Annotated in this window: 48 protein-coding genes, 1 tRNA gene and 4 pseudogenes (1 of these 53 only partly in view); 28 read left to right on the top strand and 25 right to left on the bottom strand. The window is 68.0% G+C overall.

The window, feature by feature from the left end:
* Positions 1-178: 178 nt before the first annotated feature.
* Positions 179-709 (top strand): shikimate kinase, encoded by a 531-nt coding sequence (locus tag Aple_RS19715; protein WP_155346110.1) that lies wholly within the window; start codon positions 179-181, stop codon positions 707-709.
* A 58-nt stretch (positions 710-767) separates the two neighbouring features.
* Here the strand turns inward: Aple_RS19715 and Aple_RS19720 are convergent, their stop codons facing one another.
* Complete coding sequence (locus Aple_RS19720) at positions 768-1,232, bottom strand: ATP-binding protein (protein WP_155346111.1); 465 nt, start codon at positions 1,230-1,232, stop codon at positions 768-770.
* Between the two features lie 408 nt (positions 1,233-1,640).
* Between Aple_RS19720 and Aple_RS19725 the strand changes: the two genes are divergently transcribed.
* Positions 1,641-3,188, top strand: coding sequence for a trypsin-like serine peptidase (locus Aple_RS19725; protein ID WP_246264628.1), 1,548 nt, complete (start codon positions 1,641-1,643; stop codon positions 3,186-3,188).
* Positions 3,189-3,340: 152 nt separating this feature from the next.
* Positions 3,341-4,486 carry a PP2C family protein-serine/threonine phosphatase gene (locus Aple_RS19730; RefSeq protein ID WP_218038418.1) on the top strand — a complete coding sequence of 382 codons (1,146 nt, stop codon included), beginning with the start codon at positions 3,341-3,343 and terminating at the stop codon, positions 4,484-4,486.
* Between the two features lie 71 nt (positions 4,487-4,557).
* On the opposite strand, the gene Aple_RS56315 is transcribed toward Aple_RS19730, so the two are convergent.
* Positions 4,558-7,233 carry a glycoside hydrolase family 6 protein gene (locus Aple_RS56315; RefSeq protein ID WP_170321568.1) on the bottom strand — a complete coding sequence of 892 codons (2,676 nt, stop codon included), beginning with the start codon at positions 7,231-7,233 and terminating at the stop codon, positions 4,558-4,560.
* Between the two features lie 324 nt (positions 7,234-7,557).
* Between Aple_RS56315 and Aple_RS19740 the strand changes: the two genes are divergently transcribed.
* Positions 7,558-9,003, top strand: a complete 1,446-nt coding sequence (locus Aple_RS19740) for a hypothetical protein (protein WP_155346113.1) — start codon at positions 7,558-7,560, stop codon at positions 9,001-9,003.
* 303 nt (positions 9,004-9,306) lie between these two features.
* Here the strand turns inward: Aple_RS19740 and Aple_RS19745 are convergent, their stop codons facing one another.
* The 4 genes from Aple_RS19745 to Aple_RS19760 form a co-directional block, all read right to left on the bottom strand.
* Positions 9,307-9,891 carry a GNAT family N-acetyltransferase gene (locus tag Aple_RS19745; protein ID WP_155346114.1) on the bottom strand — a complete coding sequence of 195 codons (585 nt, stop codon included), beginning with the start codon at positions 9,889-9,891 and terminating at the stop codon, positions 9,307-9,309.
* A complete protein-coding gene (locus Aple_RS19750) occupies positions 9,888-11,360 on the bottom strand; it encodes an APC family permease (RefSeq protein ID WP_155346115.1) in 1,473 nt (490 codons plus the stop codon). Before Aple_RS19750 ends, Aple_RS19745 begins: the two co-directional genes overlap by 4 nt.
* Before the next feature lie 289 nt (positions 11,361-11,649).
* The gene (locus Aple_RS19755) at positions 11,650-12,285 is read right to left on the bottom strand and encodes a TetR/AcrR family transcriptional regulator (RefSeq protein ID WP_155346116.1); all 636 of its coding nucleotides are present in this window, start codon (positions 12,283-12,285) and stop codon (positions 11,650-11,652) included.
* Positions 12,286-12,549: 264 nt separating this feature from the next.
* Positions 12,550-12,711: a hypothetical protein gene (locus tag Aple_RS19760; protein WP_155346117.1), complete on the bottom strand. Its 162-nt coding sequence runs from the start codon at positions 12,709-12,711 to the stop codon at positions 12,550-12,552.
* Positions 12,712-12,727: 16 nt separating this feature from the next.
* Here Aple_RS19760 and Aple_RS19765 point away from each other — a divergent pair, with 16 nt between their 5' ends.
* From Aple_RS19765 to Aple_RS19775, 3 genes are all read left to right on the top strand, one after another.
* Entirely contained in the window at positions 12,728-13,495 is a 768-nt protein-coding gene (locus Aple_RS19765; protein ID WP_246264663.1) for a hypothetical protein, read from the top strand.
* Between the two features lie 70 nt (positions 13,496-13,565).
* Positions 13,566-13,639 (top strand) — tRNA-Lys (locus Aple_RS19770).
* A gap of 208 nt (positions 13,640-13,847) precedes the next feature.
* Positions 13,848-15,527: a metallophosphoesterase family protein gene (locus tag Aple_RS19775; RefSeq protein WP_170321569.1), complete on the top strand. Its 1,680-nt coding sequence runs from the start codon at positions 13,848-13,850 to the stop codon at positions 15,525-15,527.
* A gap of 294 nt (positions 15,528-15,821) precedes the next feature.
* Here the strand turns inward: Aple_RS19775 and Aple_RS19780 are convergent, their stop codons facing one another.
* Genes Aple_RS19780 through Aple_RS19800 form a run of 5 tightly spaced genes read right to left on the bottom strand, consistent with a single transcriptional unit; the run spans position 15,822 to position 21,816 of the window.
* Positions 15,822-16,904: a Glu/Leu/Phe/Val dehydrogenase family protein gene (locus Aple_RS19780; RefSeq protein ID WP_155346119.1), complete on the bottom strand. Its 1,083-nt coding sequence runs from the start codon at positions 16,902-16,904 to the stop codon at positions 15,822-15,824.
* A complete protein-coding gene (locus tag Aple_RS19785) occupies positions 16,886-17,917 on the bottom strand; it encodes a dipeptidase (RefSeq protein WP_155346120.1) in 1,032 nt (343 codons plus the stop codon). The genes Aple_RS19780 and Aple_RS19785 overlap by 19 nt, the downstream gene beginning before the upstream one ends.
* Positions 17,914-19,161, bottom strand: a complete 1,248-nt coding sequence (locus Aple_RS19790) for a serine hydrolase domain-containing protein (protein WP_170321570.1) — start codon at positions 19,159-19,161, stop codon at positions 17,914-17,916. Before Aple_RS19790 ends, Aple_RS19785 begins: the two co-directional genes overlap by 4 nt.
* Positions 19,162-19,175: 14 nt before the next feature.
* The gene (locus Aple_RS19795; RefSeq protein ID WP_155346122.1) at positions 19,176-20,582 is read right to left on the bottom strand and encodes an MFS transporter; all 1,407 of its coding nucleotides are present in this window, start codon (positions 20,580-20,582) and stop codon (positions 19,176-19,178) included.
* Positions 20,583-20,601: 19 nt separating this feature from the next.
* Positions 20,602-21,816: an NAD(P)/FAD-dependent oxidoreductase gene (locus Aple_RS19800; protein ID WP_155346123.1), complete on the bottom strand. Its 1,215-nt coding sequence runs from the start codon at positions 21,814-21,816 to the stop codon at positions 20,602-20,604.
* Between the two features lie 74 nt (positions 21,817-21,890).
* On the opposite strand from Aple_RS19800, the gene Aple_RS19805 reads away from it, so the two are divergent.
* Both Aple_RS19805 and Aple_RS19810 read left to right on the top strand, forming a co-directional pair.
* Complete coding sequence (locus tag Aple_RS19805; RefSeq protein WP_246264630.1) at positions 21,891-22,820, top strand: ornithine cyclodeaminase family protein; 930 nt, start codon at positions 21,891-21,893, stop codon at positions 22,818-22,820.
* 78 nt (positions 22,821-22,898) lie between these two features.
* Positions 22,899-23,591: a GntR family transcriptional regulator gene (locus Aple_RS19810; RefSeq protein WP_155346124.1), complete on the top strand. Its 693-nt coding sequence runs from the start codon at positions 22,899-22,901 to the stop codon at positions 23,589-23,591.
* A gap of 57 nt (positions 23,592-23,648) precedes the next feature.
* Here the strand turns inward: Aple_RS19810 and Aple_RS19815 are convergent, their stop codons facing one another.
* Positions 23,649-24,944, bottom strand: coding sequence for an APC family permease (locus tag Aple_RS19815; protein WP_155346125.1), 1,296 nt, complete (start codon positions 24,942-24,944; stop codon positions 23,649-23,651).
* Between the two features lie 200 nt (positions 24,945-25,144).
* Positions 25,145-26,047, bottom strand: coding sequence for a LysR family transcriptional regulator (locus Aple_RS19820; RefSeq protein WP_155346126.1), 903 nt, complete (start codon positions 26,045-26,047; stop codon positions 25,145-25,147).
* Between the two features lie 106 nt (positions 26,048-26,153).
* Here Aple_RS19820 and Aple_RS19825 point away from each other — a divergent pair, with 106 nt between their 5' ends.
* The 3 genes from Aple_RS19825 to amaB are packed head-to-tail and all read left to right on the top strand — an operon-like array spanning position 26,154 to position 30,285.
* Positions 26,154-27,317 carry an NAD(P)/FAD-dependent oxidoreductase gene (locus Aple_RS19825; RefSeq protein ID WP_218038419.1) on the top strand — a complete coding sequence of 388 codons (1,164 nt, stop codon included), beginning with the start codon at positions 26,154-26,156 and terminating at the stop codon, positions 27,315-27,317.
* Positions 27,318-27,339: 22 nt separating this feature from the next.
* Complete coding sequence (gene hglS / locus Aple_RS19830) at positions 27,340-28,725, top strand: 2-oxoadipate dioxygenase/decarboxylase (RefSeq protein ID WP_155346127.1); 1,386 nt, start codon at positions 27,340-27,342, stop codon at positions 28,723-28,725.
* A 30-nt stretch (positions 28,726-28,755) separates the two neighbouring features.
* Complete coding sequence (amaB, locus tag Aple_RS19835; protein ID WP_155346128.1) at positions 28,756-30,285, top strand: L-piperidine-6-carboxylate dehydrogenase; 1,530 nt, start codon at positions 28,756-28,758, stop codon at positions 30,283-30,285.
* A 95-nt stretch (positions 30,286-30,380) separates the two neighbouring features.
* Here the strand turns inward: amaB and Aple_RS19840 are convergent, their stop codons facing one another.
* Both Aple_RS19840 and Aple_RS19845 read right to left on the bottom strand, forming a co-directional pair.
* Positions 30,381-31,526, bottom strand: coding sequence for a Glu/Leu/Phe/Val family dehydrogenase (locus Aple_RS19840; RefSeq protein WP_155346129.1), 1,146 nt, complete (start codon positions 31,524-31,526; stop codon positions 30,381-30,383).
* 12 nt (positions 31,527-31,538) lie between these two features.
* Positions 31,539-34,400, bottom strand: a complete 2,862-nt coding sequence (locus Aple_RS19845; protein WP_246264632.1) for an FAD-binding and (Fe-S)-binding domain-containing protein — start codon at positions 34,398-34,400, stop codon at positions 31,539-31,541.
* 145 nt (positions 34,401-34,545) lie between these two features.
* On the opposite strand from Aple_RS19845, the gene Aple_RS19850 reads away from it, so the two are divergent.
* The 5 genes and pseudogenes from Aple_RS19850 to Aple_RS19860 all read left to right on the top strand — a co-directional run bounded on the left by Aple_RS19850 (position 34,546) and on the right by Aple_RS19860 (position 39,188).
* Positions 34,546-35,454 (top strand): LysR family transcriptional regulator, encoded by a 909-nt coding sequence (locus Aple_RS19850; RefSeq protein ID WP_155346130.1) that lies wholly within the window; start codon positions 34,546-34,548, stop codon positions 35,452-35,454.
* Between the two features lie 209 nt (positions 35,455-35,663).
* The gene (locus tag Aple_RS52115) at positions 35,664-35,915 is read left to right on the top strand and encodes a DUF6055 domain-containing protein (RefSeq protein WP_170321567.1); all 252 of its coding nucleotides are present in this window, start codon (positions 35,664-35,666) and stop codon (positions 35,913-35,915) included.
* A pseudogene (locus Aple_RS56320) lies at positions 35,851-35,994 on the top strand (DUF6055 domain-containing protein); the annotation flags it as partial. The gene Aple_RS52115 and the pseudogene Aple_RS56320, both read left to right, overlap by 65 nt.
* 148 nt (positions 35,995-36,142) lie before the next feature.
* A complete protein-coding gene (locus Aple_RS52120; protein ID WP_246264634.1) occupies positions 36,143-36,937 on the top strand; it encodes a cellulose binding domain-containing protein in 795 nt (264 codons plus the stop codon).
* Positions 36,938-37,115: 178 nt separating this feature from the next.
* The gene (locus Aple_RS19860; protein WP_170321571.1) at positions 37,116-39,188 is read left to right on the top strand and encodes a serine/threonine protein kinase; all 2,073 of its coding nucleotides are present in this window, start codon (positions 37,116-37,118) and stop codon (positions 39,186-39,188) included.
* A 19-nt stretch (positions 39,189-39,207) separates the two neighbouring features.
* On the opposite strand, the gene Aple_RS19865 is transcribed toward Aple_RS19860, so the two are convergent.
* From Aple_RS19865 to Aple_RS19880, 5 genes are read right to left on the bottom strand one after another with little or no spacing between them, the layout of a single operon-like run.
* Positions 39,208-40,113 (bottom strand): hypothetical protein, encoded by a 906-nt coding sequence (locus tag Aple_RS19865; protein WP_155346132.1) that lies wholly within the window; start codon positions 40,111-40,113, stop codon positions 39,208-39,210.
* A 9-nt stretch (positions 40,114-40,122) separates the two neighbouring features.
* A complete protein-coding gene (locus tag Aple_RS19870) occupies positions 40,123-41,298 on the bottom strand; it encodes a hypothetical protein (protein ID WP_155346133.1) in 1,176 nt (391 codons plus the stop codon).
* Position 41,299: 1 nt separating this feature from the next.
* Positions 41,300-42,847 carry a DEAD/DEAH box helicase gene (locus Aple_RS53325; protein ID WP_218038420.1) on the bottom strand — a complete coding sequence of 516 codons (1,548 nt, stop codon included), beginning with the start codon at positions 42,845-42,847 and terminating at the stop codon, positions 41,300-41,302.
* Positions 42,804-44,210, bottom strand: coding sequence for an AAA domain-containing protein (locus Aple_RS53330; protein ID WP_218038421.1), 1,407 nt, complete (start codon positions 44,208-44,210; stop codon positions 42,804-42,806). Before Aple_RS53330 ends, Aple_RS53325 begins: the two co-directional genes overlap by 44 nt.
* The gene (locus tag Aple_RS19880) at positions 44,207-45,592 is read right to left on the bottom strand and encodes a protein kinase family protein (protein ID WP_155346134.1); all 1,386 of its coding nucleotides are present in this window, start codon (positions 45,590-45,592) and stop codon (positions 44,207-44,209) included. The genes Aple_RS53330 and Aple_RS19880 overlap by 4 nt, the downstream gene beginning before the upstream one ends.
* Before the next feature lie 163 nt (positions 45,593-45,755).
* Here Aple_RS19880 and Aple_RS19885 point away from each other — a divergent pair, with 163 nt between their 5' ends.
* The 5 genes and pseudogenes from Aple_RS19885 (at position 45,756) to Aple_RS19900 (ending at position 48,897) form a co-directional block, all read left to right on the top strand.
* Entirely contained in the window at positions 45,756-47,504 is a 1,749-nt protein-coding gene (locus tag Aple_RS19885; RefSeq protein ID WP_155346135.1) for an Hsp70 family protein, read from the top strand.
* A pseudogene (locus Aple_RS56325) lies at positions 47,501-47,704 on the top strand (alcohol dehydrogenase catalytic domain-containing protein); the annotation flags it as partial. The gene Aple_RS19885 and the pseudogene Aple_RS56325, both read left to right, overlap by 4 nt.
* A 23-nt stretch (positions 47,705-47,727) precedes the next feature.
* Positions 47,728-48,066 carry a zinc-binding dehydrogenase gene (locus tag Aple_RS19890; RefSeq protein WP_373869603.1) on the top strand — a complete coding sequence of 113 codons (339 nt, stop codon included), beginning with the start codon at positions 47,728-47,730 and terminating at the stop codon, positions 48,064-48,066.
* A gap of 120 nt (positions 48,067-48,186) precedes the next feature.
* A pseudogene (locus Aple_RS19895) lies at positions 48,187-48,333 on the top strand (macro domain-containing protein); the annotation flags it as partial.
* 42 nt (positions 48,334-48,375) lie between these two features.
* Positions 48,376-48,897 (top strand): SMI1/KNR4 family protein, encoded by a 522-nt coding sequence (locus Aple_RS19900; RefSeq protein WP_155346226.1) that lies wholly within the window; start codon positions 48,376-48,378, stop codon positions 48,895-48,897.
* 15 nt (positions 48,898-48,912) lie between these two features.
* On the opposite strand, the gene Aple_RS19905 is transcribed toward Aple_RS19900, so the two are convergent.
* The gene (locus Aple_RS19905) at positions 48,913-49,590 is read right to left on the bottom strand and encodes a DeoR/GlpR family DNA-binding transcription regulator (protein WP_246264636.1); all 678 of its coding nucleotides are present in this window, start codon (positions 49,588-49,590) and stop codon (positions 48,913-48,915) included.
* A 34-nt stretch (positions 49,591-49,624) separates the two neighbouring features.
* On the opposite strand from Aple_RS19905, the gene Aple_RS19910 reads away from it, so the two are divergent.
* A complete protein-coding gene (locus tag Aple_RS19910) occupies positions 49,625-49,945 on the top strand; it encodes a hypothetical protein (protein WP_155346138.1) in 321 nt (106 codons plus the stop codon).
* 28 nt (positions 49,946-49,973) lie between these two features.
* On the opposite strand, the gene Aple_RS19915 is transcribed toward Aple_RS19910, so the two are convergent.
* Positions 49,974-50,906: a helix-turn-helix transcriptional regulator gene (locus Aple_RS19915; RefSeq protein WP_155346139.1), complete on the bottom strand. Its 933-nt coding sequence runs from the start codon at positions 50,904-50,906 to the stop codon at positions 49,974-49,976.
* A 142-nt stretch (positions 50,907-51,048) separates the two neighbouring features.
* Between Aple_RS19915 and Aple_RS19920 the strand changes: the two genes are divergently transcribed.
* From Aple_RS19920 to catC, 5 genes are all read left to right on the top strand, one after another.
* On the top strand, positions 51,049-52,278 hold the full coding sequence (locus Aple_RS19920; protein ID WP_155346140.1) for a cytochrome P450: 1,230 nt from the start codon (positions 51,049-51,051) through the stop codon (positions 52,276-52,278).
* A gap of 1 nt (position 52,279) precedes the next feature.
* The gene (locus Aple_RS19925; protein ID WP_155346141.1) at positions 52,280-53,341 is read left to right on the top strand and encodes a 2Fe-2S iron-sulfur cluster-binding protein; all 1,062 of its coding nucleotides are present in this window, start codon (positions 52,280-52,282) and stop codon (positions 53,339-53,341) included.
* Between the two features lie 45 nt (positions 53,342-53,386).
* Positions 53,387-54,493 carry a mandelate racemase/muconate lactonizing enzyme family protein gene (locus Aple_RS19930; RefSeq protein ID WP_155346142.1) on the top strand — a complete coding sequence of 369 codons (1,107 nt, stop codon included), beginning with the start codon at positions 53,387-53,389 and terminating at the stop codon, positions 54,491-54,493.
* A gap of 63 nt (positions 54,494-54,556) precedes the next feature.
* The gene (catA, locus tag Aple_RS19935) at positions 54,557-55,399 is read left to right on the top strand and encodes a catechol 1,2-dioxygenase (RefSeq protein ID WP_155346143.1); all 843 of its coding nucleotides are present in this window, start codon (positions 54,557-54,559) and stop codon (positions 55,397-55,399) included.
* Entirely contained in the window at positions 55,396-55,686 is a 291-nt protein-coding gene (catC, locus tag Aple_RS19940) for a muconolactone Delta-isomerase (protein ID WP_246264637.1), read from the top strand. The genes catA and catC overlap by 4 nt, the downstream gene beginning before the upstream one ends.
* Before the next feature lie 147 nt (positions 55,687-55,833).
* Here the strand turns inward: catC and Aple_RS54540 are convergent, their stop codons facing one another.
* The 3 genes and pseudogenes from Aple_RS54540 to Aple_RS19950 form a co-directional block, all read right to left on the bottom strand.
* Positions 55,834-56,289 (bottom strand): MFS transporter, encoded by a 456-nt coding sequence (locus Aple_RS54540; protein ID WP_246264639.1) that lies wholly within the window; start codon positions 56,287-56,289, stop codon positions 55,834-55,836.
* Positions 56,229-56,836 (bottom strand): annotated as a pseudogene (locus Aple_RS54550) (MFS transporter). Before Aple_RS54550 ends, Aple_RS54540 begins: the two are co-directional and overlap by 61 nt.
* Positions 56,837-56,883: 47 nt before the next feature.
* A protein-coding gene (locus tag Aple_RS19950; RefSeq protein ID WP_155346144.1) for an SDR family oxidoreductase crosses the window boundary here: on the bottom strand, positions 56,884-57,420 show its 3' portion. Its footprint extends 408 nt past the window's final position; the window shows 537 of its 945 coding nt (coding positions 409-945); its start codon lies off the right edge, out of view; the stop codon is at positions 56,884-56,886.

Below are 57,420 nucleotides of genomic sequence, written 5' to 3' on the forward strand. Positions count from 1 at the left end.
CCACCCCACCCCACCATCCCCGTGGACGCCCGAAACAAGGACAGACCTCTCGCAGGCTCCGCCCCACCCCATCATCCCCGTGGACGCCCGAAACAAGGACAGATCTCTCGCAGGCTCCGCCCGCCCCCGTTGTCGCCGTGGTTTCCACGTGCCACGGCAGTGGGCACAATGGGCCACTATGCGTGAGATTCCGATCGTGGTCGTCGGGTTGATGGGGGCCGGGAAGAGCACGGTTGGGCGGCTGGTTGCCGAGGCGCTTGGGCGGGTCGTTCGGGATAGTGATGCCGATTTGGAAGATCGGTATGGGATGACGGCGGCGGGGATGGCGGCCGCGGTTGGTGCCGAGGTGTTGCATGAGCGTGAGGCTGAGGTGTTGCGGGAGGCGTTGGAGCGGCGGCCGGCTGAGGTGATCGGGGCGGCGGCCAGCACGGTGGAGGACGTGGGGGCGCGCAGGGCGCTGGGGAGTGCGTTTGTGGTGTTTCTGGATGGGGCGCCCGCTCTGCTGGCTGAACGGATGAAGTCGTCGGCGCATCGGCCGCATTTCCTGCCTGATCTGGAGCGCATGCTGACCGAGCAGCGTGAGCGGCGGCTGCCGTTCTTTCAGGAGGTGGCCGATCTGACGGCGGACGCGACCAGGCCGCCTGAGGAGATCGCCGAAGAGGTGCTGGCGGCGTTTCGTATTAGTCAGAAACGCGGCCCGACCTCTTAGCAGCCGACGGCAGCGTGTGGGCGTGGGGTCATTAACAGCCGACGGCAGCGTGGGGTCATTAACAGCCGACGGCGGCGTGCGGGCGGGGGGCCATCGGGCGGGTGGCGAAGCCGGTGCCCAGGATGAACCATACGATTTTGCCGCCGCGTAGGGACTGGACCACGCCCCAGTCGTCGGAGAGAGAGCCGACGATCAGGAGGCCGCGGCCGTCGGTGGAGTCGGGGGTGGGGTCACGCTGGCAAGGAACGCCGTCGCCGGTGTCGAAGATCTCGCCGTACACCCAGATGCCGTTGCTGCACAGCCGGAGGGCGAACGCGGTGCCGGCGTGGCGGATGACGTTGGTGACCAGCTCGCTGACGATTACTGTGCAGTCGTCCACGAGGCCGTCGGTGCCCCAGCGCACGAGTTCGCGGCGGACCAGCGCGCGGGCGCCGCGCACGCTCGAACCGACGGCGGGGAGCAGGCACTCCGCCGTCCTGGTCGGGCCCGGGTCCAGCGCCACTGTGGCGAAGGGGAGAGTCACGTAAGCCTCCTTGGCATGGGAGCGCTCCCATCTCTAAAGTACGGCACCCTGATCGGGTATGTGAATTCCTCGCTACGCGATTGTTACCTGTCAATTGCCCCGACAATCTCCACCAGCCCTGTCAGACCCCCCAAAGCCCCAGGTCAGCCAAGACCACCCCGTCGGCGGCGCTAACGTGTGACACTCCCCCAGGTACATGAAAGTAGCTGAAACACTGCATTCCGCGATCGGAGCAGATTAGACGGCGACTACCCGCCATCCGGTTCCACAGAAAAATGTGATCTGGATCACAGATTCCCGGGATTCCCCTGACTTGCGGAAACGCCACCGGTAGGGTCCCTGACAATCCATTTACTGACGGATGGGGCGCATGTGACGTTCCACGCCAGAGCAAGGGGGATCCAGCCAGTGAACCGCACCCTCACCCTCGGTGCCGCCTCCGGCCTGCTGGCCGCCGCGCTGGTCGCCGTCCCCGCGTACGCGGACCCGACGTACATCGAGAAGGAAGTTCTGGCCGGTTCCAGCGAGGCGCAGGCCATCGCCTATTTCTGGGACAAGGCGCAGCTTCAGGACGCGACGCCGTACAACGTGGAGACCACGGTGGCGGCCAAGCATGTCTCGACGGGCGGCCCGGCTGCCTCCAGCAAGCCGGGAACCGTGCCCGCGATCGGCGACGAGAAGAAGTCCAGCAGCACGACCAAGAACGTGAACCTGCCCAGGACCACCGGCAAGGTGTTCTTCATGGGCGCCGACGGCAAGCCGCACTGGTGCTCGGGCACCTCGGTGCAGTCCAAGTACCGCAACGTGGTGGCCACCGCCGGGCGCTGTGTCTACGACACGGTCAGCAACAAGCTCACCCTCGACCACTGGGTCTTCGTGCCGGGTTACTACCAGGGCAAGACGCCGTGGGGCATCTACGTGGGCAAGACCGCTTACACCCACTACGACTTCGACGTGTACGAGGACGGCGACCGCGACTACGCCTTCGTCACGGTCTACAACGGCGTCCAGCTCACCGGCGACAAAGAGGTCGACAAGAAGGCGTACGACGCGTGGAAGGGCGCCAAGAAGATCCTCTCCGAGGAGGTCACCAAGGCCGAGTTCGAGGAGAAGTACACCGACGGCGGCCCGTACTGGAAGAAGACGCTGTCCCCGGTGACCTCTCCCGTGGACCCGCCGAAGGCCAGCTTCACCCAGGCCGAGGCGGAGAAGTACTACACCGAAGGCGTGGACGGGGTGAAGCTGACCACCGAGTCGGTCGCTCTGGCCGCCTACAACGCCGCCCCCGCCGGCACGAACGCGCTCAAGAACGGCGAGAAGTGCCCGAGCTGGTGCGGCCCGGACAGCGGCACCTGGTACCCGATCGACGAGAAGACCTACAACGAGCTCAAGGCCGACAACGCCTTCAAGGGCGAGCTCAAGAAGGTCGACCCGGGGCAGTACTTCAAGCGTGAGTGGTTCATCAAGAAGTGGGTGAAGACCTCCACCCCCGAGGTCTACTACAAGGACCACTACATCATCCGCGGCCTGGAGGACGTCGGCCGCCTGGGTGACCGCGTGGGCGGCCAGGGCCTGGCCTACAACCAGAAGATCGGCAAGGCGCACTTCATCTTCGGTTACCCGAGCGGCTCCCACCCGGACGGCAACCACGCCTTCTCCGGTAACACCCTCAAATGGTCGTACGGCAAGACCTTCGCGGCGGCCTCGGCGGAGATCAAGGCCGAGGAACTGGTCGGCATCAAGTCCTCCTTCACCGGGCAGGGCGCGCTCGGCTCCGCCTGGCTGGCGGGTTACAAGAACGCCCGCCGCCTCGGTTACCTGAACGGGGTCACCATCGCGGTGGCCGACCGGGACGGAAACAAGCGCATCGACACCTCGGTCTCGCCCTATTTCGACGGCGAGACATACGGCGTTTACAAATCGGCTGCCAACGTTTGGTCCGGCTCAATCGTCTAGCAGGTGGACTCAACGCCCGTGCTCTTCTGGGGCACGGGCGTTGTGCGTTGTGTTTTGCGGGTGCAGAGGGTTATCGGGACTTCGCATCTCAGGCTGGATCGTGAAGTATGGTCGCAAGCGCAGATGACATGCGATTGAAGGGGATTCTCCGGATGCCGCTTCACCTCGCCGGGCTGTTCAGCCCGCGCCGGGGTCGGCGCCGGGCGGCGGGGGCTCGCACGGCGCTGGCTCTCAGCGTGCTGCCCTACGTCATGATGCTGATCGTCACCGTGGTGGAGGCGGTCACCGGTCCGGAGAAGGGCTTCCTGCCCCTGCTCGCGGTGGGGCCCGCGTTCGCCAGCCTCACCGGCGGGGTCCGGCGCACGCTGATCGTGGGGTTAACGGCGCTGGTGCTGGCGGTGGCGCTCTCGGCGTACAACTCGCTGGAGGTGAGCCGCGCCTATGTCACGGCCGGATCCATCGCGGGGGTGACGGCGGCCAGCGCGCTGGCCACGGTCGGGCGGCGGCGTAGGGAGAAGGAGCTGGCCAGCGTGCGGTCGGTGGCCGAGGTCGCGCAGCGGGTGCTGCTGCGGCCGGTGCCGCGCCGGGCCGCGCACATGCGGATGGCGGTCTCCTACACCTCCGCGATGGCCGCGGCGCACATCGGCGGCGACCTGTACGAGGTGGTCACCGCGCCCGCCGGGGTGCGCGTGATCGTCGGCGACGTGCAGGGCAAGGGCCTGGAGGCGGTGGAGACCGCCGCGCTGGTGCTGGGCGCCTTCCGGGAGGCGGCGCACGACGAGACGGATCTCCAGGGCGTCAGCGCCCGGCTGGAGAAGGCGCTCAACCGGCGCCTGTCCGGCGAGGAGTTCGTCACCGCGGTACTGGCCGAGGCCAACCCTGAAGAGACCACCATGACCCTGCTCAACTACGGCCATCCGGCGCCGCTGGTGATCCGCGCCAGCGGGGAGATCGAGTGGGCCGAGCCGGGAGACCACGTGCCACCGCTCGGCCTGGCCGCTCTCGGTCCTGAAGGTCCGGTTCCGTACGGCGTGCGGTTCGAGCCCGGCGACCAGATCCTGCTCTACACCGACGGTGTGGTGGAGGCCCGGGATCAGTGGGGCGCCTTCTATCCGCTGGCCGACCGGGTCTCCCTGCTGAAGGACGAGGATCCGGAGGCGGCGCTGGAAGCGCTGCGGCGTGATCTGATCGCGCACATCGACGGGACCCCCAAGGACGACGCCGCGATGCTCTTGCTCCGCTGCCGCGAGCCCGTGTTACCAGATGGACTCGCGGCAGAGGGAACCTCTCAGGTATGAGTCGTGGTCCTGCCGAGGAGGACCCCCAACCGCGGCAGGACCACGACGATCAATCGGCTACAGCGCGTCCCTTAAAGGGGCGGGTACGCGTTCTGCAGCAGCTGGCGGAACTGGGCCGAGAACCAGTGCCCGGACAGCGGCGAGTTGGCCAGCGCACCGGTGGCGCTGTTGCCGTTGCGCTCGTTGCCGCCGTAGGTCGGGTCGCACATCCGGTCGAAGCCCTTGCCCTCGTCGTTCGGGATGGCGGAGCTGGAACCGTCCGACTCGCCCGGAGGCTTGATCCACACGTAGGCGTCGATACCGGTGGCGGGGTTCGCCCGCGGCCGCTCGCCCAGACCCGCGCCGCTCTGGTTGCACCAGTTACCGGCGTGGATGCGCCGGTCGATGCGGGACTGGTTGACGAAGGTGTTCAGGTCCGTCGAGGTGCTCGGACCGGTCGGCCGCGCCGAACCGCCCCAGCCGTTGCGGGAGGTGTCGATCAGCATGCCGATGTTGGACGAGAAGCCGTCCTGGATCAGCCGCTGCCGGAACGCCTGCGCGAAGCTGAGCTCGTCGATGTAGAAGTTCCAGTCCACCCAGCTCGACTGGCGGATCTGCTGGCCGTTCACCGAGCCGCCGACCGTGAAGTACGGCTCGGTCAGCGCGGAGTAGTTGGCGGTGTTGGTGATGAAGCCGTCAACCGTGGCCCGGCCGCCGGTGGCGCTGTTGGCGGTGGAGGAGAACAGCTGCGAGGACGGGCCGAAGTTGGTGTCCCAGCCCAGCCAGCCGTGGTGCCCGGCGTCGACGTAGTTGTAGACGTTCGGGATCGCGTGCAGCTTGCCGAGGGCGTAGGCCACACCCTGGACGTAGGCGCCGGTCTGCTGCGCCTCCTGGCACTTGGCCACGTTGGTGTTGGTGATCAGGTTGGGCAGCGAGTCGATCTCGATGATCGCCGCGATGCGGAGCGGAGCGTACTTCGGGTCCGCCATGATGGCGGCGATGACGTCGATGTACTCGGTCTTGTAGCGGTTGAGGCCGTTCTGCGCGATCAGCAGCTCACCGTTGGAGGCGAGCGCCGAGCAGTCGCGGTTGGGCAGGTTGTAGATGACGATCTGGATGATCGTCTTGGTGGCGCCGTTGGCCGCGTCCTGCTGCAGGGCCAGGTCCAGGTGGTCCCTGAGGCCCTTGCTGTTGCTGCCGGCCGAGCCGGAGGTGATCGCCGCGATCCGGTCCAGCCAGACGCCGGTGGACACGTTGGCGACCGCGGAGCCGCCGGGCTCGGAGGCGGCCTGGGCCGACCAGTCCGGGTTCACGTAGCCGGTGGCGCCGGCGAACGGGTTGTCCTGGTGCGGCTCGTACGTGCCGGGGGTCGTGTCGTTGTCGACCTCGGTCGCGGTGACCGAAACCGACGTGAGGCCGGACGAAGCCACGGTGATGGTCCGGGTGCCGTTGGTCTGGTCGGTGTCCTCGGCCGCCGCGATGGTCACGTTCTGCGGGGTGGCGAAGTTGGCGGGGGTGAACGTCAGCGAAGCGCCACCCGAGACGGTCAGGTTCGCGTCGCCACCGGACGCGGCGGTGTTGGTCACCGTCACGTTGGCCGAAGGCGCGATGGCCAGCCGCACCGAGTAGGTCGCCGTGCCGCCCTCAGGAACGCCCACGCTGGTCGGGGTGACCACGAGCGACTGCGTCCCGGTCGTGTCGTTGTCCGCCTCGGTCGCGGTGACCGGAACCGTGGTCAGCCCGGAGGAGGCCACGTTGATCGTCCGGGTGCCGTTCGTGGTGTCGGTGTCCTCGGCCGCCGCGATGGTCACGTTCTGCGGGGTGGCGAAGTTAGCGGGGGTGAACGTCAGCGAAGCGCCACCCGAGACGGTCAGGTTGGCGTCACCGCCGGACGCGGCGGTGTTGGTCACCGTCACGTTGGCCGAAGGCGCGATGGCCAGCCGCACCGAGTAGGTCGCCGTGCCGCCCTCGGGCACGCTCACGCTGGTCGGGGTGACCACGAGCGACTGCGTCTGGGCCGTGTCGTTGTCCGCCTCGGTCGCGGTGACCGAAACCGACGTCAGGCCGGCCGAAGCCACGGTGATGGTCCGGGTGCCGTTGGTCGTGTCGGCGTCCTCGGCCGCGGCCACGGTCACGTTCTGCGGCGTCGCCCAGTTGGCGCTGGTGAAGGTCAGCGAAGCGCCACCGGACACGGTCAGGTTCGTGTCACCGCCGGACGCGGCGGTGCTGGTCACCGTCACGTTGCTGGTCGGCTGGGCGTTCAGGCGCACCGAGTAGGTGGCGGTGCCACCCTCGGGCACGCTCACGCTGGTCGGGGTGACCACCAGCGACTGGGTCGGCTGGGGGTTCGAGCCGGTGCACGGGGTGCCGTTCAGCGAGAACGCGGTCGGGTTGGTGCTGCTCGAGGTGAAGGTGAAGTTGGCGCCGGGCTGCACGACCGCGTTGGCGGCCAGGTTCGGGGCGTACGACGGGGCGTCGATGGTGATGTTCGAGCCGGACTGGGACCAGGTGCCTTCCCAGCCGTTCTGGAGCGACTGGCCGGCGGCGGCGGTGTAGGTGATCCGCCAGTTGGAGACCGGGTCGCCGAGGTTCTGGAGCCGGACCTGGGCGCCGAAGCCGTTGCCGCCTTCCCACGTCTTCGTGTAAGTGACCTGACAGGCCACCGCGGCGTTCGCGGCAGTCGGACTGGCGACGAGCCCGACTCCGGCGAGTAGCGTTACCGCTACAGCCGTGAGGGCTCTTCGCCAGGAACTCTTGTGGGGTCCCATGTGTGTTTCTCCTTGACGAAACTGATTACGAACCTTGGGAGCGCTCCCAACATCCGATCGTTTCGTCTGGATGTACAGCATGTTTCCTCACGGCGGCGAATCTCAAACGTCCCACCTGCGCCTGGGCTGCTTAAAGTGGTCATCTGTCCGATAAATCCGATGAAAAGTTCAGGGTTCGGAGAGTGACGGATGTTGCACGGAATGTCACGATCGCTTCGCGGGTATTGCGGTGAGGGCTCGCGGGCGCTTCAATGACGAGACCGAGAGAGCGCTCTCTCGGGGCTTCCTGAACCACTTCCAGACCCGCGCACGTGGAGCCGCCCAGTGTCTTCTCCTTTCTTATCTCGCCGCAACTTCGTCGCCGCCTCGGCCACCTCGGCGGTGGTGCCCTTCGTCCTGTCCGGTACGGCGTCCGCCTCCTCCGGCGACCTCGTCGATCATCGTCTGGGTGGGTCCGTCGATCGGGCCTTCGGGTATCTGAACGCCGTTCTCGACGGGTACCAGCAGGGATCCGGGCTGCGGCTGGCGCAGAGCTACAACAACGAGTCGGGGTTGATGACCACGGCGTTCGTGTACGACAACGCGCTGGCCGTCATCGCCTATCTGAGCCGGCCGAGCAGGGAGAACGTGCGGCGGGCGAAGATCATCGGGGATACGTTCCTGTGGATTCAGGACAACGACGAGACGTTCACCGACGGGCGGGTACGGCAGGCGTACGCGGCCGGGCCGATGTTGTTCTACGGGGGTGGGCCGGAGTTTCCCGGGGTTCAGCGGGCGGACGGGAAGGCGGCCTTCCTGTGGCCGTTCGGGTTCGGTGGGTCGGCGGTCGGGGACGTGGCCTGGACTGCGCTGGCGCTGGCGCGGCTGTATGAGCGGACTCGGGAGCGGAAGTACCTGGATGGGGCGGTGACGCTTGGGGAGTGGATTGTGGGCAACAGCGTCTCGCCGTACAGGTATGGGGGGTATCTGGGTGGGGTGCAGGGAGATGGGACGACCAAGCAGCGGTGGTGTTCCAGCGAGCACAACATCGATGTGTACGCGCTGTTCCGCGGGCTGGCCAAGTTCACCGGGGATCGGGTGTGGAAGGCCAGGGCGCGGGTGGCGGGGGACTTCCTGGACGCGATGTGGAATCCGCAGGGGCGGTTCTACTGGACGGGGACGAAGGGGGCTAATCCGGCGGACGATCCCAATGAGATCAATCCCAGTCCGGTTCCGGAGGACGTACAGACCTGGGCCTATCTGGCGCGGGGAGATCGGGGGCGGGCGGTGGACTGGACGGCGGACGCGCTGGCGACCACCGATCGTGGGGGTGTGTCGGAGAACTCGCAGCTGCCCGCGGGGTATTCGGTGTCCGGGGTGACGTTCAGCGATGTGTCGAAGACGCTGACCGGGCCGGTGCCGAACGGGACAGGGAACAACAATCGGGACGCCGTCTGGTTCGAGGGCACCGCGCATCTCGCGGCGGCGCTGGTGGCGCGGGGCGATCGGGGGAAGGCGCGGGGTTACCTCGGGCAGATCGCGTCCGGGCAGGCCGCTCTGGGCGCGGGGCAGACCGTCGGCCTGACCAGCGATCCGAACGGCGGACGCCTCTCCAATCCCGGCGAAGGCGGCACGTGGACCGGCACGACGTTGCCCGCACGCTCCGGCGTCGTCGCCGCGTCCAGCGCGTTCGACACCGGGTTCGGGTTCGGCTACTTCCAGAACCAGCATGTCGGGGCCACGAGTTGGTATCTCATGGCCGCACTCGGCTCCAACCCCTACCGGTTCTGACCAGCCGGGCCGGGGGCCCCGGCGCGGGCCCCCGGCCCACCCCGCGCTTATCTGTGCTCGTCATTCGCAATCCCGACAGGACCTCAGAGTTTCACCGGTCAAGCAGTGAGAATTATCACGATCTCACGGCGGAATATCCGCGGTTCTGCACAGCGGCTACGCGACAACGTGATGCGGCTGGGTTTTATCGCGCATCCATTCCGCGGATTACGGCGTGCTTAATACCCTCGCCGGTTTCGTATTCCGGCTCGACGAACAGTAGAGAGGGCACCCGGCCTCGTTGACGGATGCCCGTTGTGCTGTTCAGGCGCTCGGTGCGCGCCACATCGGGTACATGACCGGGCCGTCGGGCAGGCGGAGCAGTTCCGGCATGTCCACGTAACCATGCCGCAGATAGAGTCGGCGGCTGTTCTCGCTGCTGGCCTCCAGGTAGGCGGGCAGGCCTTCGGCGTCCAGTCGCTGGTGGTGCTCGCGCAGCAGCTGGCTGCCCAGACCGCGACCCATCCGCCCCTTCACCAGCGCGATGAAGGCCAGGTAATGGTGCGGCTCGTGGGGATGGAGCTTCTCCATCTGCTCTCCGAGGATGCCGAACCGCCCGGCGTGCTCCCCGGCGAACGAGGCCACCGCCTCATCATGTCCGGGAATTTCGGGATACGGCGCAGTGAACCACACCGCGACTCCGGCGAGTTCGCCCGACTCGTGGATGCCGTACACATCGCCGTGATCGAGGGCGTGCGCGGCGTACATGGTGAAGAAAGCCCGCTGGATCGGCGGGCGATCCGCCACCGGCGGGATGAGCCAGGTCGAGATCGCGTCCATGCGGAAGGTGTCGGCGATGACCCCGCCGACCACGGCCGCGTCGGTCATCCGGGTGATCTCGGCGGTCACTTCGAGGCTCCGGTGACGGCCCGGGCGCCAAGGCCGATGTTGGCGTACACGTCCGGCTTGGTGGCCTTGAGCACGCGCGCCCAGACGACCCCGAAGATGATCGCGACCACGAAGATGCCGGGCAGCACCCAGCGGATCGGCTCGTCGGGCGCGACACCGAGGACCGTGTCGAAGTTGACCAGGGTCAGCCCGATGATCGTGCACAGCGCCATCGCCGCCAGCGCCGGAGCGATCTTCGTCCGCCACGTCGTCTCCTCCGCGGGGCGCCGCGCGAAGAACGCGATCACCGCGATCGAGGTGACCGTGAGCAGCGTCAGCAGGCCGAGACCGCCGAACGCGCCGAAGGTGAAGAACAGCTTGGTGAGCGGGTCGAGACCGAGCACCGCGTAGATGGCGATCACGATGAGCCCGAGCGCCGTCTGCAGCAGCGACCCGGCCACCGGCGCGCTCGTCCGGGCCGAGGTGCGCCCGAAGACGGACGGCAGCACGTTCTCCCGGCCCAGCGCGAAGATGTAGCGGGCCGTGGTGTTGTGGAAGGCGATCATGCAGGCGATGCTGCTGGTCACGAACAGCACCGAGCCGAGGGTGGCGATGGGGGAACCCAGGTGAGTGGCGGCCTGGTTGAAGATCAGTTCAGTGCCCTGCTCGGTCGACGCCGCGACGATCCCGTCCACCCCGGTGGGCACGGTCAGCGCCCAGGCGGAGAACGCGTAGAGCACCGCGATGATCGCGATGCCCGCGTAGGTGGCGAGGGGCACCGTCCGGTTACGATCCTTGGACTCCTCGGCGAACACCACCGACGACTCGATCCCGGCGAACCCGGCGACCACGGTGGCCAGCGCGGCGCCGACCCCGGGAACGATCAGCGCGCCCGGGGAGAACCCCTCGAAGCTGACCCCGCCAGGCGCGGCGTTGAGCAGGTTGCCGATGTCGAACACGAGGACGACGGCGATCTCGCTGATCAGCAGCACCGAGAGGATCTTGCCGTTGACGTCCACCCGCAGCACCCCGAGCAGGCCGGTCAGCGCCCAGGTCACCAGCGCGATCACCCACCACGCCGGCGAACCGCCGAACCAGTCGACGAGCAGCGGCTCGGCGGCTAACCCGATGATCCCGTAGAGCCCCAATTGCAGGGCGTTGTAGGCGAGCAGGGCCACCCAGGCGGTCGCCACACCCGCCGTGCGGCCAAGCCCCTGTGCGGCGTACGCGTAGAAAGCCCCCGCGTTCACCACGTGCCTGGCCATCGTCACGTACCCGACCGCGAAGAGCGCGAAGATCCCGCCCAACAGCAGGAACGCCAGCGGCACGCCGATGACGCCCGTCACGGTGTACGCCGTCGGAACCGAACCGGCCACGACCATCAGCGGCGCCGCCGCCGAGACGACGAAGAACACGACCGACGGCACACCGAGCCGGTCCTCGGCCAGCGCGGCGGATACCGCACTCGGTCTTGGCTGTGTGAGGGACATCCATAACTCCAGGAATATGGGGGGAAGTGTTGATGTTTCTGGAGCGCCCGCGAATCGTCACGATCGGCGGTGGACGCGGGATCGCCGTCGCGCATGGCGAAGAACGGACCATCGGCCGACGGCCCGGCCAGGAAGATCAGCTTCAGCCACGAAGGGCGATGCTATAGGCGAAATGCTAAATTTGTCATTAGACGAAGCGAATTCTATTTCTCGCCTATGTAGCGCGGCTGTGTACCGGAATGTCACACAACTGAAACAGAGCGCCATCACTCCACGACGCAATGTCGTTTCATGGAGTGGCATCCTCAGGCAGGGAGAGTACGCGCTGGGTCAGCTGATGCAGGTGCGCGCGGAACCGGGCCAGTTCCTCCGCCGAATCGGGCCCGACCCGCTCCCCCTCACGATCCAGGACGCCACCCTGCACGAACCCGTGCACGCACCACACGAGCGTCCACACGCAGTACTCCATGTCGACGCCGGAGCCGACGTACCCGTCGGTCACCGCCTGTTCGAGGACCCGGGTGGCCATGGTGATCAGAGGCTGGGAGAACTGGCGCTCCAGACCGGTGAGGTCGGCCGCGTCGTAGAGCCAGCGGTGGATCCACAGGGCCGGGAATTCGGGGTGCTCGACACAGAAGTCCAGATACCTGTCCACTATGGTGTGGATCGCGTCCGCCGCCTGGGTCGCGTCGGCGACCACGACACCGGTGATGGCGGGACTCATGGCCTCGGTCTCGATCCGGTACGCGCGCTCGATGACCGCGAGATAGAGGTCGCGCTTGCTCCCCGTGAAACCGACCCTGACCGGGTCGATCCCGAGGGCGTCGGAGATCTGCCTGAGGGTAGTCGCGTCGTACCCGAGCGCGGCGAACAGTCTCGTCGCGCCCTGCAGGAGGGTCTCCATCTGCGGCTCCTGGTCGATCATTACGTCCAGTTCACCACCCAACGGGTCATGCCACGGCAAACCAGCCCCCATCGGGCTATCAACGCCTGGAGTCAGCTATATCGCCGGAACACCTGGCGGCGCCTTTACTCTTCCGGGCTGGGGGTTGACGTTCTTCCGGTGATTTAGGGGTTCGGCATCGGCCTTGGGATGTGAAGGGAGATCTTAAGGGCGTTTTGGGGTGTTTCATTTGCTCTGTCATGACTTGGTGGGTAGAGTCCAGTTCGTTACTGAGTGGTGACCTTCCTACGGGAGCCGCTTGGCGCCGAGTCCGGCGGAGCCGTACAGGCCCTGCCGGAGCCGGGGAACCTCATGCGAGGCCCGGTAGGCACGCCCGTGCCCCAGCCTGCTCTTGCCCCTCGCAGGCGCGATCGAACGGGACGCACGCGGCCGCCCCTGTCGTCTCATGAAAGACCCCATCTTCATGACCCGTATCTCGGATTTGCTCCAGCACCCTGCCCTGCGCCAGTTCGCGGCCAACGTCAAGAACACCGATCTGCGCGAGCTCGTGGCCAAGGTCAAGAACGCCGATCCGCGCGCGCTCGCCGATCGGCTCAAGACCGCTGACCCGCTCAACATCTCGGGCGTGCTGGAAAACGTCGCGCACCTCCGGGACACCCGCGCCACCGCGGCCATCGCCACCATCGCCGGCGCCGCCGTGATCACCGTCTCCGCCGTCGGCGCCGCCTCCGCCATGTCGACCTCCGACGCCGCCGCCGTCACGGCCTTCAAATCCACCAGCATGGCCCAGAACTTCGAAGCCACCGCGCAGACCGCCAAGGCCCTGCACATGGGCAAGACCACCGCGTCCTACTTCTGGGACGACGCCTCCGGCCGCGCCGGGGACACCGGCATGCCCGCCATCGGCAAGCCCATGCAGCGAGGCCTCGCCGCCAGCCCCAGCTGGCCCCTCGGCACCGAGGGATACGTCACCTACAACGGCAAAACCCTGAAATTCTTCATCGGCGACCGCGGCCCGGGCAAACCCTCCGAGCGCGGCGTCATGCTCGACCTGGACGCCAAGACCTTCGCCGAACTCACCGAGGGCGTCTTCGACCCGGTCACCCTGACCGTCAAGAACAACGGCGGCTCCGGCCACATCGACATCACGTACAAGATCACCAAGTGGGGCCCCGGCGTCGGCAAGAAGGGCGCCCCCGTCCCGTTCTCCACCGGCGCCTGGAACAGCTGACCCCCACCCCACCCAGCGTCCCTTTCGATGTGCGACCACCCACCTGGGACTGCTATCGTTACGGACGCAAGCGCCGCTAGCTCAGTTGGTTAGAGCAGCTGACTCTTAATCAGCGGGTCCGGGGTTCGAGTCCCTGGCGGCGCACCCCAGAAGAACCCCGGTTCACCTAGCGTGAGCCGGGGTTTCTCTATTCCGCCGTTCGGGGCATCCAGCCAAGCTGGCCGATATCACGTTTCTAATGGCGTCAAACGAACATCATCGCGTCGACGGCGAACAGGAGCGCAGCGTTCACCCGAAGGCTGGTTATCGCCGACAGGCTGCGGCCATCAGTTCCCGCTCCATGGAGAACAACGTGTCGCTTCGCACCTCCCGTACCCGCTACCTGCTCGCCGCCACGATGACGCTGGTGGCCCTGATCCCGGCCGTTGAGGCTGCAACCGCACAGACCATCCCCGCACAGACCATGTCCGCGCAGTCCGGTGGCCGGGCGACATCCGGCCAGCACTCCATCTGGCGCGGTGACTTCGACACCAACAGTGCCGCTTGGACGATCCAGACCGACGGCACGGCCGCCGAGTGGCGCGGTTGGAGGTTCACCGAGCGCGACGCGTGGTTCGCCGCTGCCAAGCCGACCGGCGTCGGCTGCGACCCGGAGCAGGACGCTCCGCTCGACCCGCGCTGTTTCCTCGACCAGCGTAACCAGTTCTCCCGGTCCCGCGGCGTGATAGCGGCCGTCGACAACGGCATCGCGGCCGCCAAGGGCGCGGCCGTCGACGCGGCCAACCCGGTCAGCACCACGCTGACCAGCCCCGGCGTGCCGGTTTCCGGACAGCGCGAGATCGAGTTGGTCTTCTCTTCGCACTACCGGCAGGCGCACAAGGCCGTCGGCCGGGTGACGGTGTCGTTCGACGGCGGGGCGGAGACCGAGATCCTGCGCTACTCGGCTGCCCGGATCAGCGCCAACGACGGCGGCGACGTGATCTCCGGCCAGGCGGTCGTCAAGGTCGAGGTGCCGAACCGGGCGAAGACCGCCGTCTTCCGCTTCGGCTACACCAGCAACCGGCCCCAGCTCTACTGGGCCGTCGACGACGTGGTGGTCCGCACCCCGCTCACCCCACTGTCGGGCAAGGCGAGGGCGACGACGCTCCAGGTGTTCAGCGACGTCCAGGGCGAGGGTCTGCCGTACCTGGACGGTGCCCTCGACCTGCTGCACCGCGAGGCCCCCAAAGCCGGGGCGATGCTGCTCGCCGGCGACGTGATCAGCGGCCCCAAGGAGAACAACCAGGAACAGCAGATCCAGGAGTACAACGAGGTCAGCTCGATCTTCGCCGCTCAGAAGCACCTGCCGCCCTTGCTACCCGCGATCGGCAACCACGACGTGCGTAGCACGGTGCTGACCCGCAAGCAGCAGGTCGACAACTTCGTCGCGTTCGCCAACAAGTGGGGCGCGAAGATCTCGAAGCCGTACTACGAGAAGGTCGTGGGCGGGGTGCCGATCATTGTCCTCGGCGCGGAGGGCACGGGTACCGACCCGCAGCAGCAGGACATCAGCGACGCGCAGGTGGCGTTCCTGGCCCAGCGGCTGGCGTACTGGTCGGCCCAGCGCAAGCAGGTCGTGGTGATGGGGCACTACCCGTTCGCCTGGTCGGTCTCCGGCACATACGGCGACTTCTACGGCAACGGCCCGCGGGACGAGCAGCTTGAACAGATCATCGGCCGCTATCCCAACGTCATCTATCTGGGCGGGCACAGCCACTGGTCGCCGTACCTCCGGGACTGGTCGGCGCGGGTGCGCACCACCGGTGGTGACCCGGACGGCTTCACCGCGATCAACACCGGGGCGCTGGCGATGGAGTTCGGCCCGAGCCCGGATAACCCGTGGGACGAGGACTCGGTGACCGACCGACCCGAGTCGCCGAGCGCACTGACCATGGCCGTCTACCCGGACCGGACAGTGGTGCGCGCGTTCGACGTACTCACCGGTGAGCAGATCAACGAGGTCGAGGTGGGCAATCCGCTCTACCGCGGCTGACGCAAAGGCACGAAGGGACGACGGAACCCGGCCCGGCAACGACCGGGCGGGGTTTCCGTCACAGCCGCGTCCGCAGCGGCGGGAGAGCGGCGATGGCCGGCGACGGAGGTGAACCGCTCATCCGCTTCCAAGATCCGCAGCCGAAGGACACCTCGCAAGTGCGATTGTTCATACCGCCGCCAGGACCCATGCGCGCTTCGCCCAGCTCCGTGATGGTCAGGGTGCATCCAGCCGCTGCGGTCCCGTTTGCCGGCGCGGACGAAAGCACCGTTGACCCGAGGGTCGAAACGGTGGCTAGGGAGGAAAGGCGTGTGCGCCATTTCCTGTGGGGTCGGTGAGGCGTGCGATCGCGTCCGCCAGCGCCGTCGCCAGTGGCGTCACCCCGTCTCGTTCGGCGCGGGTGAACACCGAGGCGAGCCGGTCGCCGATCCGCCGCACGTCGGACAGCGCCGCCTCGGGGGAGATCCCGTCCAGAGACACCTCGACGCCGTAGATGACACCGCCCGCGTTGACGATGAAGTCGGGTGCCCAGAGAACTCCCCGCTCGGCCAGGGTATCGGCCACCGCGTCGTCGGAGAGCTGGTTGTTGGCCGGCCCGACGATCGCCGCGCACCGCAACCGGGGCACGGTGTCCGGGGTGAGGATCCCGCCGAGGGCCGCGGGAACGAGGAGATCGGTCTCGGTGAACAGGGCTTGACCGGGCTCGGTCCAGTCGGCGCCGAGCTCGCCAGCGATCGCCTGCCTGGCCGGGTCGATGTCGGAGACGGTGAGCTTGGCCCCGGCGGCGGCGAGCCGCCGGGCCAGCCGCTGCCCCACCTGCCCGAGCCCGACCACGCAGGCGCGGCGGCCGTTGAGGTCGGCCGTCCCGAACACCTGGCGTGCGGTGGCTTCGATCGCGGCGTACACCCCGACCGAGGTCGGCTCCGCCGGTTCTCCTATCCCGCCGACGCTTGTCGGCAGGCAGTCCGCCCATGGCGTCTGTTCGCGGACGATGAGCATGTCCTCGGCGTGCATCCCGACGTCCTCACCGACGATGAACGCTCCGCCGAGGCTGTCGACGAGGTCACCGAGGTCCCGCAATACCGCTTCACGGCGCTCGGCCGACAGCACGGTGCCCGGGGGCAGCGCGATGACGGCCTTTCCGCCGCCGTGCGCCAGACCGGCGGCCGCGTTCTTCAGGGACATGGCCGCCGACAGCCGCAGGGCGTCGGTGAGACCGTCGCGCCAGTGGGGGTAGGTCCACAGGCGCGCGCCACCGACGGCGTTGCCAAGCGTTGTCGAGTGCACCGCCGCGATGACCGGAAGGCCGGAGCGTCTGCCGTGGTGCAGCACGACCCGCTCGTGGTCGAAAGCCGTGTCTACTGTGGAATCTTGCATGATGTCCCTTGGAGAACGCGGACGAAATTGGCGCCGAGGATCTTGCGGATCACCGGCTCGGAAAAGCCGTGGTGGAGCAGGGCGTCGGTGACCAGCGGCAGGCCGGCGGGCCCTTCGAGACCGGGTACCAGGATCTCTGTGTTGGTGCCTTCGAGAATCAGTGGCCGGTCGCACGTGGGAACCTTCTCCTCGAACACTTCGGCGATGAAGTCGCTGCCGAGCCCGACGTGGTCTTCCCCGGCGACGTCCACGATGTGCGCGATGTGCTCGACCAGGTGCTCGATCCTGGGTTTCTCGTGGGTGAGGAATCCGGCGAAGAAGTTCACCCCGATCACGCCGCCGGTGGCGGCGATCCCGCGCAGCTGGTCATCGGTGAGGTTGCGGTGGTGCCGGTACACGGCGTAGGCGCACGAGTGCGTCGCGACGACCGGCCTGGTCGCCAGCTCCAGGATGTGCTCGACGCTGGCGCGTCCCACGTGCGAGACGTCGATCAGCACACCCAGCTGATCGAGCAGGGCGACCGCGTCGACCCCGGCCTTGGTGAGCCGGCCGCCGGTGGCGTCCTCCGCGGATCCGTCCGCGAGCATGGTGCGGCCGTAATGGGTGAAGGACACGATCCGCACACCGAGGCGTGCCAAGGTCTGGAGCAGTTCGATGTCGTCGTCGATCTGCGGGCATCCTTCGAGGGCGAGCACCAGCGCGATGCGGCCCGAGGTCAGTGCGGCATCGATCTCCGCGCCGGTGCGGCACAAGGCGACGACGTCGGCGTTTCCCTCGGCGATCCGATGCGCCGCCTCGATCATCCGCAGCGATTCCCGCAGGGCGCCCTCCGGCCGGAATTCGTGGTCGATGTACACGGGAAGCACCTGCACGTCGACGCCACCCTCGCGCAGCTGCGGGTACCAGCGTTCGCGGAAGTACGACGCCCACACCGATCGCGGGCGCCGCACGACCAGCATCAGCAGATCGTTGTGGGCGTCGGCGACGACGGCCTCGTGGTGCAGCCGGATCATTCCGCCTCCGCTTCCCGGTGCAGCACCCGCAGGGCGGCATGCAACCGGCGAGGCGTCCGGCCGGCCATGTCGAAGAAGGAGAGCTCGGTCTGGATCTCGTCGAAATCGACCCAGAACGCGTCCCCCTCCTGGTGGCGCAGGGCTACTTCGGGCCCGCCCAGCGGATTCGAAGTGAACAGCGTGCCCTCCTCGACCCGGATATCGATTGCGAAGTTGGGCGAGATGTACCGCCCGGCGTACCGCTCGGGATCACTGGGGCCAGGCCCGGCAGGCGGCGCCGGCTCGGGCGTGCCGAGCATGGCGTGCACGACCGCGCGGCCGGCCCGTTCGCCCTGCGGGTAGTTGGTCACCACCGCGACGGCGCGGTCGTTGCCGGGCTCGGCGAACGCCAGCACGGATGTGCCGCCGATGTGCGCCACCGCTTGCCGCCCCATGCGCGGCAGCGACCAGCCCAGGCCCCAGCCGGACACGCGCAAAGACCGTCCGGGCAAGGTGATCTGGGAGGCACACATCTCGGCGGCGAGTTCGGCGGGAAGCAACTCCCGCCCGTCGGCGGTGCGGCCCGTAGCGCACGCGAACGCGAGCAGGGCGGCGTCGCGGGCGGTGCCGTGCAAAGTCGAGCCGGCGGCCTCGTACAGCTTCCCGACACGGGGCCACATCTCTCCCGGCCGCAGCCCGCCGTGGCCGTCGGAAATCAGCTCGGGGACGAACGACGGGGCAGGCTCGGTGGTCACTCCGGTCGCCCCGACCGGTCCGAGGATCCGGTCTGTCAACTGCTTTTCCCACGACGAACCGCTCACGCGCTCGATCAGCCGGCCGAGCACGACGTAACCGGAGTTCGCATAGGAATGTGTCTCGCCAGGCGCGCCGGTCACGCCCGCCTTCCCGACCGCCGCCAGCAGTTCGTCGAAGCCGCCGTAACGCTGCCACACATCCGCCAGGCCGCCGGAGTGGCACAGCAGCATCCGGATCGTGACCTCATTCGCGTGCGGGCCCAAGGCGGCGGCCTCGGGCACGTGCGCCACAACGGGATCGTCGAACGAGACCGATCCGGCCGCCACGAGTTGCGCGACCATCGTGGCGGTGAGCACCTTGGTCACCGAGCCGAAGGCGAACGTCGGGGTGGGGCCGGCGGGGCCGGCCACCGCCTCGGTCGCGTGACCGTCCTCGAGCACGCAGGCGGCGGCGACCGCCTGCTGGGGGCAGGCGTCCCGGAGAACCTCGTTCAGCATCGCGGGTTTCACAATCATCCTCCTCATCAGGCAAGGGCCATTTCATCCTGTGCCGTGGTCTCGATCCTGGCCGGTAGGGCAAAGCTCAACAGCACGGCCACGACGACCACGGCGGCACCGACCACGAAAGCGGTACGGAAGTCGCTCCATGCCGGCACGGCTGCCCCTCCCGCGGCGAGCATCCCGGCGCCGACCTGAGCGCCCAGCGCTCCACCGACGGCCTTGATCACGAAAGTCATGCCGCTGACGCTCGCGGTGCGCTCGCCCGGGACGGTGGTCAGGACGATGTTCATCGACTGGGTGAGCGCCAGGCCGATGCCCGCCCCGGCCAACGCCGTCGCGAGGAACAGTACCCACGCCTGGGAGGCGCCGAGCAGGGCGAGGTTCGCGGCGGTCAGCAGCGCCGCACCCAGCGCCATCACCGCGCGAGCGCCGATCGCGCGTTCCAGACGTCCGGTCAGCGGCGCGACCAGGGTGCCGACGAGCCCGAGCGGCACCAGGGACAGGCCGGTCAGCGTCGCCGACCCGCCCAGCCCGTACCCGGTGCTGACCGGCAACTGGACCAGCATAGGCACCAGCACGAAGATGGTGAAGCTGCCGAACCCGACCACGAACGAGACCACGCACACCAGCAACACCGACCGGGTCCCCAGCATGCGAAGATCCACCAGCGGCGTTTCGGTGCGTACTTCGACGACGGCGAACACGCCGAGCACCACAAGCGACGCGGCCACCAGACCGAGGAACCTCCCGGACGTCCAGCCCCACGACGAACTCTCGGTGATGGCCACCAGCAGGCCGGTGAGCCCCAGCCCGAGCAGCACCGCACCGGGCCAGTCGAGCCGGCCGGACTCCCGTGGCGGGCAGGAGGGCACGACGAACCACGCCGCGACGAACGCCAGGCCGATCAGCATCAGCGGGAACCAGAACAGCCAGGTGTACGGCATGCGCGCGACGATCGACCCGGCGATCAGCAGCCCGACCGCCGTCGCCAGCGCGGAGGCACCGATGAGCATGCCGCTGCCCGCCTTCATTCGGTTCGGCGATTGCGTGTCGCGGATGATCCCGACCGACAGGGGGATCAGTCCGAGCCCGGCGCCTTGCAGCAGTTGGCCGATGGCGAGCACCAGCACCGATTTCGCCAGTGCGGCCACGATCGTGCCCACGCCGACGATGGCGAGCACCCAGAGCAAAATACGGCGTTTGTCCCGGATGTCGGCCAGCCTGCCGACGACCGGGGTCGCCACCGCGCCCGCGAGAAGGACACCGGTGAAGACCCACGCGATCGCGGGAGTCGACGCGCCGACCGCTTTCTGGATCAACGGCACGGCCGGGGCGAGCACGGTTTCCAGACCGTTGTAAGCGAAAGCCGCGAGCACGAGCACCGCGAGGACGGCCCGGGAACGGTCCGGGAGGGGGGTGGGAGCGGTCATGGCGGAACCCTTCGGGGTTTCAGGAGGAACGGAGTGGAATGCCTTTCTGGGTGACCAGGTGGGCGACTATCCGGCCGGTGGCCGGTGCGAGGGTGACACCGAGGGGGCCGTGACCGGTGGCCGCGACGAGGTTGTCGCGCACCAGGCGGATGATCGGTAGCCCGCTGGGGGTCATCGGCCGGGCGCCGCGCCACGCTATGCCGGGGTCGGCGATCGTGCGCATCGCGGGGATCGCCGCTTCGGCGACGGCGCGCAGCGTGGCGATGGCCTCCGGGCGCGGCGCCTGCGACGCCCGCCCGCCGAACTCCATCCCGCCGGTCATGCGGATCCGGTCCGGGCCGGAGTTCACCACGACGTGCTCGTCGGCGAACTGCACCGCATGGCGCAGCAGGGAAGCGTGCGTCGGCAGGGTGAGGCTCCAGCCGTAGCCGGGCTCCACCGGCAGCCGGACGCCGAACAACCGGCCGACCGCGGCCGTGTCGGCACCGGTCGCAAGGACGAACGCCTTTCCGGCAACGGTCGGACCGGTGGTCTCCACCGCCTCGATCCGGCCGGCGACGGTCCGTACGCCGACCACTCGCTCGGCGTGGAACACCGCCCCGTGCCGTACGGCGGCCTCGGCGAAGGCCCGGGTCGTGCGCTCCGGATCGAGGGCGGTGTCGCCCGGGAATCGGATGGCGCCGACGAACCCGCTCGCCAGGCCGGGTTCGATCGCGGCGAGGGCGTCGGGGCCGAGTTCTTCGGAACGCACCCCGATCGCGGCGAGCCTGCGTGCCGTGCGCACCTCGGCCGCCCACGTCCGCCGGTCGCGGGCGAGGTGCAGGAAGCCGTCGCTCCACAGGGGAAAGTCCGCTTCGGACCGGAGCTGGTCGTAGCCGCGCCGGCTGAACTCGGCCAGCTCGTGCAGCACCCTCACGTCCCGCCACGCCCGGCCCGGCCGCGAAGCCAGCACGAACCGGGCAAGCCAGGCAAGGGTGCGCGCTGACACCGGACTGGCCAGCGTGGACGGGGCTCTTCCCAGCAATGAACGGAGTCCGGTGATCAGAGCGTCCGGATTGGACATGGGCAGGGTGTAGCTGGGCACGACCAGGCCGGCGTTGCCAGCGGAAGCGCCTTTTCCGGGCGCGGGGTCGAGCACCACTACGTCGATTCCCGACCGGGCAAGGAAGTAGGCCACGCAACTGCCCACCACGCCGCCGCCGATCACGACGACATCCGCCCGTTCCGGGGTCATCCGGCCTCCTTGATGGTTGAGTCCCTTAGGTGTAATACCTTATATATGAGGTGTCAATAGTGGAGGAGAGAATCGTGACCGCTGCCGATCAGGTGATGAGCGCGAGTGAGATCCGGGCGCGCGTGCTCATGCCCGATGCCATCGAGGCGATCCGCGCCATGCTGCGGGAAGTCGCGGCGGGGAATTTCACGATGCCGCCGCGCCTCCACCTCGGAGACGGGCGTGTCCTGGTGATGACCGCTTATCACCGTCCGACCGGTGCCGCGGCCGTCAAGACGCTCAGCGTCGAGTTCGACCGGACGCCGGCGATCACGGGCACGGTGCTGTGGACCGATCCGGCGCAGCGATGGGTAGCGGACGCGGAGGCCATCACGACGATCCGCACCGGTGCCATCGTCGGTGCGGCCACCGATGTTCTCGCCGGACCGCACGCGTCCGTGCTCGTCCTGCTCGGCACCGGCGGCCAGGCCGCCGACCAGGTGCGAGCCGTGCAGGCCGTCCGGCCTCTGACCGCACTGACGGTGTTCGACCTCGATCCCGCCCGGGCCGAGTCCTTCGCCGAGGCGATGGCGGCAGAACTGCCCGGCGTCCGGGTGCGGATCGCAGGGCGCGTCGCCGATGCCCTGGCGGATGCCGAGATCGTCTGCTGCGCGACACCGTCGAGTACTCCCCTGTTTCCCCTCCAGGCCCTGCCGCCGCAGGTGCATGTCAACGCCATCGGTTCGTTCCGGCCCACCATGCGGGAACTGCCCGACGAACTCATCGCCACGGCCGACCTGGTGGTCGTCGAGCACTTGCCGGCGGCGATGAGCGAGGCGGGCGAGATCATCCACGCGCTCAACCGTGGTTCCCGCCCACGCGGGGAGATCCAGGAGCTCGCGCCGCTGCTCGGCACCCGCCCGGAGACGACAGGACGTACGGTGTTCAAGACCGTCGGCATCGCCGCGCAGGACTGGGCCATCGCCCGGCTGCTCGCCCACCAGTCGGTCGCGGCATCGGCGTGAGACCTGCGATACCTCACACATGAGGTTCAACCGATCTATGCTTGACGGCGGCAAGCTTTCGACATCGAGGGGGTTCGCATGTCCGGTCCGGTCGCAGCGGACAAGCCGTCCACGGGGCTTCGACGCCACAGCCTGCGTGAGGACGCGGCCGATGCGATTCGGGCGCAGATCGTGTCCGGAGAACTCCGGCCCCAAACGCTCTACGCCATCGGCCGCGTCGCCGAGCAGCTGCAGGTTTCGATCACACCCGTCCGCGAAGCACTACTCGACCTGGCCAAGGAAGGGCTGATCGAGATGGTGCGCAATCGCGGCTTCCGCATTCGCGTGCTCACCGACGCCGAGCTGGACCAGACCCTGCAGATCCGGCTCATGCTGGAAGTCGGCGCTGTCCGTGAGATCACCGCACAGGGCCTGATCGATGACTTCGCCGCCCTACGCGACCTCTCCGACCGCGCTCAAAAGGCCGCCGAAGCCGGCGATTGGGTCGGCCTCGTCGGCATCGACCGGGAGCTGCACCTGATGCTGCTGGGGTACCTCGGCAACCCCCGGCTGGTGGACATCGTCGGCCAGCTCCGCGACCAGGCGCGGCTCTACGGCTTCGACGGCATAGCCGGCAGCCAAAGGCTCCTTGCCTCCACCCGGGAACACGACGAACTGCTCGACGCCATCGAAGCAGGCCGGACCGAAGACGCCGCCCAGCTGATGAGCCGGCACCTCAAGCATGCCCGCGGGATCTGGGCGGGTATGGCCGAGGGCCGGTCCGCCGACTGAACGAACCGGCCCTCGCGGCGAGGGGTGAACGGTGCCCGAGGCTCTCCGGCGCCGCCGTCACGCCTCGCCGACGGGTGCGGCTGCGACCCGTCGCAGCCCCTGGACGGCCAGCACGACAATCCCGACCAGCAGCCACCCGAGCCCGATCAGCTGGGCGTAACGGCTGGAAGAAGCCAGGATCGCGGCGGTGACCAGGCCACCCGCGAGCGGCACGAGGAGGTGCGGGACCAACCGGAATGTGCCTTCCCGCCGGAAGTAGGCGAAGACAGAGATGTGCAGCAGCACAAACGCCGACAGTGCTCCGATGTTGACAAGGCTGGCGAGCACGGAGAGCCCGTCGGCGAACAGGGAGGCAGGCAGCGCAATCGCTACGGTGATCGCCGCCGACAGCAGGGTCGCGTTGACCGGCGTGTGCGTCCTGGCCGATATCACCGCCAGCGCGCGGGGCAGCCGGCGATCGGCGGACATCCCGTAGATCAGACGGCTGCCGGCGGCCATGGCGACCATGGCGGCGAACGCGGCACCGACGGCCTTGACGACACCGAGCGCGGTGGCGACCCAGGACGAGATCGAGGCTTGGACCGCGCTGTAGTAGGTGGCGCCCTGCAGCGCGGCGTCGGCCGTCAACTGCCCGGGGGTGACCGGGTTGATGAGCGCGCCGAGATAGGTCTGCGCCACGAAGGCTACGCCGACGATGACAAGGCAGGTCAACGTCGCCTTGCTGACCACGCTGGGTGTGCCCGCGTTCTCCTCGGCGAACGCGGTGATGGCGTCGAACCCCAGGAAGGAGAGCACCGCGATGGACACACCGTGCAGGACACTCATGACGTCGAAGCCGCCGCCGACACCGGTCAGCGGGGAGAGGGTCTCGCGGGTGGCGCCCTCCGTGCCGAGGAAGTGGATGGCGCCGACTACGATCACCAGCAGGATCACGGCCTCGGCGACGATCACCGCCGCTCCGGCCTGTGAGGCGACCTTGGCGCCGACGAGATTGAGCCCCGTGGTGATGACCAGTGCCGCCACCGTGAACACCCACACCGGGATGGACGGAATGAAAGAGTTCATGGCGAGGCCGGTCACCACGTAGCAGAGCCCGGGAACCAGGATGTAGTCCAGCAGGACCATCCAGCCCGCGATGAACCCGGTGCGGGGACCGATGCCGGTGCTGGCGTAGGCGAACACCGAACCGGCTTTGGGTACCACGCGCGCCATCTGGGCGTACGACGCGGCGGTGAATCCCATGGCGATGCAGGCCACGATGTAAACCAGCGCGACAGCGCCGCCACTGACCGCGTCGATCGGACCGAAGACGCTCACCGGAGCCAGCGCACCGATCAGGAGCAACCCCAGCATGACCAAGTGCGAGAACCCGAGGTTGCGGCTCAATCCCCTGTTGCCACCGTATTGCGTGACAGTGCTCTGACTCACGGTCGGCCCTACCCTTCTTTGGATTGAGGTGTAAGGTATTACACCTCGTAGGGAACGGCAAGGGACCCCCGCAGCCGGACTGCGCAGGGGCTGAGTGACGCCTCGGTGCTCGCGGGGTACCGGAGTCATTCCCCGGCTGTGGCCAGCTTTCGGAGGACACCGATGAGCGCCGCCACCGTCGGGCGGCTCTGCGCCGTGGCGCGCACGATGACGACAATGTGCCGCTCGAACCGCTCGGTCAGGTCGACGACCCGGAACCGGGACGGCCGCAGCCGGAGCATGAGGTCCGTGACCGGGGTGATCCCAACGCCCGCCTCGACGAGCGCGAGGGAGGCGGCGGTGTCGGTGACCTGGTGGCGGACGTGGGGTTCGACCCCCGCGCGCCGGCAGACCGTAAGGATCGCCTGCCCGTAGTGGGTGTCGAGGTCCGGCAGGATCCAGCCGAGATCACGGGCGTCGGCCAGGCTGATCTCCCGTGCTCCGGACAGCACGCCTTCGGGCAGGGCGAGCGAGAACCGTTCTCGCAGCATACGGATCAACCGCAGCGCGGGGTCGCGCGGGATCGGCACGTCGGGATAGTCCAGTCCGAGGGCGAGGTCGACCGACCCGGCGGCGACGGCGTCGTAGACCTCGTCGACCACCATTTCCCGGCTGTGCACGGTCAGGCCGGGGTGCTCGTTCTGAGCGCGCGCGAGGGCGAGCGGCAGGATCTCCGCGGCGGCGGTGGCGAACAGGCCCACGTGCAGCACGCCCGAGACCGTGTGCGTGGTGCGTTCCAGGGCAGCGACGGCGTCCGCCGCGATGCCCAGCATCCGCTCGGCGTGGGCGGCGAGTGCGCGACCGGCGTCGGTAAGTTCGACCCGGCGTCCCACCCGGCGCAGCAGCGCCATCCCGGCGGCCCGCTCCAGCGCCCCCAGTTGCTGGGAGACCGCGCCTGGCGTGTAGCCGAGCGCCTCGGCTGCCGCGGTGACCGTGCCCCGCCGCGTCAGTTCGACCAGGGAGCGCAACTGCGCGCTCGTCCATTCCATTTAAGGATTCTAAATAATCCATGGAAAGAAGTGTCAATAGACGTCAACGATCTCGGGACTCACCATGGGGAGGTCGTCCAGGCACTCCAGGAAAGGGTCGCTTTCGATGTCGCGAACTCCACTGCCCGACAGCGCTTCCGTCGTCGTCATCGGCGGCGGGGTGATCGGCACCAGTATCGCGTTCCATCTCGCCGAAGCGGGCGTCACCGACGTGGTGCTGCTCGAGCGGGGAGAGCTGGGCTGTGGTTCGACCTGTCGCGCCGCGGGCGGGGTGCGCGCCCAGTTCTCTGACGAGCTCAACATCGCACTGGGGACGCGCAGCCTCGAAGCGTTCACCCGGTTCGGCGAGCGGCCTGGGCAGGAGATCGACCTGCACCAGGTCGGTTACCTGTTCCTGCTGTCCACTCAGGATGATGTCGCGGCATTCGAGCGCGATGTCAAGCTGCAGAACGAACTCGGCGTGACAAGCCGGATGATCGACGTGAACGAGGCGCGGCGGCTCTCGCCGATGATCGACACCGAGGGAGTGCTGGCGGCGGCGTTCTCGCCTGACGACGGGCACTGCACTCCGGAGTCGGTCGTGCTGGGGTACGGGAACGCCGCGCGGCGGAGGGGCGCGGTCCTGCGCACCGGCACGACCGTGCTCGGCCTAGAACGATCCGGCGATCGAGTGACCGCAGTGGTCTCCGACCAGGGAAAGATCGCAACGGACACCGTCATCTGTGCTGCGGGCGCCTGGTCGGCCGCGATCGGCGACATGGCCGGCGTCGAGTTGCCGGTCCAGCCGTTGCGACGGCAGGTGATGTTCACTGAGCCGATGCCCGACCTGCCGCCGGTGGTGCCCTTCACGATCGACTTCGCCACATCGTTCTACTTCCACCGGGAGGGCCGGGGCCTGCTGCTCGGCATGTCCGATCCGGACCAGAAACCAGGATTCCACCTGGATTACGCGGAGGACTGGTTGCCGCGCCTGGGCGAGGCGATCGAGACGCGCGCGCCGCGGTTGCTGGACGTCGGCCTGAAACCCGGTTGGGCCGGGCTGTACGAGGTCACCCCGGACCACAACGCTCTGCTCGGACGGGCCGAGGAGACGGTCAACTTCCTTTATGCCACGGGCTTTTCCGGCCACGGTTTCCTGCAGGCGCCGGCCGTCGGGGAGGTGATCCGGGACCTCTACCTGGAGCGCGAGCCATTCCTCGACGTGAGCCCACTGAGCACAGCGCGGTTCGCGCCGGGAGCGTTCACCCGGCCTGAAACGCACATCGTGTGATCCGCGAATCGAGAGGAAAGCAGTGACGACCATCAGACAGTGGCAGTTGCGCGCCGAGTTCGCGCGCCGACTGTCCGATATGTACGGCCGCGAAGTGCCCGCCTACACCACGCTGGTCGACGTCTCCCGCGAGGTCAACGCCGCGGTGCTGGAGCGATCGGGCGCCGACGCCGAGCGGCTCGGCTCGATAGCCCGGGTGACCGCTGAGCGGCATGGAGCGATCCGGGTCGGCACACCGAGGGAATTGCAGCAGGTTGCCCGGATCTTCGGCGCCCTGGGCATGCACCCGGTCGGTTTCTACGACCTGCGTGAGGCCGCCACCAGCGCGGTGCCGGTCATCTCGACGGCCTTCCGCCCGATCGAGGCGGACGAACTGGCCCGTAATCCGTTCCGCGTGTTCACCTCCCTGCTCACCCCCGGGGACCCGCGGTTCTTCGACGATGATCTGCGGGCCCGCCTGGCGAACTTCCTGGCCGGACGTGAGCTGTTCCCGCCGGAGCTGATCGATCTCGCGGACCGGGCCGAACGGGAGAAGGAGCTGCCGCAGGCCCAGGCCGAGCGCTTTCTGAACCTCGCGGTGGGGTCGTTCGCGCTGTCGGGTGAACCCGTCGACAAGGCGTGGTACGAGACGCTGGAACAGGTGTCGGCTGTCGCCGCCGACATCGGTGGGGTGCGCAGCACCCACATCAACCACCTCACCCCGCGCGTGCTCGACATCGACGAGTTGTACCGCACGATGACCGAACGCGGCATCGAGATGATCGACGCGATCCAGGGCCCGCCACGCTGGGAGGGACCGGATGTCCTGCTGCGCCAGACATCCTTCCGGGCCCTGGCCGAACCACGCCGGATGCGCCTGGCCGACGGCAGCGTCACCACCGGAGCACTGCGGGTCCGGTTCGGTGAGGTGGAGGCGCGGGGAATCGCGCTGACCCATAGGGGGCGCGCGCGCTATGACCTGCTTCTGGAGGAGACCGACCGGCGTGCCACCGAGTCCGGGTGGGACGAAGCCGCGCGAACCGTGTGGCGGGAGGGTTTCCCCGGCACCGAACGCAGCCTCATCGACGAAGGGCTGGCGTTCTTCACCTATCGCCTGCGTGATGACCGGCCTCGCCACGGACGGCCACCGACGGGCGTGACCGACCTGCTCGATCAGGGCTGGCTGCGGGCCGAGCCGATCGTCTACGAGGATTTCCTGCCCCGCTCGGCCGCCGGGATCTTCCAGTCGAACCTCAGTGGCGAAGGAACGCGGGACAACACCCGCGAAGGCGTCGGGTACGACCTGGACTGGTTGGCAGGGGAAATCGACCGGGACATCCACGACCCGTTCTCGCTCTACGAACAGCAGCAGAGCGCATCGATCGCCGAGGTCGCCAAGGCACTCGACCTCGCCGGCGAGCTCGGATGATTTCCCTTCGCGCCTTGGAAAGGACCACTGATGTCAGATAACACCCTGCTCAGCACCGACGCGATCCGGGAGCGGGCGCTGAGCGCCCTCCGGCGCGTCGGCATCACGGCCCCCGAGGGCACCGGCCTCACCGCACGCACTCCGATCACCGGCCGGCCGCTGTTCGAGCTCGCCGCTACCACCGCGGAACAGGCCGAACAGGCGGTCACCGCAGCGCAGACGGCATTCCGCACGTGGCGGACCACACCCGCCCCTGTCCGGGGAGAGTTGGTGCGGCGGCTCGGTGATCTGCTGCGCGAGCACAAGGACGATCTCGCCGACCTGATCACCGTGGAGGTTGGCAAGATCCGCTCCGAGGCGCTCGGTGAGATCCAGGAGATGATCGACATCTGCGACTTCGCGGTCGGTCTGTCACGGCAGCTCTACGGCCGCACGATCGCTTCCGAGCGTCCCGGTCACCGGCTTGCCGAGACCTGGCATCCGCTCGGCGTCGTGGGCGTCATCTCGGCGTTCAACTTCCCGGCGGCGGTCTGGTCCTGGAATACCGCCATCGCCCTGGTCTGTGGTGACACGGTGGTGTGGAAGCCATCGGAGCTGACCCCGTTGATCTCGCTGGCGTGCAGCCACCTGCTGGACCGTGCGGCCGTTGAGGCCGACGCGCCTCGCGAGGTGCACCGGCTGCTGCTGGGCAACCGCGGCATCGGAGAGAAGCTCGTCGACGACCCGAGGGTCGCCCTGATCAGCGCGACCGGCTCGACCCGGATGGGGCGCGAGATAGGGCCGAGGGTGGCTGCCCGGTTCGGACGCAGCCTGCTCGAACTGGGTGGCAACAACGCCTCGATCGTGGCCCCATCGGCCGATCTCGAACTGGCTCTGCACGGCATCGTGTTCGCCGCCGCCGGTACGGCCGGGCAGCGGTGCACGACCCTGCGCCGGCTGATCGTGCAGCGAGACCTCGCCGACGAAGTGGTCGACCGGCTCACCGCCGCCTACCGGAAGCTGCCCATCGGTGACCCGTTCGCCGACGGCACTCTCGTCGGACCGCTGATCACCGCCGCGGCCGCCGAGGGCATGCGCCACGCCCTCGCCCGGGCGGAGGCCGAGGGCGGCAAGGTCCTCGTCGGCGGCGGTCGCAGGCTGGCGGACGAGGCGCCGGACGCGGCCTACGTGGAGCCCGCCCTCGTCCGGATGCCGGAGCAGACCGCAGTGGTACGCGAGGAGACCTTCGCCCCCATCCTGTACGTGCTGACCTATGACGACTTCGACGAGGCGATCGCGCTGAACAACGCTGTGCCGCAGGGACTGTCGTCGTCGGTGTTCACCCGCGACCAGCAGGAGGCCGAGCGGTTCGTGGCGGCGGATGGATCCGACTGCGGTATCTCCAACGTCAACATCGGCACCTCGGGCGCGGAGATCGGTGGCGCGTTCGGCGGTGAGAAGGAGACCGGTGGCGGGCGAGAATCCGGTTCGGACGCCTGGCGGGCTTACATGCGCCGTGCCACCACCACAGTCAACTACTCCAGCCGGCTGACGCTGGCGCAGAACGTCAGCTTCCTCTGACGCGACAACGAGAAACCGCCACGGCCGGGTCAGCGGGCCGCGGCGGTTTCTCGTCCTGTGCCCAGCCACCGGCCGGACGACGTCGGAGTCCGCGCTCAGCCGGCCCCGAGCCAGCCCTTGCTCCGCATCGCGGCGCGCACACGGTCCTCGGCCAGCCGCCGCGCCGCCTGGTGTGGCGTGATGTTCGCGCCCGCCGCCTCCTCGAGGACCGTTCGAGAGTTACTCCGCAGCTTGTCCGAGATCGTCGCGAACACCTCCCTGGTACCGGGCCGGAATCCGGAGTAGCGGGAGTCCATGGCGAACGCCGCGGCGATCACACCACCGGCATTCGCGACGAAGTCGGGGACCACGGTGATGCCCCTCGCGGCGAGGACGGTCTGCGCGGCCGGGGAAGTGGGCAGGTTCGCGCCTTCGACGACGAGACCGGCCTTGACCGCGTGCGCGGTCTTTTCGTCGATGACGTCCTGCAATGCGGCCGGAACCAGGATGTCGCAGTCCACGAGGAGTTCCTGACCCGGCGGCAATGCGGTGCCGCCGAAGTGTGTGACGAAGGCGTCGCCGTACTCGTCACAGGCCTTGCCCAGCTCCGTGACGTCGAGGCCGGCCGGGTGGTGGATGGCCCCATGCGCGGTGGAGACCGCCACGATGGCGGCTCCGAGCTCGCCGAGACGTTCCGCCGCGGCCCGCCCCACGGCGCCATAGCCCTGGATCGCAACCCGGGAACCGGCCAGCGGGCGGCCGATCAGTTCAGCACTCGCGTCGGCCGCCTCGGCCACCCCGAAGCCGGTGACACCGAGCTGGTCGTAGGCGACACCGCCGAGGTGGGACGGTGTGCCGACAGCGGCTCCACGGTCGCCGAGCTCGTCCTGGATGATCGCGGCGTCGTCCTCGGTCAGCCCCATGTCGAGCCCGAACACGTAATCGCGGGGGACCTCGTTGTGCAATGCGCGGGCGAACGCGCGCAGGATCGCCTCCTTGTCGGGCGACGTCGGGTCGGCGACGATACCGGCCTTGGCCCCGCCATAGAACAGATCGACCACCGCCCACTTCCAGGTCATGTTACGGGCCAGCCGGGCCACCTCGGTGACGGTCACCGTCGGCGCCATGCGGGTGCCGCCCTTGCCGACGCCCCGGGCCGCGTTGTCGATGACCAGCACACCCCTCATCCCCGTGCGGCGGTGTGAGACGACGACGATCTTCTCGGGGCCCCACTCGTCGACGAGATCGAGCGCGTCGGTCATGTCAGTTCCCTCTCATGTGGACAGTCGGGTGGCGATGAGCTCGGCCACGTGCGTGGCCGTCCGGTCCGTGGCCTGGGCGATCTGAGTGCGGCAGCTGAATCCGTCGGCGAGCACCACGGTGTCGGGCGCGGCAGCTCGAACGGCGGGCAGCAGCACCTGCTCTCCAGCGGCGATCGACACGTCGTAGTGGCCGTCCTCGAAGCCGAAGTTGCCGGCCAGGCCACAGCATCCGGAGTCGAGAACCTGGTTGTCCACTCCGGCCGCGGCCAGCAGCGCGGCGTCGGCGCCGAATCCGGACGTGGCGTGCTGGTGGCAATGCGTCTGCGACAGGGAGGTCACCTCGATCCGCGGTGGCTTCCATCCGGGAGTGCGTTGGGTGAGCAGTTCCGCGAACGTGCTTATCGCGTCGGCAAGTCCGCGGGCGACCGGATCGTCGGCGAGGAGATCCGGCAGGTCGGTTTTCAGCGCCGCGGTGCAGCTGGGTTCGAGCCCGACGACCGGGATGCCGCGATCGACGACCTCTGTGAGTGCCCGGGTGGTGCGAGCGGCGACGCGGCGGGCGATTCCGAGTTGCCCGGTGGTGATCCACGTCAGGCCGCAGCACTGGGTGCCCCTGGGAACCTGGACACGGTAACCGGCGTGCTCCAGGACCACAACGCCGGCTTGAAGAACCTGAGGGCTGAAGTGGTTGTTGAAGGAGTCGACCCACAGCAGCACCGGTCCGCGATGGCCATCCCCGCGCGGGTCGCGTGCGCGGAACCAGTCGAGAAAGGTGCGCTCGGCGAACCGCGGGATCTCCCGCTGCGCCGCGATCCCGCCCGCCTTCTTGAGCAACGGGGCGAGCCGGGACGAGGTCACCGCGTTGACCAGGCGGGGCGTGCGTGCTGCGACGCGGGACAGCAACGGCAGCCAGCCCATCGAGTAGTGCGAGGCAGGCCGGATGCGTCCGGAGTAGTGCTGGTGCAGGAACTCGGACTTGTAGCTCGCGACGTCCACGCCGACGGGGCAGTCGACGCTGCATCCCTTGCAGGACAGGCACAGGTCGAGGGCATCACGGACCTCCTCGGACCGCCACCCGCTGGTGATCACCTCGCCCTGGGTCATCTCGTACAGCAGGCGGGCTCGGCCGCGGGTGGAGTCTCGTTCGTCTCTGGTCACCCGGTAGCTCGGGCACATCACCCCGCCGGCGGGCGCGTGCGACCGGCAGCGGCCCACACCCACACACCGGCGGGTGGCCTTGGCGAAGTCGCCGCCATCGGCGTGGAACGGCAATACCGTGGTCAGCGGGAGGCCGGCCCGGGTGGGGCTGATGCGCAGGTTCCCGTCGACCGGCAGTGGACGCACGATCATGCCGGGGTTGAGTCCGTTGTCGGGGTCCCAGGCTGCTTTGAACCGCTCGAACAGCGTGATGACCTCAGGAGGGTAGAGCAGCGGCAGAAGCTCCGAACGGGCTTGGCCGTCCCCGTGCTCTCCGGAGAGCGAGCCGCCGTGGGCGGCGACGAGCTTCGCCGCGTCGGTGACGAACGCGCGGAACGTGTCGACGCCGTGCTCGGTCGTGAAGTCGAAGTCGATCCGTACGTGCAGGCAGCCTTCGCCGAAGTGGCCGTAGACCGCGCCGCGGCGGCCGTGCCGCCCGAGTAGCGTCGAGAATCCGCGGAGGTACGGGCCGAGTTCGGCCGGGGGGACTGCCGCGTCCTCCCAGCCGGGCCATGCCTCGGAGCCGTCGGGCAGCCGGGTGGCCAGGCCGGCGCCGTCCTCGCGGATCCGCCAAAGACGTTTCGATCGGTCGGGGTCGGTCACGGTTTCCGCGCCGGTGAAACCCGCGGCCGGGACAGCGGCCGTGACCAGTGCGGCCGCTGCCTCCTCGAGCGCGCCCCGGTAGCCGCCGAGCTCGGCGAACAGCCAGGCGTTCCCGGAGGGCAGCGTCACGATGGTCGCGCGAGTCTCGGGCCGGGTGACCACGTCGGTGAGCGACCGGTCCAATCCTTCGAGCGCGAGCAGCCCGGTCTGTCCGAGCAACGCCGGGACCGCGTCCGCGGCCTGGAACGCGTTCTCGAAGCCGAGGACGACCAGCGCCCGCGCTGGGGGCTGTGGCACCAGGCGCAGCGTCGCCGAGAGGATGATCGCGCAGGTGCCCTCGGACCCGACCAGTGCGCGGGCCAGGTTGAACCGGTGCTCGGGCAGCAACTGCTCGAGCGCGTACCCGGAGACCTGGCGCGGGAACCGGCCCAGCCGGGTCCGCAGCACCTCCAGATCGCCCTGGACCAGTTCGTGTAGCCGGGCGATCAGCTCGCCGCGCTCCCCGCCTTCCTCGATCGCGGCGGTGATCTCATCGCGGGTCATCTCGCCCAGGGTCAGTACGGTCCCGCGGTAGGTCACGACCTCGAGCTCGATGACATTCTCCGACGTCCGTCCCCACGCGAGCGAGTGTGAGCCGCACGCGTTGTTGCCGATCATGCCGCCGATCGTGCAGCGGCTGTGTGTCGAGGGGTCGGGCCCGAACACCAGCCCGTGCGGGGCGACCGCGGCCTGCAGGTCGTCGAGCACGATGCCGGGGTGCACGACGGCGCGCCGGCCTTGCGGATCCAGCTCCAGCACCCGGTTGTAGAAGCGCGAGAAGTCCAGGACCACGCCCTCGCCGACGGCCTGGCCGGAGGTACTGGTGCCGGCGCCCCGGCAGGTGATCGGGACCCCCAGCTCACGGCACACCGCGACGGCGTTGATGACGTCCTGGCGGGTGCGGGGGAACACGACCGCGCGGGGCACCCGCCGGTAGTTCGACGCATCGGCGGCGTACTGCGCGCGCCGACCTCGGTCCGCGGCGACCTCGCCGCAGCCGCGTTCCCGCAGCGCCAGCTCCAGTCGGTCGGGCACCGGCGTTCAACTCCTTCCTCAGCGGGTCCTGCGGTCCACGATCGCGCGTGCGGGGAGCCGAAACCAAGAGCAAGGAGACCGACAGAATTTGCGATGAAGGGCAAAGGATGCTTATCCTCCCGGCTGAGGCGACGAAGGGCGCGGGATGTACCGACTGCATCATCTGGTCACGCTGCAGGCCGTGCACCGGACGGGTTCGTTCGCGACCGCCGCTCGCGAACTGGGCTACACCTCCTCGGCGGTGTCGCAGCAGATCGCCGCGCTGGAGAAGGACACCGGGCTCGTGTTGTTCGACCGCGAGGCCCGCGGCGTGCGCATGACGGCGGCCGCGCACCGGCTGGTCGAGCTGAGCCGGCGCGTGCTGGCCAGTGTGGACGAACTGGAACACCAGGTTCGTCAACTGGCGACCGGTGCGTCCGGCCGGATCCGGCTGGGTAGCTTTCCGACCGGCAATGTCGGCCTGGTCCCGCGGGTGCTGCCGGACTTCGCCGCCGATCGTCCGGGTATCGAGGTGACGCTGGAGGAAGGTGAGCCCGACACCCTCGTCGGTGCGCTGGTCGAGGGTGCTCTCGATGTCGCGTTCCTCTACGAGTATGGGTTCTGTCCGCGGCAGTGGCCGGAGGATGTCACCACCGAGCCGCTGTTTCGCGAGGACCTGCTGCTGCTCCGCCGTGCCGGTAGCGGTCCGCCCGCTGAACTGTCCCGGTTGGCCGATCAATCCTGGATCACCAGCGCGGAGGGAACAGCCGGCGCCACGTCACTGACGCGGCTTTGCGCGGCAGCGGGATTCGTTCCGCGGATCCGTTTCCGCAGCAACAATTACGACGTCGTCAGAGAGCTTGTCGTCGGCATGGGTGGTGTCGCCGTCGCACCCGCATTGGGGCACCGAGCGGACAACCGCATCGATGCCACCCGACTGCATCACGAGCGAGCAAACCGGACAGTCCTGGCGGCTTACCGATCGAGCAACAGCGACCCGATCCTGGCGGACTTTCTCCGGGCCACGCGGCGAGCGGTGCCCGAACGTGTGCCCTATTTGACCAGCATGGTGTGACGAGCCGCAATGACACCCAGCCCGAAACTTACATGGCTGAGGCCGTACCCGCCGATGCCGGCTGGAGCTGATCGACAGAGCTTCTGCTCGTGGTCAGCGCGCTCTGGCGGCGGCGAGAGGATCCGCTGACCCGGCCGATCGGGTGAGACCACCTTGACATGATTTGTTTGAAAGGCAAACTATGTGGACCGACAAAGGTCTTGCCGGGTGTGGATCGGGTGCCTCGGCGCGGGTGGGCGATGCAGGTCTACCCCACCGTGGCCGTCGGCGACCTGACCCGGTTCATCCGCACCGAGCACCTGGCCTACAGCAGCAGCCGGCACCACTACGGCAACTGGATGCTGATGCAGTACATCCGTCAGCGCCGCCGGGCAGAACGGTCTCGCGGTCGGGTTCGTGGCCGTACGCAACGGGACACCGCGCTACAGCCCGGTGACCGTGATGACCGACAGCACGCTTAGCTTCCAGACACAGGCCGGTGAGCGGGAGGTGTACCTCGTCGTGGCGGGCACGCCGGGGGTCGTCCACAAGTACGCGTTCCTGGACGGGTACCCACGCAACTACCGCAACCCCTACCAGTTCCGCATCGAGGGGGCCGTACGGGCACGAGGCCGGGCACACCCGGCCCACCCCCACGGGCGGCCGGTGGCACTCCAACGGCGGCGGTTGGGTCGACAGCCGTGCCAACGTGCCGGCCAGCGCGTACGTGGGGCCACGTGCGGCGGTCTACGGCAACAGCACGGTCAGCGGCAACGCCCGGATCGAGGGCATGGCCTGGGTCAACAGCGGTGCCACAGTCACCGGCAACGCGATCGTCCGCGACAGCGCCCTGGTGCAGGGTGGCGCGAACCTCAGCGGGAACGTGGTCGTCGGCGGCGACGCCGAGCCGGCCATCGACTGCGGTTCGGGCACCTACCTGATGTTCAACCCCGACCGGGGCTGCAACGGCGCGGGCGGCGAGGCCGACGTGAACCCGGCGCACGGGACGTTCACCGATGCCGATCTGACGCTGGGTTCCGGCCCTTCCCCAAGCCCCAGCCCGTCACCGCCACCGCCACCGTCACCGTCGCCGAGCCCTTCACCGGGTCCCTCGCCCTCACCGAGCCCTTCCGGGGGTGCACGCACCTGCTCGGCTACCTACGTGATCACAAATGCCTGGCAGGGCGGCTTCCAGGGCGACGTGACCGTCCGGGCCGGCAGCTCGGCGATCACCGGGTGGACCGTGACCTGGACCTATACCAACGGCCAGGCGATCACGCAGTCGTGGAACGCCATGGTCACCAGTAGCGGCGCCGGCGTCACCGCCGGCAACGTGAGCTGGAACGGCAGCCTCGGGGCCGGAGCGACCACCGCGTTCGGCTTCCTCGCCAACGCCGGCGCAACCAACTCCGTACCCGCCTTGACCTGCACAGCGAGGTGGCGGACCCCCCTGCCGCCCACCGGCGGCAGGGGTTTCAGCCCCCGACCGTGTGACTCGCGATAGTCTCCGTCTGCTGGTTAGGCGAGCAATGCTGGTCAATGTCTGTCGTCTTGCCACGAAGCGACCGGATCACCTTGTTATTGCCGATATCGGCCCCTGGTCCCCCTCTAGCACTGGCACGGAGGTAGCTCGGAGTGAGGCAGATCGGCTGCCGGTACGGCGAATCCGTCGCCTGCCGCTGATGTCGGCGCACGCCAACGGCAAGGCCTCGGAATCGGAAGGGCCGGGAACGGACGACGTGGCCGGTCCTGGCCTGACCTCCGCGCTTGAGGTGGTCCGGCTCACAGCTCGGGGCTCGCGTAAGGACTTCGCCCTCGATGCCAGGCCGATCGCCGGGGGCGGTCAGGCGACGGTCTTCGGCGCCGTCCACAAACCCACCGGTGCGCGTGTCGCGTTCAAGAGACTCGACTGGCGCTCCCCCGACGCTCTCGCGCGGATGCGGCGTGAGGTGGAGGCGGCTCGCCTGTTCGGGGGCAATCCCCATGTGCTTCCCGTCCTGGACTGGAGCCGGTCGTATGACTGGTTCGTCATGCCGCTGGCGGACGGCACGGCACGAGTCCTCGCCGAGGAACCTCCGGAATCGGCGGTGGTGCGCGCCTTGGTGACGGCCGTATGCGAGGCGTTGCGTGAACCGCACCGGAAGGGCTGGATTCACCGAGACCTCAAGCCGGACAACGTTCTGCGTTTCGCCGGCCGGTGGGTGGTCGCGGACTGGGGGCTGGGCAGGCGGCCCCGTGGACAGACCACGGACCCTCGCCGTACCCAGGTGGGTGTCCAGTTCGGGACCGAGGGATTCGCGGCGCCGGAGCTGGCGGTCGACGCGCACGTGGCCGGACCGCCGGCCGACATCTACAGCATCGGACAGATCGTCGGCTGGGCGCTCAAGGGCACATGGCCGCAGCCGAATGTCCCCCTGCTGCCTCCGTCCGGGCCGTGGCGCGCCATCGTCCGGGCCGCGACGATGCACGACCCCCATCGACGCATCGGAACGGTCGACGAGCTTCTTTCCATGGTCGCGGCGGAGTTCGACGCGCCGGCGGAGTTGGCGTCCCGTGGTGGGCGGCTTCTCCCCGCCGTACGCGCGGGAGACCGGGAAGCGCTCGTCGAACTGTTCCGGCTCGCGGCGCGGTCCGACCTTGATCACGACTTCTTCCGAGATGTTCTCGTCGCTCTCGACGGCGACCGGCTCCGGGCGGCGGTGTCGGCGGATCCGCAGGCCGTCGGGGAGGTGGTGCGCGCGATCCGTCTTCTGGACTCGGCGAACGGATCGGCCGGGCGGGAACCCGGCGACCACGGCCGTGCCATCACGTGGCTGTTGGCCATCGCCGGCCACGCGGAGAGTCTGGCCCAGTGGGATCTGCTCGACGAGGTCTCCGACGCCATCCTGCACCTGAACGCGAACGAACAGGTGAGTCCCGAGGTCCACGGCGAAGTCGTCGCGTGGCTGACCGCCGCGACGGGAACCGCCGCCTCCGTCATCGCCGCGGTGCTGCGTCGTTACACGCCCCGTCCGCACCTGGCCGGCCTGGCGGACGGCGGCGCGCTGGACCATCGGATCCGCCTGGCACTGCGCCCACGATTACAGGCCGAAAGCGCCGGTGGCGATCCTGCGGCCGCCGACGAGGACCACACCGGCAAACGCCGGCCAGTGACACGACGAGCGACACTGCTGTCCGCGATCGGCGTCCTCGCCGCCGTACTGATCGTGATCGGTACGCTCCTGAGCAACGTGTCCAACCCACCCGGAGACCCCAGCGAGAGCTCCGGCCCTTCCATCGCCCCCAGCGAGAACCCCCTCGCCGGCCTTCCCGGTGTCCCCAGCGAACTGGCCGACTCGTCGAGCATGCGGGCGTTCATCGAGGCGTGGGATCTTTATCCGAGCTGGAGTCGATGCCGGTCCGGCTCTGGAGACACCGCCCTCACCGGTAACTTCCCAGCCCGCAGGACCCAAGGCGGCGGGCTGCCGGTCCGGAGCAGCTACTGCACCAACGACGGCAACCTCACGGTGATGTTCGCCAACTACAGACCGGCTGCCTACAACGAGGTCGCGCCCGCCTACTTCGATGCCGCACCGCCCGTCCAGCCGGTGGGTGGCGAGAAGACACCCCCGCCGGGGCTTCACGTCTTCGCTTGGAGTCCCACGCAACGGGCGTTGGTGTGGACGGACACCGAGGCGCGTCTGATCGGGGTGGCCGTCACAGACAGCCCACGCACCGACCTCGTCGAACTATGGTCGAGGTATCGACCCCGGTAGTGCCTCCACCGCCGGCTCATCACCACAACGCTCGGACTTGATCCGCACGAGCCCACCCGCACACTTTGCGGGTGCCACTGACCGCGATACCGAGAATCCAGTCCCACTCGGGGGTCAGCGAAGGATCGGCGCTGTACTTGTCCACAAGAAACCTGTCATAGGTGGCGGCCGGCTCCACCAAGGGAGAACGAACGTCCGCCGAGGTGTACAACGAGACCTTGCCCGCCGGGTGCAACGCCACGGAAAAGTGCCGGGGATCACACGGGGCCATCGGTCCGTAGTAGGGGTGAATGCGCACGGGCCAGCCATGCCGCACCCCCACCACATGCGTGATCGGCACGGAGCCGCCGCTGGCGCAGCTGTCTTCGCTCACGGACATGAACTGCTTGACCATGAAGCCGTCCGGGACGGCCGTCACCGCCTCGATGGGCCGGCTGCACCGTGATGTCGTGGCGATCGGCAACCGCAGCTGTTGGACCTGGCCGTCGCCCCACAGCCAGACATACCATGCCTCCGACACCAACTGAGCGCCAGTCGCTCGCAGTCCCACCGCGGCGTCTTCATCGCCGTCCCCGTCGGCGTCGGCGTACCGGGGCGGCCCCGACACCTGCCAGCTCAATCCCCCGGACTCGTTATCGGCGTCACGCCTGGCGGCACCATCAACCAGCTTCACCGTCGAAGCCGTCACCGAATCGAACCACTCAAGGTTCGAGAAGTCGACCTCGCGTATCTCCTGGGACACCACCGGCGTCGTAGGCCGTGCGGGCGCGTCACCAGCACGATCACTACACCCGGTCAGCGCGACGACGGTGCAGAGTAGTGCGGGGATGGCAACGCAAAGACGGGCCCGGGCAGCATCGACGAATCGGTAGGGATCTTGGAACTTCATCCGCCAGAGGTGGACGGTGAGGGTCATGCCGACCATACGTGATCCTTATTCGAGGGCGTCGAGGTGTGCGAGCCGATCGCGAAGACCGTTCTGCTGGGCGTAGGTACGCAGGGAGGCGATTGTCGGGATCTCGATGTCGAGCTGCGCGGCAAGGTCCGTCAGTCGTTGTTCGAGATCCCAGCGCGTTCGCACCTCGCGTTGCCTGGCCATGCCGAGGGCGCGTTCGTGGGCGGCTCGGACACGCAGCCGTTCGTCCTGGCACCACAGCTGGAGGAAGTGGTTCTTGCGTAGTTGGAAGGATCCGACTCGGCTGAGCGGGATCTTGCCCCCGCTGCCGTAGATTCTCGCCGGGAGGACCACGCGCCAGCCACCGTGCGCGGCCCGGACAAGGGTGCCGTGGCCGTAGCCGCTGTCGGCAAGCCATTCCCGCCACAAGGAGCGTTCGTCCAGCCGGGATTCAGCTTCGACCCTGGCACGTGCTTCGGGCACTTGATTGAGCACCCCTTCCAGGAATGAGTCGCGTTCCCTGTTCGCGGCCGTGTATGCCAGCAACGTTCCCTTGATGGTCTCGATGAGATAGGTGGGCAAGTACGCTTCCTGGGGTCGTACATCCCTGACTTCGGTGAGTTGCACGGGCACGTTGTAAGCAGCGCGGTCGGGCCGCGCGGCGAGGTCGGTGATGAGTTTTCCGGTGAATGGGGTCAGTGCGAACATCGGCCGGAAACGCGTGCCATCAGCCAGCATCTCCTTGCTCACAGTGGGGATGTCCAGGATGCTGACCGACCCGTCGTAGTGGCTTCTGGGCAGGGGTTGCCCGGTGAACCGTTCGAAGAGCAGCTTTCTTCGGCTTTCCCTGCGCAGGGCGTAGCGCACTCCTTCGCGGTGCGAGCGTATTCCGAGGTCGGTGAGGCGGACGATGCCGTCACCGGTCGTCGAGACATGGCCCATGATCGCCAGGAAGTGCAGGCAACGCTCCACGAGGGAGCGGTCGAGGCCGAAGAAAGTGCTGAGCTCACCGGCGGTCGTGAGGCCGCCGTCGGCGATCGCTCTGATGAGATACCGGTCGATCACCTCGTAAGCCTGCTCTTCGTAGAGGTCGGCGGTGACTTCGACCTGCCAGAGCGGCCACAGGACGGGAAAGATACGCACGGGGTGCGCGCCCGACCGAGTGACCGCGTGTTCGACAGCTCGTATGGCGGGATAGATGATGGTATGTCCCATCTCACACCTCCGTGACTGCGTCGATCAGGGCGCTGACCTCGCGGGAAGGCCGGAGATCTCCGACCCGTGCGAGGTGGGCGATCATGGCTTTCATGAGCTGAGCGAAGTCATTGTTGCGGGCCTTGCCCAGCGTCGTGGTGTCGCCGACGACGATGAGTTGTGCGCGGGCTCTCGAGATGGCTACGTTGAGCCGGCGCAACTCCTTGAGGAAGCCGACCTCACCGCCGACGTTGCTGCGGGTGAAGCCGTACACGATGAGGTCACGCTCGCCCCCTTGAAAGGAGTCGACGGAGCCCACGTGCTCGGCCGCCTCGGCCGTGCCGAGGCCCGCACGGATCAGGTCGGCCTGGGCGTTGTACGGCACGATCACCGCCCAGTCCTTGTAGTGGGGTGCGTACGCGTTGATCAGCCGGACGATCAGATCGGCCTCTGCTTCGTTGCGGTAGCCGGTTGTATCGCCGGTCATCTCTGTCTCGTGCCGACGGGCTCGGGGCAGGTCGGAGGTGTCGATCATGGCGAACGGGCTTGTGAAGATCGGGTCCTTTCCCTGGCCCGGATGGTCGGTGCGCAGGATTCCGCCGTAGAAAGCGGCGGAGACGAAGTCGGCTATCTCACGCGGCATGCGACGCTGCGTACGGAGCATCACCTGGTGATCATCAGGAAGCGTGCCGTACAGCTGCTCAAAGGCGCTGCGACGCAGCATGTCCCCAATCGCTTCCGCGGCCTCCGGAGCGACTTCGTTGTCGGCTCGTAGACCGTCGGCCCAGGCACGGATCTCCTCGTCGAGATACGGGGGCAGTTGATGGTGGTCACCTACCAGCAGGGTGCGTTTGCCGCGTACCAGCGGGACCAGCAGGTTGGGTGTCGAGATCTGCCCGGCCTCGTCCACAATCACCAGGTCGAACTCGAGATCGGCCAGCAGCCCGGCAGTCGCGGTGCCGATGCAGGTAGCACCGACCACAGTGGCGTATCGCACCATCTCGCGTTGCAGTTCCTCACCGGCCGCCCCCAGGCCGGCACGCCATTGGGCCAATATCTCCGTTCTGGCCGCCAGTTTGGCCACAGCCTGCTCAAGCTGCGCGCATTCGGTGCGCCAGCGGGCGAGGTCGCCGCCACATCCCGCCGCGTTCAGCGGCAACCAGGCGGAGATCATGGGCCGGATCATGGATGCGGCTCGTTCGGCGTCGGCAAGTTCACGATCACGCTGTGCGTGCGTCCGATGAATCTCTCCGGCCAGCCGAGTGGCCTGTGGCTCGCTTGCGACCTGTTGCTCCAGATGCGCCTTGACGGTCTCGTGCGCGCCGTCGGCCCTCGCGAGTCTGTCCTGCGCCGCGGCGAGATCCTGGTGCGCTGCTTGGAGTCTGGGTAACCGGCGACCGGCCAGCCATCGGAAGAAGAAGGCGAACGGTCCCGATTCTGCTCTCGCGAGGCTGGTCTCATAGCGTTTACGTGCGGTACGGCACGCAACGTCGATTTCAGTGGCGAGCGCACGAGCGGTGGAAGCCTCATGCTCGGCCCTGCTCAGGCGATCGGCCAGCGGCGCGGTCACCCGCGCGACGACTGCTTCCCGCTCGGCCGCCAGCAGTCCTGCGGTGGAGTCGGCTGATGAGGCGCTGTCGAGGGCATTGTGCCAGGTAGGAGAGCCAGCGCTGAGCGGGAGCATTCGGGCCGGAGAAAGCGGCCAGTGCGGCCGCGGTGCCCTCCGTGCCGGCCAGGATACGGCTCTGTTCCTGCTGCACTCGGGTCTCGACTATGAGGCTTTTGGCGTGAGCGCTCATCTTGTCTTCGTTGCCGATCCGGACGGTGAAAACATCCTCCGGCAGCTTCTCCAAGACGTTGTCCACCGCTCGATTGGTGTGAGAGGTGATCAACACTCGCTGGCGGCCCGCGCACGCGGTGACGATCTGAGCGATAGTCCTGGTCTTGCCGGTGCCGGGCGGGCCGAGGACCAGCAGCATGTCGGGGGCCCCGAGGGCGCGCTGGAAGGCGGCGAGCTGGCCGCTTTCACGATCGAGCGGCTCACGTGGCTGTGCGTGCCCGTCTGGTTCGTACGGTGAGACCTGGCGATTGACGAGCTGGTGAAGCAGGCGAGGGTTGGCCGATCGGCCCTCCCGGAGGCGTGTTACCGCGTCCGCTTGCGCTTGGAAGATGCGGTCGCTGGGCATCGCCATCAGAGCGCCACTCGCGGGCACTTGGCCGTAGTCAATGGCGCGTTCAAAGCGGATCGTGAGTTCGGCGCCCTTGAGCCGTTTAACTCTGCCGCGCAGTTCTGGCCGTTCCCGCACATAGAGCACCGCGCCTTCCGCCACGTCGGCGGATCGCAGGAGCTGAAAGGTGTAGACGTCTCGGGCGGAGTGGCGCTCTTCCCTGGCACTGGCCTTGTTGCGGTAGAGCAATGGCTCGGCACCGTGTTGCTTGGCGACCTCGATATCCCTGCCCGCCTCGATCACTCGGCTCATCAGATCGAGGTACCGCGCGTGCGAGGGCGGCAGCTGGGATCGGGCGGTCACGGGCGCCTCGGCCTGGGCCCAGGCTCGCATCAGGAGATCCCAATGGGCCGACATGCCCAGACGTACATCACGGACATGCTGAAACGCCTGCCAGCCGTACTGACACCGAATGAGCAAGGCAGCTGCGACCAGCCGCTCCTCGTCCCTGAACGTACGTGGGACGGCGCTGCCCAGGCTGTAGGCGTCACCCCGGTTGCTGGGATAGAGCCAGGCGACGTGCCTGCTGGTGTAGACGACCAGCCGGCCATCATCCAGCCGTGCCGGCAGCGTACCCAGGCGGGCGAGGCTGCTCATCTCCTCGATCAGCGCGAGTGGATGCAGGGCAGGGCCGAGCTTGGCGTAAATCTTCTGGGAGGGCACGACCGCCACGGCTGTGGACAGCAGCACCGGCACAGTGGTCATGACATCGCCCCGCGAGACAGAACCTCCCGCGCCCGGCGCAACTCAGCCGCGAGTACCCGGATATCGGCAGGGCGTCGAGTCGGATCGGCGTCAAGGGCTCGGGCCAACATGTCCTCCAAAACGTCGGGGAACTCGGGCACGACCGCGCGTAGCGGCAGCACGGCGCCTGGCATGCCGGAGATGGAATGGTGAACGAGCGCGGCGACCTGGTAGATGTCAGTGCTCGGCCCGGGCGGAACTGGAGCCAGGCCCGGTCGAAGCTGTTCCGGAGCCTGGTAGGGCGCGATTCCTTCACCGGGCGTCACCGGGATCGCGGCCAAGCCGAGATCGCGAAGAACCGCCGCGAGCCTGCCCTCACGCAGGATGAGGACATCTGGACTCAGGGCACGGTGCGCGTGACCTCGTCGATGCAATTCATGCAAGCTGTCACACACGGCGGCGGCAGCCGCGGTCACAGCCGCGGCTCCCAGCCGATCAAGCGCTGTGGCCGGACCCAGTGCTTCTCGCCACGACGAACCCGCTGAATATGTGGTGGCCAGCGTCACCACGGAGTCGCCTACGCGGATCAGCTCGGCCTTACGCGGCAGGCCGCGAACACCGGCCAGATCGTCCAGGAGAGCGGCCTGATCGACCAGTCCATCCTGTCTCGCACGACCGTGAGGCGAATCGCGGAACAACTGAACCTGCCGGAGTACGACACGCTGTCCCGGCGGGCTGATCCGATCGGCGGTCGCCTGTCGCCATACCCATGAACGGTCCGCGGCCGGCGTCTCGACCGCATCCTCGTGCAGGAGGTGGTGGCCGTTGATCCACCCCGGCCGCCACTGGCCGTCGTCTGCGGGTACGGCAAGCGTGATCGGCGCCGGATGGTCATCCACTGGTGAGCGATAAGGGTTGTAGTAGAGGTTCCGGATGTGGTCTGCCTCGGGCCGCGCCAGAAGATCACGCAGCTTGTTCTCATCCCAGAGGCCGATCTTGATGCCAGTGTCTTCTTGCTGCTCAACCCATTCTCCCCACCATCTGTCGGAGGCGGGCGGCATCGTACAGGGGATACACAGAATCCATCTGTCGATGACGTGATGATGCTTGGCTCTGGCATCGAGCGCGGATTTGAAGGAGCGTCTCACCTTTTCGTGATGCTTGCTGTTGAAGCCGTCGATGTAGTACTTCGCCTGCCAGATCGATACACGACCGTGGAGTTCGCCGATCAATACGTCGATGCCCCAATCGCCTTCGCTGCCGCTCGGCTCGGGGATCCGCGCTTGGATTCCTTCGATGGCCTGAACCAGCATCCCGAGCATCTGCTCGAACTCGATACGGCCGCCGGCCTCGTTCTGACGCATTGCATGCGCGAGGAAGTTGACCGAGGGCATTCCTGTCATGCCTCACACACCTGGTGCACTGGATCCGCCATGTCACTAGAAAGCCAACTACAGCGGGAGACTAACGGATATCGTTCCTGATCGTCAGAAATCAGGAAAACAGTACGAAATTCTGCTACCAGATCACCTTTGATCAAATCATGAGTGAACTGAGGTATGACACATGACCCGCTCCCGGTCCATTGGCATTGGCCTGGGCACAACCAACTCGCGCGCGGCCGCCCACGAGGACGACCAAGCAATGATCATTCACAACCGGCACGGCTCACGATCCACGCCCTCAATCATCACTATCGCGGCCACCGGCGATGTTCTCGTGGGCGAGGACGCGCTCCGCCACCCACCCGATGACATAAATCGGACTACGCGCTCTTTTATTAGAGAATTAGGAAACGGATGGAGTTTCGGCGTTAAAGGTGAGCAATTCACTGCCCAACAGCTGTGCGGGTTCCTGCTCCGGCGCCTGAAACTCGACGCCGAGGCATTCCTTGGAGCGCCGGTCACCAACGTCGTGCTCGCCATCCCGGCCGGCAGCCGGTCGAACCTGCGACGACCGCTGGAGGAGGCTTGCGCCCTGGCTGAGCTCAACCTCCTGCGCCTCGTCAACACACCGACAGCCGCCGTATTGGGGTACCGCCTTCCGGCGGCCAGCCACCGCACGGTCCTGGTCTTCGACCTGGGCGGCACATCTCTGGAAGTCTCGATCGTCCACCCGGCACCGCAAGCCGAGAATGGCTTCCTGGAAACGCGTGCGTGCCGACGCGATGACGCCTTCGGCGGCCACGCGTGGGACGAGCGCGTCGTGAACGACCTCATCGGCTGGCTCGGCCACCGATACGGCGTGGACCTCGTCGGGGACATGCCTGCCCTCCGGCGCTTACGCCTCGTCGCAGAACGGGCGAAGATCAGCCTCTCCAGCAGCACAGAAGTACCGCTCAATGAGCTCCACATCACAACAAAGCATGACAATCCACTACATCTTTGGGGCAGCTTGACACAGGAGAGGTTGCACCGCCTGAGCACAGATCTCCTCGACCGATGCGCTGCCTTGATCCATGCGGTCATCCGCGACGCCGGGATCACAAAACCCGACATCACCGACGTCGTGCTCGCGGGAGGCTCGGCTCGAATGCCCGCCATCCGCGGGCTCCTCTGGACACTGACCGGCAAACAACCACGCGGCGACGTCGACCCCGGCGAAGCCGTCGCCCTGGGGGCGGCCCTCCACGCCGCAACAATGTCCGGCGACGTCAAGGGCGCCGAACTGCTGGCCGTCATTCCCCTTTCCCTTGGTATCGAGACCAGAGGCGGAGTGTTCACCAGCCTGATCGATGCGAACACCATCATTCCCGTCAAGCGATCTGAGATATTCACGACTGCCGAGGACAACCAGCCATCTGTAAACATCCAGCTTTTCCAGGGCGAGCGGAAAATCGCGGCCGACAACAAGCTGCTGGCCACCGCCGAACTGACCGGAATCGAACCCGCTCCGCGCGGCGTGCCGCAAATCGAGGTCACTTTCTCCGTAGACGCCAATTACGAGCTGGAAGTGTCGGCCATAAACCTCGCGACCAGAAAGAAGCAGCAGGTCATGCTCGATCGATGCGTCGTTTCAGCCTCACCGGACGAGTGTTTCAAGGCAACCGAAGACGCGCGGATCTACGCCCAACGCGACCGACAACGACTCCATGCCGTCGAAGTACGGAACAACGCCGACAGCCTCGTGTATTCAACCGAGCGATTTCTCAGCCAACACGAGCACGACCGGGACGGCGAAGCGAGGATCCGCGCATCGGTAGCGCGCCTGAAGCAGGCCCTGCAAGGACACGACACCTCCGAGATCCATGCTGCAGCGACGGAACTTGCCAACCTCAGTCGCCAGCACCTCAAGCCGACAACCCATGAGTCCTGACCCGCAGACATGGCGTCCGAGCCGGGGAATTCCCTCGCGCCCTCACCGGCGACTTTCCGATGGTGCCGGGGAACGAGTTCGCCGGCACCATCGAGCAGGTCGGCGAGGACGTCACCGGTCTCACCGTGGGCGAGCCCGTCCTCGGTTTCAGCACCCTCGGCGCCTACGCCGAGCCCATCGTCGTCCCCGTCGATCAGGTCGTCCGCAAGCCCGCGACCATGCCGTGGGAGGTCGCCGGCGGGTTCTCCGGGCACGCGCAAGGGGCGAGGAACGCGCTCAACCAGATGAAGGTGACCAAGGGCGACACCGTGCTCATCAATGCGGCCGCCGGAGGATTGGGCGCCTTTGCCGTGCAGCTCGCTCGTCCTCGGGGTGTTTCCACTGTCATCGGCACCGCGAGCCCGGCCAACCACGAGTACCTGCGCGCGCGGCCCACTTCGAGCGCGGAGAACTCTCCGTCGCCTCCCGGGCCCGCTACCGTCTGGAGGACGTGGCGAACGCCCACCGCGATCTTGAGACCGGTCACGGCCGAGGCAAGGTCGTGATCGTAGTCGCCCCATAGCCGGAGCGCAGCCGGAGTTCAGGGCGGCTGGGATGTGAGGGTGGCTGCACCGATGCGAGTGCTGCCTGACGCCATTGCCGAGGAGAGCGGGCAGCGCGGTACGCCTGCCAGACTCGGCATATGCGGATGCGTGTGGTCAAAGGTGACATCACCAACGAGCACGCGGACACGGCCAACTCCTCGCTCCTGGGCGGCGGCGGGGTGGGCGGTGCCATCCACGGGCGCGGCGGCCCGGCAATCCTGGACGAATGCCGCAAACTACAGGCCCGCATAGGCCATGATCACTTTATGCATCTTACGCATGGCGACATGGGCGATGATCGTGTCGTGGACGCGCTGTTCGCTCGGGTGGCCACCAAAGCGGCCAGGGATCGGCCGCCGCGTGGCGTGACCGCTGCCGAGGTCGCCGAGGCGGAGCGTTCGCTGGGTTTCTCGCTTCCGCCGATGCTGGTGCGGCTTTACACGGACGTGGCAAACGGAGGTTTCGGGCCTGCCTACCACGTGCTGCCCCTGGTGGGAGACGGCCGGACGGCGGTGAGTTCGTACCACCACGAACGCCGGATCTCCTGGCCGGCGCAGGTTCTTCCCCTGCTGGACTGGGGCTGCGGCATGTACGCCGCCGCCGACTGCCGCGACCCCGACGTGCCCGTCCTGCTGTTCGAACCGAACGGCATCGAGGACGACTGGCACCACGCCTGGTACGTGGACGCCGACAGCCTGACCCACTGGCTGGAAACCTGGCTGGCCGAGACGGGGTGGTACGGGGAGGAGCCTTCCGACGACATCGAGATGGCGCAGTGGGAGGCGGCCCGGGAACGCCTGGCGGAATGACCGCCTTCCGGAACCTCAGTCGGCCACGCGCAGGTCGACGCCGTGCGCATGGCACCAGCGGGCGACATCGTCGGTCGCCCGCTCGGTGATGATCATGTCGATGGGGTCCAGGTCACAGACGGTCACGAAGTCGGCGGTGCCGAACTTGCTGCTGTCCATCGGGATGACGACGCGGCGCGCGCGGTCGATGACGGTCCGCTTGATCTGTGCTTCGGCGACGTCGGCGACGCTGATGCCCTCCTCGGTGAGCCCGCTGGTACCGATGAAGGCGATGTCGACGGTGAATCGGCTCAGGGTTTCTAGCGCGATGGGGCCGACGAGTGAGCCGCCGAGAAGGCGGATCGTTCCGCCGAGCAGGGTGTGCCGGACGCCGGGGCGGTCGGCGACGGCATTGGCGACGCCGAGGGCGTTGGTGAGGATGTTGATGTCGGGGCGGTCGAGCCCTTCGGCGATCCATTGCACGGTGGTGCCTGAGTCGAGGAAGACGGACTCGCCGCGGGCGATTTCGTCGCGGCAGGCCCGCGCGATCTTCTGCTTGGCTTCGCGGTGTTGTCCGCCGCGGTCGTGCAGGGTTCGTTCGAGGCGAGGCTCGACGGCGATCGCTCCGCCGTGGGTACGGCGGAGCAGGCGGCGGTTGTGCAGCTCGCTGAGGTCCTTGCGGATCGTCGGCTCGGTCACGCCCAGCAGGTCCACGAGGTCGGACAGGCGTACCCGGCCGTGTGCCCTGATGACCTCGACGATGCTCCGCGCCTACGTGCAGAATCTGCGAACCCATCTCGCCGAGGTCTCCCGCGTGGTCGCCCCCGGCGGGCTCGTCGTCTATTCCGTGGCCAACTCGGTACGCGCCGGACGGATCTTCGACCTCGCGGCCGGGCTCGCGCAGCTCCTAGACGAAGTGGGGTTCTCCGACGTGCACGCCGTACCGCGCGTCCAGGCCGGGAGGCGGATCCTCCCGCCGGGGCGGGATGCCCGGAGCGGGCGCTTCTCCAGCGACCCCCGCAAAGCGGGGGTGCGCGAATACGTCGTGTACGGGGCCGCGCGACTTTGACGGGCTCAGCGGTACAGGGTCGCGCAGCTCAACGGGCCTGCGACGGCGGGCGGCCGTAGCGCCGCCGGAAAGCCGCGGCGAATCTGCTCGCGCTGGAGAATCCCCACCGGGCGGCGACCTGGCTGACAGACAGCTCCGGATGCGCTTCAAGGTCGGCGTGGGCCCGCTGTAGTCGGACACCGACGAGATGCTGCATCGGCGTGCACCCGACCCATTCCCGGAAGCCTTCCTGCAACCTGCGGACGGTGGTGCCGGCGACAGTCGCCATCTCGGCGGCGGTCCAGGCCCTGGCAGGATCCGTGCGGACGGCGTCCACGACTCGGGAAATCGCGCGGGGACGGGGCACCGGACCATGGCCGAGGTCTGGGCAGCCGGCGAGGAGGAATCCGGCTGACACCGCTCCGGCCAACTGCTCCTGGACGATCGGCTGGTCGCTGAACAGGTGGCAATTCCGCATGTGGGACAAAAGGCCCGTGATCAGGTGCTGCCAGTCCCGGCCGGCTCCGTGGTCGAGGCGTAGCTGATCCGGCAGCACTCCGAAGACACGAACCGGCTCGGCGCCGAGAATCCGCTCGGCCTCGCGGTCCAGCCAGTCTCGGTTGAACTTGACACCGAGCACCGTGCACGTCGCATCCCAATGGCTGATCAGCGATGAGATGTCCGCTCGGAAGACCGTTGCCTGGCCGGGCACTGACGTCACGGTGCCGTGCCGGCCACGGCTTTCGAGGTGACCTGTCAACGGCAGGTTGACCTCGTAGGCACCCGGGTAGCCGCAGGCGACCGCGACGTCGGCGCCCCACCCGACGTACCCGATCAGCACCGGGCCAAGATCCAGCGTCCGCAGCGTCAGCCGTGGCTCGTGCCCACCGAGCAGGGTGAGCTGGTGCGGGAAGTAGGCGTCTGCCACCAACCTCGAGACTCGCTCCCAGTCCCGGGGCGTCGCACCACGGCGCGCGGACATGAACGCATGCTAACTGGTCAGGGACGATAGGTCGGATTCGTCGCGCAATCCGTACCGGGGCCGCGCTTATCGTGTCGTCGGCCGGATCCGTCGGACCTACCTTCTGTCCAACCCGGACGAAGTCCCGAAGGAGGCCGCGTCAATGACGGCGAGCGACACCACCACCCCGGATCTTTCCTGGCTGAACGACGTCACCATGGCTCAGCTTGAGCGGAATCCGTACGAAGCCTACGAGCGGCTGCGCGCCGAGGCCCCCCTCGCGTATGTGCCCGTGCTCGGGTCGTACGTTGCCGCCACTGCGGAGATCTGCCGTGAGATCGCCACGAGCCCGGACTTCGAGGCCGTCATCACGCCGGCCGGCGGTCGCACCTTCGGCCACCCGGCGATCATCGGCGTCAACGGCGACATCCACGCCGACCTGCGTTCGATGGTCGAACCCGCCCTGCAGCCGGTCGAGGTGGACCGCTGGATCGAGGAGCTGGTCCGGCCGATCGCCCGCGGTTACCTGGCGAAGTTCGAAGACGACGGCCGCGCCGAACTGGTCGCCCAGTATTGCGAGCCGGTCAGTGTCCGTTCCCTCGGTGATCTGCTCGGACTGCAGAGCATCGACTCGGACAAGCTGCGCGAATGGTTCGCCAAGCTCAGCCGTTCCTTCACCAACGCGGCGATGACCAAGGACGGTGAGTTCGCCAACCCGCAGGGCTTCGTCGAAGGTGACGAAGCGAAGGCCGAGATCCAGGCCGCGGTCGACCCGCTGATCGACAAGTGGATCGCCGAGCCCGCTGACACCGCGATCTCGCATTGGCTGCACGACGGGATGCCGCCGGGGAAGACGCGCGACCGCGAGTACATCTACCCGACGATCTACGTGTACCTCCTCGGCGCGATGCAGGAGCCGGGTCACGGCATGGCCTCCACCCTGGTCGGGCTGTTCAGCGAACCCGACCAGCTGGAGCAGGTCGTCGACGACCCGGCGCTGATCCCCCGGGCCATCTCCGAGGGCATGCGCTGGACCTCGCCGATCTGGTCGGCGACCGCCCGCATCTCGACGAAGCCGGTCACTTTGGCCGGGGTCGACCTGCCTGCCGGTACTCCGGTGATCCTTTCCTACGGCTCGGCGAACCACGACATCGGCGTCTACGAGGCGCCGACCCGGTACAACATGCACCGGCCCCCGCTGCCGCACCTGGCCTTCGGCGCCGGCAACCACGCCTGCGCCGGCATCTACTTCGCCAACCATGTCATGCGCATCGCTCTGGAAGAGCTGTTCGAGGCGATCCCGAACCTCGAGCGGGACACCGCTTCGGGCGTCGAGTTCTGGGGCTGGGGCTTCCGCGGCCCGACGACGCTGCACGTTACCTGGGAGGTCTGAGATGACCTTCACCGCGACCGTCGGCGACCGGGACGTGCCGTGCGGGGAGGGCCAGTCGATGCTCGACGCCTTCCTCCGCGCCGGCGTCTGGATGCCGAACTCCTGCAACCAGGGCACGTGCGGCACCTGCAAGCTGCGGGTGGTCAGCGGTGACGTCGATCATCGCGACTCGCCCGCGGACACCCTGACGGACGAGGAGCGGACGGCCGGCTTAGCGCTGGCCTGCCAGGCCCGGCTCCGCTCGAACGTCGTCGTCGAGAGCACCGGGGGCGCGGCCGGCCGAGCCACCCACCCACTCCGCGACCTCACCGCCACCGTCCGTGAGATCGAGGACATCGCCCGCGACACCCGCAGGCTGCGGCTCGGCCTGCCTGAACCGCTCGCCTTCAACGCCGGTCAGTACGTCGAACTCACTGTGCCCGGTACGGAGGTGCGGCGGCAGTACTCGTTGGTCAACACCTCGGCGGAGGACAAGGTGCTGGAGTTGCACGTGCGCCTGGTCCCGGGGGGAGCGGCGACCGAGCAGTGGATCTTCGACGGCCTTGCCGTCGCAGATCGGGTGCGAGTCACCGGGCCGCTCGGCGACTTCTGCCTTCCCTCGCCGGACGAGGACGACGGCGGCCCGATGGTGCTGATCGGCGGCGGGACCGGCCTCGCTCCACTGATCGGGCTCGCCCGCACCGCGCTGGCGCGCGACCCGAACCGGGAAGTCCTGCTGTACCACGGCGTCCGCGGCGCAGCCGACCTCTACGACCTCGACGTGATGGCCGAGCTCGTCGAGACCTACTCCGGCTTCAGGTTCGTGCCGGTGCTGTCCCACGAACCGGCAACCGAGGGCTCGTCGCACCGCACCGGCTTCCCGACGGACCTGTTCGTCGAGGATGTCGCCAGTGCCCGTGGCTGGTCGGGCTGGTTGTGCGGGCCGCCGCCGATGGTCGAGGCCGGGGTGAAGGCGTTCAAGCGTCGGCGGATGGCGCCCCGCATGATCCACCGGGAGAACTTCACTTCCCCACCTCCATCGATCTCTACCCGCATGGCCGGTTGCCGCTCGGCAAGTTCGTGACCGAGGAGATCGGCATCTCCCCGCTCGCCCCTCTCGGAGGTTCTGGTGAAGATCGTCGCAATCGAGGCGATCCCCTTCGTCATCCCGTACCGCAAGCCACTGCGCTTCGCGTCAGGCGAAGTTCGTACCGCCGACCACGTGCTGGTCAGGGTGCACACCGACGACGGAGTCATCGGTGTCGCGGAAGCCCCGCCCCGGCCGTACACCTATGGCGAGACACAGGACTCGATCGTCGCCGTGATCGCGAAGATTTTCGCGCCGGAGCTCGTCGGGCTTCCACTGCTCGGACGGGAGGTCAGGTACGCACGGCTGGAGCGCACCGTCGGCAACCCGACGGCCAAGGCCGCCATCGACATGGCCTGCTGGGACGCCATGGGCAAGACATTGGACCTCTCGGTCACCGAGATGCTCGGTGGGTACACCGACCGGCTGCGGGTCTCGCACATGGTCGGGTTCGCCTCTGACGAGGCGATGGTGGCCGACGCCGAACGGGTCCGCGACACCTACGGGATCACCACGTTCAAGGTGAAGGTCGGCCGCCGACCCGTCTCCCTCGACGTAGGTGCGTGCCGGGCGCTGCGCAACGCCCTGGGCCCCGACGTCGAGCTGTACGTCGACGGGAACCGGGGCTGGACGCCGGCCGAGGCGGCGCGAGCGCTGACCGCGATGGCCGATCTGGACCTGACCCTGTCCGAGGAGCTCTGCCCGGCCGACGACGTCCTCGGCCGACGCTGGCTCACGGCACGGACCACCATCCCGACCGTCGCGGACGAGAGTGCCGTGAACCCGGGCCAGGTCACCCGTGAACTGCTCGACGGCGCCGCCACAATGATCAGCATCAAAACCGCCCGGACCGGCTTCAGCACCTCACAGCGGATCCTGCACCAGTGTGAAGGCCTCGGCGCCGAGATCGTGATGGGCAACCAGATCGACGGTCAGGTCGGCACAGCCTGCAGCGTCGCCTTCGGCGCCGCGCATCGACACAGCTCTCGCCGCGCCGGGGAGCTGTCCAACTTCCTGGACATGGCCGACGACCTGCTCACCGAACCGCTGGAGATCAGCGACGGCGAGCTGACCGCGCGGTCCGGTCCGGGCATCGGAATCGCCATCGACCCCGACAAGCTCGCGCAGTACCGAACCGACAACGTCTGAGCGACCACACCGTCTGAGCGACCACACGCATCCCGAACCGCAGCGACGTCTCAGGAGAACACCATGACCGTCACCGAAGACAAAGCCACCGCCGCAGGCTCCGGCCGCAACGCCACGGCCTCGTTCGCCCGCAAGCAGCGGACGACCGAGCCGGCCGACCACGCCCGTGTGTCGGCCATCGCCACTGACGCCCTCGCCGCGCTGCACGAGGTCATCCGTCGTCACCAGGTCACCTATACCGAGTACGACGCGCTCAAGGCGTGGCTGATCGACGTCGGCGAGACCGGCGAATGGCCCTTGTTCCTCGACGTCTTCATCGAGCACGTTGTGGAAGAAGTGGCTAACGCCGACCGCCAGGGCGCCGTCGGCACCATCGAGGGCCCCTACTACATCCCCGACGCTCCAGAGTTCCCCAGCGAGGCCACCGTGCCGATGCGCGGGGATGAGAAAGGCACCCCGCTGCTCTTCCAGGGCACCGTGACCGACCTCGACGGCGCACCAATCGAGAACGCGCTCGTCGAGCTCTGGCATGCCGATGACGCCGGCTTCTACTCCCAGTTCGCCCCCGGCATCCCCGAGTGGAACCTGCGCGCCCAGATCCGCACCGGCACCGACGGCCGGTACACCTTCCACACCATCCAGCCCGCGCCCTACCAGATCCCGACGGACGGAGCCTGCGGGCGCCTGATCGCCGCCGCGGGCTGGCACCCGTGGAGGCCCGCCCACCTGCATCTCAAGGTCAGCGCCGCGGGCAAGGCGCCGATCACCACTCAGCTGTACTTCGCCGGCGGCGAGTACGTCGAAGACGACGTGGCGCAGGCTGTCAAGCCTGAGCTGATCCTGCACCCGACAGCTACCGCGTCGGGCAACGAAGTCACCTACGCCTTCCCGCTGGACCCCGCGTGACCGAGCTGTTCGCGGTCCGCATGGACGTCGCGCTGCCAGCGGAGATGGATCCCGCGGAGCGCGCCGATCTGCTGGCTCGGGAGAAGGCGTACTCGCAGCAGTGGCAACGATCGGGCCACTGGCGCAGCATCTGGCGCTGCGTCGGCGAGTACGCCAACCTCTCGGTCTTCGAGGTCGAGAGCAACGCACAGCTCCACGACATCCTCTGGGGCCTGCCCCTGTTTCCATACATGACCATGACGGTCACGCCACTGGCCGTCCATCCCTCCGACATCGCTGCCAGGTGAGCACCACGGCATCGAATCCTGCCGTTCACCCCGGCACGAGCGTGCCATGCTCTTCCTGCGCCCCGCAGACGTGTGCCGAGTCCCCGACGACAGCGATGAGGCCGTCATCCCGCTGCGAACGATCCCCCGGTGTTCGCCGGGGAAGCGTCAACGGACCGGGTGCGGATGCTCGCCCCTCCGTGTCGAGCCGTCGTCATCCTCGGTCTCGGCAATGTCGCTCAGCACCCCGGATGCGGCCAGCTCGTCCTGCGCGGCGAGCCTGTCGAAGCCGCTGACTGCCGGATAGGTATAGCGGCCCAGCGATCCGATGAGGATCGCGCCGACCACGAGTGTTCCCATGAGCACCGGGATGACCGGGTCGTACGAGCCCAGCAGATCGTATGCCAGTCCGAGAAGGAGCGGTCCGAACGCGGTGCCGAGAAGGAACGCGGCTTGCACCGCCCCGAGGATTCTCCCGAAGTAGCGGGTGCCCAAATAGCGGCTGATGAGGACGGCGAGCAGGTCGCCTTCGATACCGAAGGCCACGCCGATGGAAGCCACCGCTATGACGGCGGCGGGGAAGGGCGGGTGCAGGAAGAGCAGGCCGACGATGGGGGCGAGCATGCGGAGACGAGCGCCATCACTCCGTACGCGCCTCGCCATCCGACATTGTCGATGAGCGCGCCGGCCAGCAGCGGGGCCACGGCCGCGCCCAGGCTCAGAATGGCCGTCACCACCCCGACTGCGAGGGCCCGGTTGTGTCGAACCATGTCACCACCGCCCTGGCGACGGGAACGGCCGTCCCGGCCCCGAAGAAGCCGACGAAGAAGCAGGGAATGACGTGGAACTGAGCGATCGGTGGCATCAGCCCGATGAGCGCGAGCGAGACCGAGAACAGCAGGAACGCCGGCACGAGGATGTACCGCGCGGCGAAGCGATCGACGAGTTGCCCGACGATCACCAGCCCGATCGCCATCCCGACCGCGGCGACAGAGTAGGCCCCGGTGACGGTCGTGCGGCTGAATCCCGTCTCCTCCACGATCGGCAGCACGAACAGGCCCAGGGTGGCCAGGAACATGGTGTTGGGTCCGACGGCGTTGGCGACGCCACCGCCGAAGACCACCCACCACGGGCTCCGTGGCTTTCGGCGCTGCCGCAGGGAAGAATTCATGATTGCTCCTGCGCTCGTTCGTACGGGGGGAAACGCCGCGGCGGTGGTCAGGCGGTCGGGATCGCGGTCTTGGTGAGTTGCTCCGAGATCTGCCAGATGCGCGAGGCGTCCTCGGTGCTGCGCAGGGGGGAGTAGGTCCGGTGCTCGGCGGGCGGGCCACCGAGGTTGCCGGGACCGGTGGGCCCGTAGAGCGCGCTGCCTCTCGCGTCGGGCGCCGTCGCGGCCAGAAGTGCCGGCAGGGCTGCGGTCTCGACGGTGCCGAGGAGGATCCCGCGGGCCGAGAGCGCGCGGATCAGGCGAACCTGAGGCGTGTCCGTGCTGCGACCGAGCTCCGGGCGGGCGGCGAGGAGGCTGGTCGGGGCCACGCCGGGGTGGGAAAGGTTGCTCGTGATGCCCCAGCCATTGGTCCTGCTGCGGCGGTCCAGTTCCAGGCCGAACAGCCCGAACGCGATCTTGGACTGGCTGTAGGCCCGCCGGCCGTGATAGCCGCGTTCCCAGTTCAGGTCATCCCAGTTCACGGTGCCCTGCCTGGCTGCGATGCTGATCTGTGAGGTCACGCGGGCGTGTCCCGCGCTCAGGAGCGG

It is taken from the genome of Acrocarpospora pleiomorpha, from assembly GCF_009687885.1.
GTDB classification, from domain to species: Bacteria; Actinomycetota; Actinomycetes; order Streptosporangiales; family Streptosporangiaceae; genus Acrocarpospora; species Acrocarpospora pleiomorpha.

Excerpts from the sequence above, each read along its gene's own strand:
- Aple_RS19730 (WP_218038418.1), top strand. The coding sequence starts at position 3,341 with ATGCCGCTTCACCTCGCCGGGCTGTTCAGCCCGCGCCGGGGTCGGCGC.
- Aple_RS19900 (WP_155346226.1), top strand. The coding sequence starts at position 48,376 with ATGGGCGATGATCGTGTCGTGGACGCGCTGTTCGCTCGGGTGGCCACC.
- Aple_RS19780 (WP_155346119.1), bottom strand. The coding sequence starts at position 16,904 with ATGCAAGATTCCACAGTAGACACGGCTTTCGACCACGAGCGGGTCGTG.
- Aple_RS19815 (WP_155346125.1), bottom strand. The coding sequence starts at position 24,944 with ATGCTGGGGTTGCTCCTGATCGGTGCGCTGGCTCCGGTGAGCGTCTTC.
- Aple_RS19820 (WP_155346126.1), bottom strand. The coding sequence starts at position 26,047 with ATGGAATGGACGAGCGCGCAGTTGCGCTCCCTGGTCGAACTGACGCGG.
- Aple_RS19840 (WP_155346129.1), bottom strand. The coding sequence starts at position 31,526 with ATGACCGACGCGCTCGATCTCGTCGACGAGTGGGGCCCCGAGAAGATC.
- catA (WP_155346143.1), top strand. The coding sequence starts at position 54,557 with ATGACCGTCACCGAAGACAAAGCCACCGCCGCAGGCTCCGGCCGCAAC.
- Aple_RS19785 (WP_155346120.1), bottom strand. The coding sequence starts at position 17,917 with ATGATCCGGCTGCACCACGAGGCCGTCGTCGCCGACGCCCACAACGAT.
- Aple_RS19885 (WP_155346135.1), top strand. The coding sequence starts at position 45,756 with ATGACCCGCTCCCGGTCCATTGGCATTGGCCTGGGCACAACCAACTCG.
- Aple_RS53330 (WP_218038421.1), bottom strand. The coding sequence starts at position 44,210 with ATGACCACTGTGCCGGTGCTGCTGTCCACAGCCGTGGCGGTCGTGCCC.
- Aple_RS19850 (WP_155346130.1), top strand. The coding sequence starts at position 34,546 with ATGTACCGACTGCATCATCTGGTCACGCTGCAGGCCGTGCACCGGACG.
- Aple_RS19915 (WP_155346139.1), bottom strand. The coding sequence starts at position 50,906 with ATGTCCGCGCGCCGTGGTGCGACGCCCCGGGACTGGGAGCGAGTCTCG.
- Aple_RS19860 (WP_170321571.1), top strand. The coding sequence starts at position 37,116 with ATGTCGGCGCACGCCAACGGCAAGGCCTCGGAATCGGAAGGGCCGGGA.
- Aple_RS56315 (WP_170321568.1), bottom strand. The coding sequence starts at position 7,233 with ATGGGACCCCACAAGAGTTCCTGGCGAAGAGCCCTCACGGCTGTAGCG.
- Aple_RS19800 (WP_155346123.1), bottom strand. The coding sequence starts at position 21,816 with ATGACCCCGGAACGGGCGGATGTCGTCGTGATCGGCGGCGGCGTGGTG.
- Aple_RS19825 (WP_218038419.1), top strand. The coding sequence starts at position 26,154 with ATGTCGCGAACTCCACTGCCCGACAGCGCTTCCGTCGTCGTCATCGGC.
- Aple_RS19795 (WP_155346122.1), bottom strand. The coding sequence starts at position 20,582 with ATGACCGCTCCCACCCCCCTCCCGGACCGTTCCCGGGCCGTCCTCGCG.
- Aple_RS19925 (WP_155346141.1), top strand. The coding sequence starts at position 52,280 with ATGACCTTCACCGCGACCGTCGGCGACCGGGACGTGCCGTGCGGGGAG.
- Aple_RS19755 (WP_155346116.1), bottom strand. The coding sequence starts at position 12,285 with ATGATCGACCAGGAGCCGCAGATGGAGACCCTCCTGCAGGGCGCGACG.
- Aple_RS19880 (WP_155346134.1), bottom strand. The coding sequence starts at position 45,592 with ATGACAGGAATGCCCTCGGTCAACTTCCTCGCGCATGCAATGCGTCAG.
- Aple_RS54540 (WP_246264639.1), bottom strand. The coding sequence starts at position 56,289 with ATGCTCGCCCCCATCGTCGGCCTGCTCTTCCTGCACCCGCCCTTCCCC.
- Aple_RS19750 (WP_155346115.1), bottom strand. The coding sequence starts at position 11,360 with ATGTCCCTCACACAGCCAAGACCGAGTGCGGTATCCGCCGCGCTGGCC.
- Aple_RS19910 (WP_155346138.1), top strand. The coding sequence starts at position 49,625 with ATGACCTCGACGATGCTCCGCGCCTACGTGCAGAATCTGCGAACCCAT.
- Aple_RS19920 (WP_155346140.1), top strand. The coding sequence starts at position 51,049 with ATGACGGCGAGCGACACCACCACCCCGGATCTTTCCTGGCTGAACGAC.
- Aple_RS19765 (WP_246264663.1), top strand. The coding sequence starts at position 12,728 with ATGACCCGTATCTCGGATTTGCTCCAGCACCCTGCCCTGCGCCAGTTC.
- Aple_RS19760 (WP_155346117.1), bottom strand. The coding sequence starts at position 12,711 with ATGAGACGACAGGGGCGGCCGCGTGCGTCCCGTTCGATCGCGCCTGCG.
- Aple_RS19865 (WP_155346132.1), bottom strand. The coding sequence starts at position 40,113 with ATGGTCGGCATGACCCTCACCGTCCACCTCTGGCGGATGAAGTTCCAA.
- Aple_RS19715 (WP_155346110.1), top strand. The coding sequence starts at position 179 with ATGCGTGAGATTCCGATCGTGGTCGTCGGGTTGATGGGGGCCGGGAAG.
- amaB (WP_155346128.1), top strand. The coding sequence starts at position 28,756 with ATGTCAGATAACACCCTGCTCAGCACCGACGCGATCCGGGAGCGGGCG.
- Aple_RS19810 (WP_155346124.1), top strand. The coding sequence starts at position 22,899 with ATGTCCGGTCCGGTCGCAGCGGACAAGCCGTCCACGGGGCTTCGACGC.
- Aple_RS19870 (WP_155346133.1), bottom strand. The coding sequence starts at position 41,298 with ATGGGACATACCATCATCTATCCCGCCATACGAGCTGTCGAACACGCG.